A 57,671-nucleotide genomic window follows, 5' to 3' on the forward strand; every position below is an offset into this window, starting at 1 on the left:
ATGGAACGCGCCGCGTCGAGTTCGCTATTGGCCATGACGTGCATGCTGGCCCCTCGGGCGCTGCCGATGGGACGGTGACGCGCACCGGTGCCGTCTGCGTGGCATGCGGCACCGGCGTGCCACTCTCATACGTGCGCGACGAAGGCAAGTCTGGTCGAATCGGCACTCGACTCATGGCCATAGTTGCCGAGGGTGATCGTCGTCGCCTGTATCTCCCACCTACGCCCGAGCAGGAATCGGCAGCGGACGTGGCCGTACCTGCGGATGTACCTGAAACGGACTTGCCCGATGCTGCCTTGGGGTTTCGCGTTCAGGGCTACGGGATGCGACGCCACGTGGATCTGTTCACAGCGCGTCAGCTCACAGCGATGACGACTTTCAGCGACTTGATCGGCGAGGCCCGCGAGCGTGTGCTTGCTGACGCCACCGCACACGGCATGACACAAGATGATCGGAGCCTTGAGGTCGGCGGAACGGGTTCGGCCGCCTACGCCGACAGTGTTGCTGTGTACCTGGCATTGGTCCTTGGGAAGGTAGCCGATATTGGCAACGCACTTGTGAGCTGGAAGCCGAGCATGGATCAGGCGATTCATCTCTTCACCCGCCAAGCCATCCCGATGTTGTGGGACTTCTCCGAGACCCCGGTCCTCAGTGATCGACATGCCGGCGGATACACAGTGTCGTTGGGGAACGTCGCGAAGGCGATTCCTAACGTGCCGCCCGGGTCGCATCGCGGGCATGTCACCCAAGCAGATGCCGCGAAGCGTTCGTACGAATCGGTTCTAGTCGCTACCGACCCGCCCTACTACGACAACGTGGGGTACGCGGACCTCTCCGACTTCTTCTATGTTTGGCTCCGGCGTTCCCTGCTCGGGATTCTTCCCACCACCCTTGCCACAATGCTGACTCCGAAGGCGGACGAGCTTGTGGCTGAACCCTTTCGGCATGGTGGTGCTGCCTCTGCAGAGCGCTTCTTCGAGGAGGGGTTCCGGGACGTCTTCGCTCATATTCGCAAGGACACGCCCAACGACCTCCCAATCACAGTGTTCTACGCGTTCAAGCAGTCGGACACGGATGTTGAGGGCGTCGCTAGCACGGGATGGCAGACGCTGCTCGAGGGAATGCTCAGTTCCGGTTGGGAGGTCACTGCGACATGGCCGGTGCGAACGGAACTGGGTAACCGAATGCGGAGTATTGATTCCAATGCGTTGGCGTCCTCCATTGTTCTGGCATGTCGGCCGAGGTCGGCTTCCGCTGAGGCGGTTACACGACGTGCCTTCATCGCCAGGCTGAAGGAGGAACTCCCTGCTTCGTTGCGCGTGCTCCAGCAGGGCAGCGTGGCACCGGTGGATCTGGCGCAGGCTGCCATCGGGCCCGGCATGGCTGTGTTCTCGCGGTACACCAAGGTCGTTGAAGCGGATGGCTCCGACATGTCCGTCCGCACGGCACTTGCCCTGATCAACCAGGTTCTCGACGAAGTGCTGACGGAGCAGGAAGGTGACTTCGATGCCGACACCCGATTCTGCGTGAAGTGGTTCACCCAGTTCGGGTGGAATGAGGGCACCTCGGGCGAGGCGGATGTTCTCGCTCGCGCCACGAACACGTCCGTCGAGGGACTTGCCCGAGGCGGCGTCTTCAAGGCTGTTGCGGGGAAGGCACGGCTGTTGGGCCCAACCGACCTGGCTGAGGACTGGGACCCGATGGCGGATGATCGGGTCAGCGATTGGGAGGTTGCGATTCGGCTGGCTAAGGCGCTTAGCGAGCAGGGTATGGAACGGGCGGCCGCACTTATGGCAACTGCTGGTGCGCGACGTGATCTGGATACGGTCAAGGAGCTCGCCTACCTGCTCTTCAGCCTGTCGGAGAAGAAGGGCTGGACGCAGACAGCCGTCCTGTTCAACGGCCTCGGAACCGCCTGGAACGACGTGGAGAATGCCGCGCGAACCGCTGCCGGCCGGCAGGTTGTGGCCCAAGATGAGTTGACGTTTGACGACGAGAACTGACGGGACAGACCATGGCATTGAGTAACCGCGATCGAGTTGGTCGCGGCTTTGAGCTCCTAGCCGAAGGGCTTGAGCCTTTCGTCGACCCCCGCATGTCGCGTGCCGCTGGGACTGTGGGCGAAGACTGGGCGAAGTTGCTGGAGGCTCGTGACGCTGCCAAGCATGGGTCTCGCAAGGTTTACGAGAAGAGCGACCCGCAGGTGCTGTTGCGCGTACTCACGGAGGAGTGGCGGGTCTTCAAGGACGAGCTCTCGAGGGCGGATCAGACTTTCGCATCCGAGCTGCGGGCGACGCGAAACGACTGGGCCCACAACAAGCCCTTCTCCGGTGATGACACCTATCGTGCTCTGGACACGATGGAGCGTCTGCTGACGGCGGTCGGAGCGGTGTCGCAGGCGGATGAAGTTCGTCGGATCCGCGCTGACCACCAACGCTCCACGTTCGAGGCGGAGACGAAGCGGCTGGTGCGGTCGCAAGAGGCGACCGTGTCGGTGGCAGGGCAGGGGCTCAAGCCGTGGCGGGAGGTGCTGGCACCTCACGCTGACGTTGCGACGGGCAACTTCTCTGCCTCAGAGTTCGCCGCCGACCTGCACATGGTGGCTTTCGCAACGGGTGACCAGACCGTCGGCGAAGAGTATGCCGACCCGCACCAGTTCTTCCGCCGAACCTTCTTGACCGAGGGCCTGCGCGAGCTGCTGGACCGCGCAGTCAGACGCATGAGTGGTGATGCCAATGCCAGCCCCATCATCAACCTGCAGACCAACTTCGGTGGCGGTAAGACCCACTCAATGCTTGCGTTGTGGCACCTCCTCTCCGGAGCACAGGTCGGGTCGCTGACCCAGGAGGTACAGGATCTCGTTGCAGACCGTGCCTTGCCGCCGTCGGTGCGCCGGGTCGCGCTAGTCGGCACTCACATGTCTCCCGGAGCACCGACCATCAAGGCGGATGGCACGGAGGTGCGCACGCTCTGGGGCGAGCTGGCCTGGCAGCTGGGTGGTGCCGAAGCCTTCGCACTCGTCGCCGAGGCCGACGCAACGAGCACCAATCCAGGTGACGCGCTCCGGCAGCTGATCGCGTCGTACTCGCCGTGCCTGATCCTCATTGACGAATGGGTGGCCTACGCCCGGCAGTTGTGGGGCCGGGAAGACCTACCGGCTGGCACGTTCGACACCCAGTTCACCTTCGCGCAGTCGCTGACCGAGGTAGTCAAGACGGTGCCCGGCGCCATGCTGGTTATCTCGATCCCCGCATCTCACGACCCCGACCGCGATAGCGGATCGAGTGGTTCAGCCATCGAGGTCGGCGGTCCGAACGGCCAGGAAGCCCTGCAGCGTCTGCAGAACGTGGTTCGTCGCGTCGCTGATCAATGGCGGCCGGCCAGCTCGCAGGAGTCGTTCGAGATCGTCCGCCGGCGCCTGTTCCAGGAACCGGATGCCCAGGCGCAGTCCGACATCAGCGCTGTGGCCCGGCAGTTCACCCAGTTCTACGCCCGGCACCCGGGGGAGTTCCCGCGCGAGGTCGTTGACCCGGCGTATGAGCAGCGGATCAAGGCTGCCTACCCTCTTCACCCGGAGCTGTTCGACCGGCTGTACGAGGACTGGTCGACCCTGGAGCGGTTCCAGCGCACCCGCGGAGTTCTGCGGCTGATGAGCTCGGTTGTACACGCTCTGTGGGTAGCTCAGGACGCGTCGCCGATGGTTCTTCCGGGAACTGTGCCGCTCGACGTGCCGACGGTGACGAGCGAGATCACGCAGTACCTGCCGGACTCGTGGAAGCCGATCATCGACACGGACATCGACGGGGCAGGATCGACTCCGGCGAAGATCGATGCCGAACGTCCGACGTTCGGCCAGCGGGCGCTGACCAGGCGTCTGGCGCGTGCGATCTTCATTGGTTCAGCACCTACGCTTCGCTCGGCTCACCGAGGTGTGGAGCGGCAGCGGATCTGGCTGGGCACGGCGGTCCCTGGCGACACCGTCGGCAACTTCGGTTCAGCGATCGACTTGCTCTCGCAGCGGGCGACGTACCTCTATGTCGAAGGTGCCAGGTTCTGGTACGACACCCAGGCGTCGGTGACGCGCACTGCCGCTGACTACGCGGACGGTCTGCGCGATCGACCCGAAGAGGTGTGGAAGGAGATCGTGGATCGCCTCCGGGCGAGCGAGGCGAGGTACCGCGGCGGCTTCGCGGGCGTTCACGTGGCCCCGGACTCGACCGCAGAGATCCCAGACAGCGAAGACGTCCGCCTGGTCGTGCTGCATCCTTCGCAGCCCCACTCTCGGGGCTCTGGCGACTCGCCGGCGATGCTGTTCGCCACCGACGCTTTCGAGCACCGGGGGACGAGCCAGCGCACGAACCGCAACATGCTGGTGTTCTTGGCACCGGACTCCAAGCGCCTTGACGAACTGCAGGAGGCTGCTCGCGACTACCTCGCGTGGTCCTGGGTGGCCGACAGGCAGGAGGAGCTCAACCTCTCGCCTCAGCAGGTCAAGCAGGTCGAGGCAAACAGCAAGCGGTCAGATGAGGCCGTGACTGCTCGGATTGCCCAGGCCTATCACTGGGCCTTGGTACCCGAGCAGTCCGATCCCACGCGGCCGGCCACTATCGCGGTCGAGAAGGCGGACGGCGCGAACGAGCGTCTCGCCGAGCGGGTGACGGAGAAGCTGAACCGGTTGGCGCTGCTCGCCGGCTCAGTCGCGGCCCGAACGATCCGTCTCGACCTCGATCAGAAGCTCAAGACGGTGTGGGATCGCGGGCACCTCTCTGTCGGCGACCTGTGGTCGTACTACTGCCGGTATCCCTACCTCACACGCCTTCGCGATCGCACGGTTCTCGACGAAGGCGTTCGGTCGACACTGACCTGGATGACGTGGGAGACCGAGGGGTTTGCGCTCGCGGACTCGTACGACGAAGCGAGTGGTCGCTACATCGGGTTGGTCCTGCCGGGCGGCGACTCCTACTTCGGGCAGATCACCGACTCCACCTTGCTCGTCTCCCCAGAGGTGGCGGCGCGGCAGCTCGAGGAGATCGTGCCGCCTCAGCCGGCTCCGGTGGATCCGAACGATCCCGACGACCCGAACCCTGTCGTACCGACACCCCCCGTTCCTCCCGTGGCGTCGAACACCCGCTTCTTCGGTGTGTTCTCGGTTGATCCGGAGCGGTACGGGCGTGACTTCACGAGACTCAGCCAGGAGGTCTTGCAGCAGCTCACTGCGGTTGACGGTGTGGAGCTGGAGATCCAGGTGGAGATTCATGCCAGGCGTGCTGACGGGTTCCCGGACGACAAGGTGAGGACGGTTCTGGAGAACGCTCGGACCCTGCGCTTCGATCAATCGTCGTTCGAGGACCAGTAGGCGCGTTGCCCGAGAACGCGGTAACGCGCGAGGAGCTCAGGTCGCTCCTGGCGCGCGCACAGATGCTTGCCGCTCAGGCGGAGTCGATCACGTCCACCAGTGCGGGGTCCTCTCGCGAAGTCGCGGACGGCTATCGGGCTGTCGTCGCACGCATGGTGGCTCGTGAGCTCGGCTCGATACCTGTGGCGAGACTCAGGGATGTCACGGAGGGTCGGCTGCGTCTGGGGCCGATCGAGTCGCGCTACAAGACGGTCGCTCAGCTGCAGAATGTGTCCGCCTACACCCTCATGCAACTTCCTGGCGTCGGCGAGGCTACTGCTAGTCAGGTTGTAGCGGCCGTCCACACGGTGGCTCGCACGGTGGAGGACGGGTTCCGGCTGCGCATCGACCTGGACGCGAGCGACCCAGTCACGACCGATCTGTTGCGTTCGACGTGGCGCTACGACTCGGTGACGCGGGCGGTGGCCCCGGTTAGGGAGCCGGCCGGGCGGATGAGCAACGAACTCGAACGTCTCGCCGTCGAGGCGAAGCCGGCTGGCTACGGCGCACTGCGCAGCTTGTTCACCAGCCGTGCGAAGAAGGACGGCGCCCGCGCCGCGGTGGAGCGCATCGAGCAGTGGATGCGGTGGAGCGACAGCCCTGCTAACGCAGCCGCGTGGACAGGAGCCATTGCCGCGATCCAGGCTCCGACACCTTCGGCTGCCGACGCTTGGAGAGCCTTCGAGACGCGATCGCCGGAGTTCTACGGCGCCTTGGGTGAGGTGGTCGATCTCCGGCTCGACGTCGGCTCGGCACAGGGCTTCTTGCCAGCGGAGATCGTCGCGAAGGTGGAGGAGCAGCTGCTCGATACGTCGATGCTCAAGGTGAGTCTGCGCGGCTACCAGTCGTTCGGCGCGCGCTTCGCGCTGGTCCAGAGGAAGGTGATCATCGGCGACGAGATGGGTCTCGGCAAGACGATCCAGGCGCTGGCCGTCATGACGCATCTTGCTTCGTCCGGCAAGGCGCACTTCCTCGTCGTGTGCCCTGCCAGCGTCCTGGTGAACTGGATCCGCGAGATCCGTACCCGATCCGATCTTCAGGCCTACCAGTTGCATGGCCCGGACACGGCGCGTCAGCAGGGCCTGTGGACGCAGCGAGGTGGCGTGGCGGTCACCACGTTCGAGGGCCTGCGGCGGCTGTCGCTGCGTGAAGTTCCCCTGCTGGTCGTCGATGAGGCCCACTTCGTGAAGAACCCGACGGCGCAGCGCTCCCAGCTGGTCGCCTCCTGGATCGCGGGCGCAGAGCGAACGCTGTTCCTGACCGGTACTCCGATGGAGAACCGGGTCGAGGAGTTCCAGAACCTCGTCCGCTACCTGCAACCTCAAGTCGCGAACAGGGTGAATCCGTCGCACGGGCTGGCGGGAGCTGACGCCTTCCGCCGGGCGGTCGCGCCGGTCTACTTGCGCCGCAATCAGGACGACGTGCTCATGGAGCTCCCCGACCTGATGTCGGTGGAGGAATGGGAGTCCTTCGGGCCGTCGGAAGCTGCTTCCTACCGGGATGCCGTCATGGGTGGCAACTTCATGGCGATGCGCCGAGCTGCCTTCGACGCGGTGCCGGTCACCGCGGCGACCAAGATGGCACGGCTGCTCGAGCTGTGCGACGAAGCGGCCGCGAACGGGCACAAGGTCCTCGTCTTCTCCTTCTTCCGCGACGTGCTGGACAAGGTGGCCGAGTCACTCGGGTCGCGAGCGCACGGACCATTGACGGGGAGCGTGCCGGCGGCGAAGCGCCAGGCGGTTGTCGATGGTTTCACCGCGGCCTCATCGGATGCGGTCCTTGTCGCGCAGATCCAGGCCGGTGGAGTCGGGCTCAACGTCCAGGCAGCGAACATCGTGATTCTGTGCGAGCCGCAAGTGAAGCCCTCGGCGGAGGCGCAAGCCATCGCGCGCGCGCACCGCATGGGTCAGGTCAGGAAGGTCCAGGTGCACCGTCTCCTTGTCGAGAACAGCGTCGACCAGCGAATGCTGGAGATCCTCGGAGCGAAGCAGGCGTTGTTCGACGAGTACGCGGCCAAGAGCGATCTGGCATCCGCCACCCCCGACGCGGTCGACATCTCCGAGACCGAGCTCGCGAAGACCATCGTCGCGGCAGAGCAGGAGCGCCTTGCTCGCGAGCTCATGGAGCAGCAGGCTTTGCAGTGACCCGCCGCACTAGGGCGTCAAGTCTGCGTTGGCGGCTTTGGTCAGCCTGATGGGTCGTCCGCCCGCGACGGTGACTAGGCCTCGCCGGACCAGCGCCGGAAGAACCAGTTCACGATCAGGGCCGGACAGTGAACGGCGCACGTCCTCTCCGAGTTGTATCCGCCGCAGAAGCCGAGCCTGAGCCGTGGTGAGCTCCGAGGCTTCCGGCTCGTCCGCAGTGCCCGCGATCGTCACCTCAGCAAGCAGGTCCCGGGGGTGAACTCCCAACGCTTCGCACATGTGGGCGAGGTGTCGCAGCGTCAGGTTTCCGTCATCCCCGCCAGCTTCGATGCGCCGGATGACCTGGAAGTTGACGCCTGTGAAGTACGCGAGCCGGCGCTGTGAGAGTCCCCGCTCGGTGCGCAGCCGGGCCACCAGTTCCGCGTTGATCATGGGAGCGCCGTGGCCGTGATGCCGAGGCGTGAAAGCCAGCGGCGGGGATGGACGTGCCGATCAGCCCTGCGGCCGTGGACGCAGATCCCGAAGTCGAGGGACGCTTGGTTGAGGGCTGTGGACACGGCTCGGTCGCTGAGTGGGAGCAACTTGTCCTTGCCCTCGGCCCCCGATCGTCGGCGCAGGTCGGTCTGGGCCTTGGCGGCGCGCGCGGTGTTGTCGAGAAGGGGCACCGTGCGATGGGCGCCCAGCCGAAGGCCGTCGGGAGCCACATCGTCAAGGGTGAGGGCGAGCATCTGGAGGATCCCTACCTGCTGGGCGGCCAGGGCTACGACGATGGCGCGGTGAGGTTGCCGGTAGCCGACGAGGTCCTCGTCGATCGTGATCGGGTCGACCAGCTGGCGTTCGCTGCTGCACAGCAGTACCGGCGTGTCGGTCTTCAAGTAGATGTCGTGGTGCCAGGCGGCAAGCTGGAGCGCGCGGATACCGATCACGAGTGCGTCGTCGTGTGGCGCGGTTCCGGTGACCCATTCGACGAGGTTGGCGAGGACGTCGATGGTGGCGCCGTCTCGGTCTAGCGTGTCGTCGCAGTGCGCCCAGGTATGGCCGAAGTGCGCTTCGACCGCTCGATAGGTCTCTGAGTCTGTGCTCGCCTCGAGGGTTGTACGGAATCGGTCGAACGGGATACGCGATGCGTCATCGAGCCCGAAGCCCAGGCGTACGCCCGTGGCAGGTTGGCGCATGCTGGGTTGCGGGACGTCGGAGTAGCGCATGGGGTGCGCCTTCGCTCGCGCGAGGATCCGCTCGAAGTTGTCCGAACGGGGTGGCCGGTGGAGGAGCCAGAGCGGTAGGGACGCGGCCTTGGCGAGGGCGACGAGATGCCCGAGGGTGAGCCTGGTGAGGTTCTGTGCATCCAGTGCCACGAGGGCAGAGATGTCGTAGGCGTCGAGCCAGGCCAGCGCGAGGGCGACGTCCTGGTTCTCGTTGCGGCCCTTCCCCGCGACGTCCCGGCGCTTGCCCAGCGCGGACAGCATGTCGCCAGCGATGACGGCGGACCGTTTGAGGTTGGGTCGGATGTCGAACCACAACGCTGCCCCCGGGCTGGGGAGCCCGAGGGGCAGCGCGGTGGCGACGCCGGTCACGTCGACATGGTGGGTAGCCACGTCACTTCTTCGGCTTGGGCCTGGGGTATGGGGGCATCAGCGCGGTGGCGGCCCTGGCCAGCGACAGGTCGATCTCAGGAGGAGTGGCGTCGGGGTCGAGGGCGTGGGTGAGTTCGAGGGTGTGCTGGAGGAAGATCCCCCAGCGGCGGAGGAGCCCGAAGCAGTAGTCCTGATCGATGAGCTTGAGCAGCTTCGGATCGCTGATGCCGAAGCTGGCGTGCATTCCACGCAGTGCGCGGATCAGGTCATCACCCTTGAGGGCCTGTACGTCGACGGTGGCGATGATGTCGCCGCGAAGTCGGGCGCTGGTGGTGCTGGCCCGGTCTAGGTCGTCGGAACCGAGCAGGACCAGGGACCAGTTGGCTCCGGGTCGTGCGTGCAGGTACTGCAGCTGGCTTGCGGCCTTGGTGGTCAGTTCCTGAGCCTGATCGATGACGAGGATGCTCGACTCGTGCCCGAGGGCGTCCACGAGGTCATCCTGCATGTCGCGGAGTTCGTACTCGTCGCGGTCCCCGAGAACCGCGTCGATGAGGACGGCCATGAGCTTGTTCTCCGACGGGGCGGGCGGCATCGCGACGAAGCTGTATGGGTGCTGCTGGTCGCTCAGCGCGGCCGCCAGGGCGATGCGCTTGCCGGCGCCCCGTGGCCCGGCGACGACCATGGTGCCGCCGTGGCGAGCGGTGAACCCGAGGCGTGCTCGGATCTCGGTTGTGGCCGGATGCGGTACGACCGTCGCCACGCCTCGAAGACCGACGGGGAGGTACCGGTCGAGGGCGTTCATACCAGCAAGCCCTGTCCGTGCTCGTCGAAGCCGTTGTCGTCGCGGCGGGGCCGGTAGCTGTCGAGGGCGTCGCTCTGCCCGGTGCGAAGGTCGTCGTCGGGGACGTCGACCTCGTAGGCGAACTTGCCGCCGGGAAGCTTGCGCTTGTGCAGCTTGCTGGTGTCGGGGTCCTGCTTGTGGATGCGCTTGACGGACGAGACGTTCTTCAGAGCACGTGCCTGGTCGGCGCGGCGCTGCTTGAGGAAGGCCTCCTGGTCCTCGGGCTGGAGGTGGTCTGATGGGTAGGCGGTTCCGACGTGCTTGCCGTCGTGGAAGACCTCGATGAAGTCGCGCATGTGGGGCAGGTAGCGGACCTCGACCTGCTTGCCGATGAGGCGGTCGAGCTCGCCGTGCAGGGTGACGTAGTCCAGGCTCTTCCAGCGCACGCCTTGCACGGAGACGGTGGCTTTGGAGTCGGAGAGCAGGAAGTCGCACCAGAGCTGGTCGGCGGGGACGGTGACCAGGTCCCGGGGGTCGGCCTGCCACGCCTGCAGCGGGGTCATGCCCAGGGTGCGCACGACGTGCTCGGTGTTGTACCAGTCCAGCCAGGCCGTGACTCGCTCGACGAACGCGACCTCGGACAGGGCGTACTGGGCGCGGTGCAGGGTGCCGCGGACGTCGGTGCCGGAGTCGATGTAGCCCGGCAGGGAGGCCAGGCAGTTCCCCTTGAAGGTCCGCCAGAACCGCTCGCACCTGCCTTTGAGGTTGGGGCTGTACGGGGGGAGCGGTGAGGGTGTGGTACCCAGTCGCAGGCAGGACTCGGTGACCAGGGTGGAGAGGAAGTCCTTGCCCTGGTCCCACACGATCCGGAACGGGAGCCCACCGACGCGGGTGTGGCCGTCGGCTGCGGTGCGCTCCAGGATGGCGGAGATGAACGCGACGCGGACCTCCTCCGCCGACGGGGTGCCGAAGGTGATCACCAGGCTGAGCACGTAGCGGGTCGCATGATCGACGACCACGGTGATGTAGGGCCGTGTTGCCCGCTTGTGCCCGGTGGGGATCACGTAGATGGGGCACTCGGTGTGGTCGGTCTCGTAGGTGTGGCCGCGCTCGCCGGGGTCCCGCTTGAGGTAGACGCGTCGCGAGCGCGCCTTGCCGTCACCGTGCCGGATGACAGTCATGGCGTGCTGGCCCAGCAGCGAGTTCACCTTGCGCTGAAATGTGGCCAGGCTGGGCAGGTTCTTGGTTGCCTTGAGGTTGCGGTACGCCTTGGCGAGGTTCCCTGAGCACCGGGCGACCTCGTTGACGACCTCACCGTCCAGCAGCCACCCGTCCTTGGCTTCGGTCTGCAGTTCGCGGTCGTGGCGGGCCGCCCTGAGGGCCGCGACGAGCCTTCTGAGGTGCCGGACTGAGTAGCCGCTGGCTTCGGCAGCGACGCTGAACAGGGTGCCGTCCAGGTCGACGCCGGCGGCCTCGAGGGCGAATAGTTCGGCGATGACCCTGTCTCGACCATCTCGGTGCAGGGCGGGCTTGTTGCTCATGGGTCTGGTCCTTCGCTATGCGGGTTGCGGCGGGCAGCGTGGGGGAGCGACTGCTCGCAGCTGACGTGACTGATCGTCGGCGGATCGCGGCCGGTGGCTTCAGCCCGTCGCCGAGCGGTGTGCGGGCGTTGATGTTCCGTTGGGGCCGGCTGCGTCAGGCGGACTTGCTGTGTGCGATGACGCAGGACAGCTCAGGTGCGCGGGGGACCAGAACTCGCATCCGAACCACGTCCGGTCCGTGGACGGCTACGGCGCGCGCCCGGAGATTCGCCGCGGCTGCGGCCACCTGCGCATCGGTGGGCCGGGTGTCGGCCAGCACCGTGTCGGCGATGACCGCTCCGGTGCCGTCGGCCCAGATCAGGTCGGTGGCCTCGGGGTTCAGGCACAGGTCACGGCCGACGAAGCGCCAGGGCGCGGCTGGTGCGTACAGCCGGAAGTAGCCAGCGACTGCTCCGGCCACGGCCTGCGTGGCCACCTGGGCCGGGATGCTCTGGCGGGATCCGATGCGCCGCCGGGTCGCCGCCATGACGACGGTGACGTCGGGCGTACTGGTGTGGCTAGCGAGATCGGCGATCACCTCGCGGCAGACCTCGGACCTCGTTCGGTGGGGTGCGGGTGCTCTGCTCACGCACCCCGACAGTCAGCCCCTGCACCCGGGCTGCAGCCGGCTCCGCCCGCTGCGAGGGTGTCAGCTCGGGGGAGGAGCTCTCTCGGGCTCCGCCGGCAGCTGCCCGATGCTCCGGTTGCTCGTGAGCGTCCAGGACGTGCTCGGCGCGCGGGTCGAGAGCGCGCGGACCCGTGCCGAGGCATGCCCGTCCTCGCGCAGCGCACGCAGATACCGCTCAGCCTGAGCGCGTGTGGAGGGCAGAACCACACCGGACTGCCCGGTCTTGATCTCGTCGACCATCAGCTCCCCAGTGCCCGCATGCACCCAGAGCACGTCGAAGCGCACTCCCGGTCGGGTCACCTCAGCGCCCACAAACGTCCAGGGAGGCGCCGGCGCCTGCTCGAGGTAGATCAATGCGGCGGCGGTGATGGTCTGGCGGGCCGCACGATCCCGGTACCCGTCGAGCTTCATTCGGTGATCGACTGCCGCGATCACTCGGCGCCAGGTCCCTGTGGGGTCGATGCAAGGGTCGTCGGTGGTGCTGAGCAGGTCGGCGATGACTCGATGGGCCAGCTGGCCGACCTGGGCGGGTTGTGGCGTCTTCCACTTCCGGGCCATCACCGGGAGCCACCAGATCCGACTGGCACGCGACAACTGCGGTCAGGGCTCGAGCTCGTCCACGAGGCCGAGCATGAGGGCGTGGGCGGCCAGCAGCGTGTTCTCCCGCATCCACGAACGGCCTGACAGGCAGTCGCTCCAGTGCTGCCGCGAGAAACCGAACGTCCGGCCCAGTGCAGCACCTGGTCCTGCACCGGGCGTGGCGCGAACGAGCAGCAGCAGGGCGATCCGGTGCTGGACGACGGCGGCTCGCTGGGACGCCAGGTCCCCCAGCGCGGGGAGGTGCACGACTGCCGAGTCCAGGACCCCGAACTCGTGAGGGTCTCGAAAGTAGTCGCGCGGTCGAAGCGTGCGGTGGTGAGTCTTCTTGGGCATGCCCACCGTCGTGCTGCGGCCACCCGCTGGGGCAGCCGGCACCGGTCGTGGTGTGCATCCGTCACTGCTGAATGGCAGCACGGCACCGGCGATTTCGTGGAGTCGGCGAGGAGTCGTCCAGGTGGCTCGCACAGTGGCGGACAACGGCCCCTCCTTCCCGAGTCGGATACCTCCGGGCATCGCCGAAGCGGTCGCCTCGGCCGCCCCTGTGACCGCTGTCGGCGTGGCGGTCCCCGCGCCCCGGACGCAGGGCACCTAGGCTGGATAGGCACCGCTGTTCGACCGCGGTGAAGAGTCTCGGGTGGGGCTGTCGTGGGGAAGCGATAGCCCCACCCGACCTCTGTCTAACCCCGTCGAGACCGGGTCACGGAGCGGGCTGCATTGGCCGCCGCCACTCGTCACTGTCCCGGGCCGGTCATGATCAAGGGCGTCAGAGCCGTCAGCTCAACGCGGTCCAGCGCGGCCGAGAGCAACGTCGACCTGAATGTCGTGTCCTCGAGTCCCCAGATGACCTGCACCCGCACCCCGTCGGCGCTGCGGTGCAGCACGACCCCCTCCAGCGGCCGCCAGGTGCCGTCCATGCCGACGTTCTTCGTCGGGAGCCGACCGGCGTGGCTCCCTAGGCGTCGCGCTCGTCGACGGCCGACGTCGAACTCGTACACGCTTCCGCTGAGCGTGTGCAGCAAGGTGGTGTCCACGTTCGCCATGCTGCCTCGCCCCGCTGACACCACACCCGTCCACAAGGTCGGCGTGAGCCACGAACGGGTCCTTGGACAACGTGATTCGGGCTGGAACCTGGTGCCGGTTGCCGCGTCCGTCACGCCGGTCACCGTGCTCGGGACATATCCCCCGAGACTAGGAGCCGCCGTGAACATCCACGATGTCGAGCAGGAGCTCGACCTGATCCGCCGCATCGACCCTGAGGTGAACCTGAGCGCGATCGCTTGCCAGCTGCTCACCGAGCTGGCTCCGATCCTGAGCCCGGTGCTGGACGCCGCGGCCGCGGTGCCGGTCGGGGGTGACCTCCCGGTCTGCGACCTCGACTACTTGGAGGCGCTCGTCGTCTCCTCCGGATTGGTCGACGAGCAGATCTGGTGCTACCTCGAGAGCCGCGGAGCTGTGACCCTGACCGACCGCCGTCTTGCGTGTGACCTGTGCGGAGAGCCGGCCGCCTACGACGCCCCCGTTCCGGCGCACGGCGGCCGCTGGGCCAACCTGTGCGGGACCTGCTGGTCCGATCACACCGACAACATCCTGGGCTACGGCCGGGGCCAGGTCGTCGCGACGCGGGATGCCATGCCGATCGCCGTCGCCGAACGCTGGGCGGCGCTCGCTCGGTCACCGGGCCGACCGGGTGACGGAAGCTGAGGTTCGACGCGCATCAGGCTCGGGGCCGTCTCTATCCTCGTAGCGCACGCGGCCCGAGGTGCACGCACGACATCGCTGACTGGGAGGCCGCCCCACCAGCCGTCCGGCCAGACGACGCCCCGGTACCGGGCTACCCGCGTCTGCGACCCATGGCCTGCGTCCTCTGCCGCGGTGGGGGACGTGGCCACGGGCGGCTCGCCACGTGGCACTAACCTGGGCCATCTGCGCACGCCTAGAGGTTCTGGATCCCGGGACGCCGAGCTCTCGGCACAGGTCCCTGATGTCACCAAGGCGGGCCCGCTCGGCTTGCCACAGGCCCGGCGGCGCTACTTTCCGCGGACTAAGGAACCAGGCCTTCATCCGCCATGTCCGGGTGAGTCCAGGGCGCTCCGCCCACCTTTGGGAGACTCAGGCGCTCAGCGTGCTGGCGCCGTCCGTGGGCAGGAGCTCTGCCGCCAGCAGCGACATCGACGTGAGTATGTCGTTGGGTGAGGCGGCGAGATCGATGTGCCGTACGTGCAGTCGAGGTCCCTCATCGATGACCTGGTGGGTCCGAGCCTCGGGCGGCCCGAACGCATAGATGAGCCAGGCATCGTCCAGGCCGGTAGCGGTGGCGTAGGCGTGCAGCTGATAGAGGTCCGGGTTGGCGCCCGGGCCAGTGTCACGCTTGTACTTGACGTCGCCGACGAACCGCCACGTGCCGTGGTGGTGCCATGACAGGTCCGGCTTGAGACGCACCCGTCCCTTCACATCCAAACGGAGTGGCGCACAGTGGTCGCCGTCGGGGAACTCCTCCGGGCTCAGGTGGGCCGCTTCGCGCAACGCCGCGCGAATGAAGTCTTCGAAGACAACGGTGAGATCGATGCGCAGCAAGTCCGTTGATGCGTTTCCGGCACCCAGCTCCGGGCTGGCTCCGCTGAGCAGGAGCCTGGCGAGCTCGACCGCCGGCCGGTAGTAGCCGTTGAGACGGGTCCAGGTGATGCTCGGGATCCGACTGCGGTGCGGCTGGAGCGGTGTGACGTCAGGGAAGGAATCCGTGAGGCGACGCAACTCGCGGCGAGTGGCGGTGTCGCGCAGAGGGAGTCGCGCGAGCAGGAGCGCGGCGGAGAGCAGCAGCTGGTTCTCGGGAATGTCGTGGTCATGCTGGCAGTACTCGAGGGCAAGAGGTGCGCTTAGGCCAGGTCGGCGTTTGAGCTGCTCGGCGAGGTCGATGCGACCACGGACGGTCGGCTGGGTATCGCGTACCTCGTGGTAGCCGGCCAGCAGACCGCGGCCAATGGTGCGGCGGATCGTGCGCAGATAGAGGGTGGCGACCGCGTCGACGACGTCGACGACGTCGACATGGTCGTCGATCGCCGCCTCGCCGTCCCGCCAGTGGTCAGGATCGGTGGCGTAGCCGAGCAGGAACAGGACGCGACTGATCGGGATCTTCGGACGGATCACGATCGCAAGCCCATCGACGGTTCCGGCACCGATGATGTTGCCGGGGGTGACGTCGAACAGGTCGTTAGTCCCGGGGCTCGGCTGGACGGTGGCGGTGAACACGGTCCGCAGCAGGTCGCGCTGCGGGGGTGTGAGCCGCACGCCGGGGGTGGTGGACCACTCAGTCAGCTGGAGTCGGGTCGTCATGCGCGATTCCGACCTCCCCTCGGAGAGCGTCGAGCTCGAATGCGCGGACCCGGTCGGGTTGGCCGTAGAAGTGGTCTTCGAGGGTGGGAAGGATCGCGGCGCTCCAGATCCGTGCGATCCAGGCTTCGTCGAGGTCGTCGCGAATGAAGAAGCTGGGTCCGATCGCGACTGCCGGGTCGTCCAATCGCTGGTTTGCCCGTGCCACGACGTCGCCGAGCCAGGCCAGGTCCGGGTGACGGTCGGCCAGGTAGCGGGGCAGGACCTCGGAGACGGGTTCGTCGGTGGCGTCGAAGTGGCGGAAGTAGAAGCGCCGTCGCAAGGCACTGTCGAGCAGAGCGATCGAGCGATCCGCGCTGTTCATAGTGCCGATCAGGAGGAGGTTGTGCGGGAGCCGGAACGGGGCCTCGGAGTAGAGCAGACGCATGGCTTCGTTGCGGTACTCGAGCAGGAAGTACAGCTCGCCGAACACGCGGGCGATGTTGCCGCGGTTGATCTCGTCGACGATCAGGACGTAGTCGTGGGCGGGGTCAGCCGCCGCGCGTGCGGCCAGCTGGATGAGCGGACCCTGGACCAAGTGGAATCCGGCGGTGCCCTCCTGGGGGCGGAGGCCTTCGATGAAGTCCTCGTAGGCGTACGAGGGATGGAACTGCACCAGGGTGACGCGGTCGGGGCTTCCGGCAATCCAGGCCGCGAGCTTGCGGGCCACGAAGGTCTTTCCCGTCCCGGGCGGGCCGTAGAAGACGATCTGGCGCTTGTCGTGCAGCAGCTGCACGGTGTCGTCCAAGAAGGTCGGATCGAGGTAGAGCTCACCGGCCAGGTCCGAGAGTGTGCGTGGCTCGTCGTCGGCCAGCGGGTCATCGTGGACCTTCGGAGTGTCTACCGGCGTAGTGACTGGGCCGACGATGGGACCGGTGCCCTTGCCGCTGCGCCATGCCTGCAGGGCCTCCACCTGCGCCGGGGTCCAGGCGGAGTCTGGCTCGACCTGGATCAGCGTCCACATCAATCCTTGCGCGTCGAGCCGGTCGCGGATCTGCCCTCGAAACCTCGCGTCGGAGGTGTCGACCAGCAGGTCGAGAAACTCCAGGAACCGGTCGTAGTGCTCTCCGTCGCTGGAGGTCGGCTGCGTCTTGGCGAAGTTGGTGAGCTGGTATGCCTTGTCGACCACACGGGAACGCCAGGTCGGGAACCGGGTGACGTCGATCGCGCCGAGTAGGAACGATGCGATGCTCAATCGTCCTCCCAACCCGTCAGCTGCCTCGGCGGGGACCAGTCGGCTGAATCGGTCGATCGAGGCGGACCCGGCGTCGTGCCACAGCGCCTGGAGAGCGGCCGCGGCGTCGTCGCTGTGTTCCTGGGCCCAGGACAGGAACGGGTCGAACGCGCGCCAGGACACCACGTTGGTGTCCTTGAACGCCTCGCGAAGCATCGTTACCCAGTCCCGGCCGTCGTCGACTGCGGCACGCAGGTCGGCCAGTAGGGCGGCGGTGTGCAGCTTGTAGTCGCGTTCTTCCTGGTCCAGGTCCACGCGGTCGAGGAACCATTCGCCCCAGTTCAGGAACAGCGTCCAGCCGCCGCTGGGCTGCAGCCACTGCCACCAGTAGGGGCTGCGGTAGAGGTTGGTGAACGCCTGCCCGTCCCAGGACTGGTTCGGCTCCAGGGCCGCACACATCGCAGCGAGCCGCAGCGCCTCGGGTCGATCGTGGGGGCCAGACAACTGCGGCCAATGAGCCAGGACGAGCTCACGGTGGTCCCTGCTCACCATCGCAGGGAACACGTCGGGGAACAGCAAGTGCTGCAGGCTGTTGCGCTGGATGTCCGCACCCTGCTCAGGCAGGGAGTCAAGTAGCGCGATGAAGGCTGCGGGGTCATCGAACAACCGTCCTCGCGCAGGCTGGTCGAGCCGCTTCACCGCGACGTAGAACTCGATGAGCAGGTTGAACTGCTTCCACCGGTAGGAGTTGAACGCCTGACCCGGTCTTACGAGTCCTGCATCAAGGCGCCCAGCCAGGTCGTCGGGTATCGCGGACGTGCCGGGGCTGAAACTCAGTACTGTGTTGATGATCTGGCGCTTGCGCGACCCGCTGATCGAGTCAGACCACGCGACGAGCAGATGCACGTACAGCAACTCGGCAGCTAGCTGGACCTCGGTCGCTCCGGCGCCACCGATCTGGCCGCGAAGCTTGCTGAGGAAGTCGCCCGAGCCCAGGTCGGGGTTCTCAACGAAGTCCCGCACCAGCCCCTCGCCGTCCACGAGTCCCAGGCGCACCGAGGAGGAGAACAGCGAGCCGTCGCCGATCAGGCACTCGTCGCGCCACCGCAAGGCCGCGTCGTACACGAGTTGAGCAGAGGGGTACAGGATCCGCGTCGTTGCCATGGGTCCATCTGATCGGAAGGCACCGACAGCCTCAAGCGGATCGCACAGAAGTGATCAACTTCGCCGACAGCCCAGGCGCATTCGTCGCAAATGGCATCGCGCCTATGGTCGGGGTGCGTGTCGGGCAGCAACTCCGGGGCGACCTTCGACTCCCCATCGGAGCCCGATGTCGCAGGTGGAGGCCGGGTCACGCACCCGATCGCTTCCCCGCGAGGTTGACCGTGGTGGCGGATTCACGATCGTTCCTGCCGATGCCGGCCGTGGCTAAGCTGCGCGATGTGCTTGCGCGGACATCGAGGGTCGAGGAGGAACTGGCCGCGCGGTTGGCGGCCTACGAAGCGCTCCGGGCCTCGCCCAACTATCCGAATCTCACCTCAGGTGAGGTCCGCGACTCCGGGGCGTACGGCGGCCAACAGGGGGTGTGGGTCGACAAGACGCGAACCTCGGCCCTCGTCGCCTCGGGAGTGGCGGTGGGATTGCGCCATACCGGGCGGCACTACGCCGACGACCTGGACGAGTCGGGCATCGTCTACCACTATCCCAAGACGCGACGAGCAGGTTCACGAGACAGCGGCGAGGTCGAGTCCATCAAGGCTGCCGAACGCCTGCGGCTCCCAGTGTTCGTCATCTCGGAGGAGGGTGCGGCACGACGAGTCCACCTTGGGTGGGTGGTAGACCACGATGACGCAGCGGGTATTGCACTGATTCTGTTCGGCGACCGCGCCGTAGCTCCAATGCTGCGCCGCGATGACGAGGTCGATGTCTTCGTCCGCGGCGCTGAGCGCCGCAGACGCCAGGCCGTCGCCTCACGACTCGAGCGAGATCCGACTTTCGCGTTCAACACGATTCGCAAGTACGGGGGCAGCTGCGCGCTGACGGGGATCACTGTGCCCAGCATGTTGGAGGCGGCACACGTTATCCCGGTCGCGCGCGGCGGGTCGGACCATGAGGGCAACGCGATCCTTCTCAACGCGGCGCTGCATCGAGCGTTCGACGCGTTCCTGTGGACTCTGCACCCGCGCACCCTGGACGTCGTGATTCGACCTCAGGGACCAGTTGCCGGCGCCATGCGGATCGAGCAGCTTAGTCTCAGCGGTCGTCCCGGACCCCATCGTGATGCACTCGAATGGCGGATGGACCAGTTCCAGCGTCAGCTGGGCAGCGCGGCTACCGCAGCTCTGTAGCCGAGGCTCGCTGGGCGCTCCCGTCGACCGGCCTCGTGGGCGGCCATTGTCGGAGGTGAGGTGTAGCAAGAGCTCACCTACTGGACCCCGGGGGAGGCCGAACGTGGCAAGGACCATGAAACCAGAGGCCGCGTTGGCGGCCTGCTACCCGGACGTCGCTGCGACATGGCACCCGGAGCGAAACGGCACCCGCACCCCCGCGGACACTTCGTCCAAGAACAGCTTCCGAGCCTGGTGGCGATGCCCCGCAGGGCACGAGTGGGAGGAGATCGTCGCCACACGCACCGGCCTTCCGGGCTGGAAGGGCGGGGAGAGGGCAGCGTGCCGGGTGTGCGTCGGCTATCACGTCATCGCGCCCTTCGATTGCGGCCATACGGCTGAGGTGCCGGCAGCGTTCGCGGAGCCACAGCGTGGCTGCCCCTCGTGTCGAAAGCGCCGGTGGCAGGAGGCGCAGGCGGAGTATCAGGCCCGCCGTGTCGCGAACTCGGCAACGGCCAAGAGGGCATACGCGGACTCCGGGGAGCGTGCTGCCGCCCTCCTCGACGACTGCCGGCCGCCAGATGACACGCCTGCGCCCCTGGTTGCCGAGTGGAGACGGGTGGCACTCCATGCTGTTCGCGTCGCGATCGTCAGCGAGGAGCAGTTCGGCAAGACCGGCGCTGTCGGGACTGCGCTAGCCGCCCAGCGCAGGCTGGCCGCCAACCTGGTCCCATCCGTGGAAGACCTGCGGACCGCTGTGGCGAGACGCGAGCCGACCCCGGTGCTCGGCCGCGCTCACTGGCCGATCGGGTGGCTGCACCACCTGGGAGCCCTCGAGCACGACACAACGCCAGCCCCGGACGTCCTCAACGACCTGGATTCGCATCTTCGGCAGGAGGTAGCAGCCTTGGAAGCACTGTTCGGCAAGCGACAGCTGCAGATGGGGGACGTCACGGGGCTGCTGACCGAGCTGATCGCGGGTTGGGCCTACGACCAGGAGGGGAAGTGGCGTGACCGACGGTGGAACGTCTTCCGGGAGCTCAGCCTCCCGATAACACCGGGCAAGAGCTCGCGATTCGGTCGACTCGATCTCACCATCATGCGACCGCAAGAGCCGGACATGGTGGTGGAGATCGACTCCACCCACAAGGAGGAGAGCCTCGAGAAGCTCGTGTTCGCCCGCGACGCCGGTGCCCTCGCCGTCTGGGTCCGCTGGCACGGCGGTCGCTTCGACGTTCCGCCAGGCATCCATGGGGTAGACCTCATCGCTGCCACCCGCCCCCTGACCAGCTAGGTCGTGAGAAGGCTGCCCACGGCCGAGATGGCGGCGTCGTCACGCTGGGGTGAGTACGGTTCTAAGGTTGTTGGGTTACTGACAATGGACTGGCCAGAGCGCGAGGCTAGAGGCTCAGGTCGTTGCAGAGGGCTTCTCTCGCCCCAGTCGAAGATCCGCGACCTTGTGCAACAAACGGCCATAGCCGTCCTTGGTGAGCTTGCGACCTTCCAGAGCCATGTTCCAGGCAATGTCGGCAGCCATGTCGATGTCCGTCTCAGCCCCGTCGCCTGGGGGCTTCGTCGGGTCATCACGCTGTGGTGAAGTGTCCGTCATCTTGTCCGCTGTGCCCTCCTCGCCGATCTCGCATCTACCGCCCCTGACCAGTAGGGAACAACCTTAGAAGCCGCACTCGCGCTGGTGAAACGCTGGGAACCGCGTCCTGGTTAGACTCATTGCGAGTCCAACTCGTCTCCGGAAGCCATTGCGCCACAAGGGGTTAGACGTCGGTGGAGTCATAGACATGAGCCATAGTGAGAGCCGGGTCGCGGCCGACCTCGGCGACGGTCACGTTCGCGTAGGACGGAGCCGATGTCATCGGCCACCACGGCCAGCCTCGGCTTGTAGCCTGACCATCATGTGGGGCCTCGAGATGTCGCGAGACGATCGCGCGTTCAGTCACATTGCGCACGAAGTGCACATGTGTGCCTACTCTGCCTTCCGCATGTTGAGCAGTGATGACGAGAACGATCGAGTTGCCTACCTTGAGTGCGAACTCTTGCACGCGCGAGCTCTCGAAGAGTTCCTCGTGGTGACGCGGCGCAGGCCGCGCGACGACGACATGCTTCGCACGCATTTCGCACCCGAGTGGACACCGTCGCCCGACGATGCCGTCAGCCGGCTTGGTGAAAGGCGGGAGACGATCAACAAGTACCTCGCCCACCTCACCTGGGCGAGAGTGGACGAACCGGATGCGCCGGCATGGTCCTTCATAGAGATCGCAGACGACATCGTCGCAGTGGCAGCGGCATGGGTGGGTCACGTAACGAGGAGCGAAGGTAGGCTCCCAGACGACCCAGATATCAAAGCGCTCATCCTCGCCAACGCCGTGTCAGATGCGCAACGCTGGCTGGGGATGGCACCACGTTGATAGCGGGATGGACACGACGTTGCTGGAGTCTGGAGCCGACCACCATCGTGCGCTGCGTGCCACGCGACCGCTTGCGAGAGAACGGCTAGCTGGGAGCCGTACCTCATGAACCCATCGCCGCGTCTGCCGTTTGCGTGGCTCTCGTCCATACGCGGTCGAGTTCAGGCGATGGTTGTATCGAGTATGTGCGAGGTGGACCTGGTGGAGGCGGCATCGCGCAAGTCCTGGGCCAAGAGGAGCAACGTCCCTCCTGATCTTCTTGCCACCGGACTGCTCACTGACCTCATCGGGCCGGAGGCGGCGTTGCTGAGCTTGCGGCTGGGCACAGCCCACCTCGCGGGTGTTGCCGACGTCTCGAACCCGCCGACGGGGCCGGCGACCCTCTTTCCAACTGGTTCACATCTACAGGTCACGGTTCGGCACGACCTCATGGAGCACGGTCGCTTCGACTGGTCTGGACAGTTGCTCGACTTGGGCAGCAGCGGCAGCGGATTCGGTTTCGACAACTCCCGTCAATGGAAGGTCAGCGACTTCGACCTCAACATCGGCAAGACTCGCGTCCACGTCGTTCACGCCAGTGCCCAGCGCTCGACGGACCTGTTTGACCCGCAACCACAGTTCGGCGGCATGTGCGAGGGAATCGAATGGGGCGATCAAGCGGTCGCACGTCATTGGCGCGTCTGGCTCGTCGGCGTACCGAAGCCGCACGAGCAGGTGACCACAACCCTTGCCCAGGTCCAGGTTTCGTTGGTTACCGACCGACGCGCAGCCGAACCCAACCATGGCGACAGCCAACCGCCACCTGACCTGCCCTACGTCACACAAGTAGCGCTGGACTTCGGCCATGACGTGGGGGCTGCTCAGGTCGACGAACTCCTTGAACGTCACCTCATGTGGCTCCTTGACATCTACTCCGGTCGCAGAGTTATTCCTCTCGCAGTGCTGCGCATCGCCCCCGACGGCACGGCTATGGGAGGGCACTGTCGCGACTACGGCCGACCGCTGGTGCGCAGAAGTCGCCGAGCCGTATCCAGCAACGATCTACAGGCGTTTCTCAACGATGTCGTACCCACCTGGGACGCAATGACGGAAGACGATCGCCACGTAGTCCGAGTCGCCACTGGGGTCAGGCACGCTTCCTCACAGATCGAATCGGAGGCGTCAGTAGTTCTCGCCGCGACCGCGCTCGAGCTCCTCGCCGGTGAGTGGCTCCCGCCCACCAAGGCAAGCTACGAGCTCACGAGGAGGCAGAAGAAGGACATCTCAGATGCGCTTACGAGCGCCGCTCAGGGAATCGCTCCTAACAGCGAGTTCGCCAGCAAGATCACCCAGATTGCAGGGAACATGTTCCGCCGCCCCGCCGCTGACCAACTTGGTCGCCTTCTGGGTCATCTCCAGGTGCCCATGAGCGAAGCCGAGGTTGGCGACTTCGTGAAGCTGAGGAACGATCTCATCCACGGCCGCCTGGCACAACGCAGCACGCAGGACAAGACGGAAGGCATGCTCCGAGGGCAGGCCATGCTGATGGGTTGCCTCCTCAGCCGGCTGGGTTACCGTGGCTCGGTCTACAACGAGGCCAGCCATCGGAACTACCGCCTGCCCTAGGTGCGCCTGACCGGCGACACCTATTTCGTTGAGTGAACCGCCGTCTGCGCTGACGTCCCCTGCCAGGATCTCACCCATGCGCCAGAGCGATCTGTACGAACTCCTGACCGGTGACGACAACGACTGCGTGTACCACTACACGTCGCAGCCAGGTTTGCACGCCATCCTTGCGACCGGATCACTTCGTCTCAGCACCTTCAATAGCCTGAACGATCCTCGTGAGAACAAGAAGTGGATGCCCGACGAGTTGCTGGGCCACGCCGGCGACGTCGACGATGCCTGGTTCGAGGCAGACCGAGCCATGGAGGAGGCGGTCGATCGCTTGCTACGGCGGGGCGTCAGAGTCGGCTGTTTCACCGAGACGCGATCAAGTGGCTCTGGGCATGGGCTCGCCAAGGGCTGGGCTCGGCCGGCTATGTGGGCTCACTACGGGGCCGCCCATCAGGGGGCATGTCTGGTCTTCGACCGCGGAGCTATTGGTCAAGCCGTGTCGGATCACGTCCCCGTCCGAGACGGGAACCTGACGATGTGCGGTGCCGTGGACTACACGGATCGTGAGTTGACCTTGCCTTACCTCGGCGCTCCATCGACTGTGGTCGAACTGAAGGAGTTGTTGGACGCGGTGACCATGGAACGTGACGTCGTTCCGAGCCTGTACTTGCAGAAGAACACGGACTGGTCAGGTGAGCGTGAATGGCGTGTGCTGGTCAACCAGTGGGACCTGCCTGAATCAAACCTGGACGAGCCGTTGTACGTCCCGTGGGAGGGAGCACTGCTGGGGGTCGTCCTAGGTTCTGAGTATGGTCCACGCGTTGTCGCGGAACGACTCTCAGGCGGTTTGCCCCTGCTGACCTGCAGTTGGACGTCGCGTCGCGCAACGTTGCAGCACTCGACAGGCGCAGCTGGATAACTTGAGTTGAGCTGCTGCACTCGATAAGCCGTGCACAGTCAGTGGCACGCGACAACCTCAAGGAATGAGTCCGGCTTTCGATCTCGTGACGCTTGCCGAGCCGGCGATCACCGGGCTGAACCTCACGGACACTGATCGACCGCCCCATCGGTACAGCTTCGGCGAGTATCCGGGCCCCATGGAGCGATGGTCGACTGAGCCCTCGATCGGACGGCTGGGGCGTCGGCCACCGCGTCGGACTGCTTCGACGGCACGTCTACAAAGGCGCGGGGAGTCGCCGAATCGTTCCCGGTTCGAGCCGCAGGCGCGAGTTCGCGTCGCATGAGCCGGCGTCGCACATGGCGGCGCTGGTGAGGAAGAACACGGCTACATCAGCGTCTCGATCCCTGCTGGAACGCCACAAGATGCCGTCCACGGGCAGGTCGTAGCGGAGGTGCTCAGCAATGACCTGGGTAGGGATGTATTCCAGGTTCTGTCGGTCGTCTGGACTGGCTACCTCGGTGACGTCCTTGACGAAGTCGAGGAGGAACTCGACCGGGCCACGGAGATGCCGGCGCGCTGGGTCGAAGAGCGAAGGAACCTCGGGTAGGTCGCGCAGATCCACGACGCTGAGATCCGTCAGTTGGGTGAACATTCCCACGGTTGCCTCGTCAGTTGGCCCCGAGTAGCCAGCTACCTCCCTATGAGCGCCCTCATCAGTAGAGGCACCGTAGAACGCCCCGATGCCTTTCGGGCTCATTCGATTGTCGCGGGCAATCGAGTCCGGGGGTGAGCCGAGGCTGGCAGCGTCATCGTGCCGATCCCCGGGTCCGTGGACGCGCGCACGCCACCAGGTGGTGCCAGCCGGTAGCCGCTTCGTCAGACCGACTTCGTTAGCCGCGGCTACGACCGCAGCGGGCACCGCGTGCATAGGGATGCTGCCTGCGCCGTCCGCGGTGGAGTCGTCAAGCGTTAGGAATGTGTACCGCCTCTGATGCTTCACATAGTCGCGAAACGCCTGCCACCCCCACCGAAGGGCCTCAGCTGGCATTGCTGCATATGGGTCCTTCTGACACCAGAGCTCATCGCTGATCGCCCACAGGATGGCTTCTAGGACGCCCTGCTGTTCGGTGATCTCGAAATCATCCAGCAGGTCGTAGGTGTCGAAGGTCGTTACGCGATACCCGCCCTCTCGGCCATCGAAGCCGGCGCCTTGTGCCGGGTCCTCGTACTCGTAACGAAGACCCTCGACAATCAGCTGGACGACCCGCTCCAACGGCGCCGAGGCGTCGGGCGACTGTGGCGACAAGCCGCAGAAGCTACACGCATCTTGACCGCCTTCCGAACGTACAAAGGCGACCAGCCATGGCTCAGACAAGCATCGGGAACACACGATTCCATCGGTGTCGCGGTAGCCGCGTGCCTCGATCGCCTCGGCGTAGCGCTTGGTGAGTCCCATAGCACTCATTCAACCTGACGTCGTCAGCCCCAACTTGCCGACTCGTCGACCGGGCCGCGGCGCGCAGGAAGGAAGGGAATGTCATGGTGGCTGGGGCCCTGGGTCTACGTTGCTTTCGACCGGAGGTGGACGAGTGACAAGCACTGGCAGGAACGACAAGCGCTCGGTTCGATGGGTTAGCCCGAGGGGCGTGGTCCACACCCTGACGTGCGGAGCCATCGGGGACGGCGGGCGATACGTCATCCTCGCGGACCTGCCCTCCGGGCTCGAGGACTGCACCGACTGCGGCGGATCGGAAGCTCGAGATTGAGCGAAGCTGGCTGTACCCCTCGCACCTGCGACAACTGACAGCAATCAGTGTGTCTCGCATGTCCATCTTTAGGCCAACGTTGCCGACCACCTCGAGGACGTCGACGGCGTGTGACGCAAGCTCGCAAGCGGCATGGCCGGACGCCCGGCGTCTGATACTTCCCGTGACCCCAGGCGCCCCGCTGCATCCGCTAGCGCCCCGGTCTGCACCGCTCGCAGCCCGACGCCCGGCTCGTTGTCGGTGCCCCCGGGTACACCAGTGGTGTGATCACGCATGAGGACCTCGACTGGTGGCTCGAGACCGCCCCCGCCTTGACCTGGACGTTCGCCAAGACATACGCCGACACGGCCCCGCACGAGTACGTCGTCGCCGGGCGCAACGGCTGCCCTCTGAGCCATGGCGACTTCGTACGGGCGGCCAAGGTCATCGCCACGTTCGGCCGCCCCGCCAAGTTCTACTCGATGACCGGCATCTACCTCACAAGCCGGGACGGGGGACTGAAGTGGTGGACCATGGACGCCGACCTCGACAGCACCGACCTGATCAACCAGGCCACCACCGACCGCGTCTACGGACCCCAGGACGCCCCCAACACCCGCACCGGGTCCACCGTTCCGGAGGACGCACTCGCAACCGAGTACGACCGCGCCCGCGACCGCCGGTGCGACGAGATCCTTGCTGAGCACATCCGCCGCCTCTTCCCGGAGGGCAGTCCAAGGACGCTGGACATCGGATGCGGCACCGGTCTGCCCCTGGACTTCGGCGTCATCGACGCCGGCACGTACACCGGCCTGGATCACAGCACCGCCATGCTCAACATGCTCGTGCGGAAGCACCCGCACGTACGGGCTCTCATCCCTGCGTCCTGGAACGAGGGCGTCGTCATCGGTGCACCGTTCGACCTTGTCCTCAACATCGAAGGCCCGGACGTGGACCCCGACCAGATGCAGCGACGGAGCTCCGGCTGGGTGATCACCGCGCGCGACGGAGACGTCGCTGTGGTGCCTGGGAAGGCGCGCGACACACGGTCCGGCACGGTTAGCGTCTCGCCATGACGGATTCGACTCCTGTACCGAACCAGGCCGGGGGACTGCTGGCCGCGCTGGTCCCGTTCGGAGTGCTGCGTCAGCCCGAGGTCGCCCTCACCACCGGGATCTGTTGGGTACTTGGCCTGGACGGGGCGGCGGGTGCGCTCGACGCTCTCATCGCCCGAAGCGGCATCACCCCGGACAGCGCAGGCCGATGGAGGGGCGAGGTGGTCGGTGACGGTGGACGCTCCGATCTCGAGTACGCCTGGGGCGATCCCCCGACAACTCGAGTCATCGTCGAGGCCAAGATCGGCCACAGCCTCACCCCGGAGCAGTTGGTGGGCTACGCCGACCGGCTGCCTGACACAGGTGGGCTCCTGGTCGTGCTGGCACCGGCCGCGCGCAGAGCCGAGGCGCTGGAAGTGGTAGCTCGCTGCCGAGACCTCACCGCCGGCCCGGCCACGTTCGCCGTCTGGACCTACGACGAGGTCCTGGAGCGGCTCGAAGCCGCCCTGCCCCATAGCGGCGACGTCGCCCAGCTGCGCGGCCTCGTCCAAGCGCACAACGCCACGGACATCGACCCGTTCCTCCCCGACGAGCTCCTCGAAGCCAACGCGTCGCGTCGTGAGGACGTGTGGTGGGTCGTCGACCACGCCTCATTCGGCATCCGCGAATCCCGGCAGCCCTCCGGCACCGACTGGAACCTCCTGCATCGTCGGTACCTGCCCGTCGGCAACTACAGCGCGGCCGTCGCCGTCGGCGTCGGGAGGAAGGATCCGGGCAACGACCCGACTCGGCCATGGGCGTGGCTCCGTGTCGCCGGTGCCAGCGCTCACGGCCGCCTCGCTCGACGCGCGCTCGCCAGCATCAGACCCGGAACTGAGGAGACCAAGGACGAGACTTGGCTGCCGCTGAGGATCGAGCCGGGCCTCTACGGTAGCCAAGCGGCGGAGCGACTCCGATCAGCGCTGGAGAGCCTCATCGACGACCTTGCGGCCGCCATCACCGTCGAGATGGAGCACCAGCTTGACCAGGCCCGCCATCTCGACACCGCCATGCTCGACGGCGTCCTGGGTATCGGTCCCCTCGAAGCGAACGATCTGCTTGCCGGCTCCGAGCGGCGCCATGAGGACATCTGGACCCTGCTGACCGAAGCCAGCCGCCCCCTTTACCCGGACCGGATCTACCCGGTCCAGACCAGCGACGAGGACTACGAGCGCGTGCGCTACATGCGGGTTGGCGCGTCGGAGGCGCACATCGCGACGTGCCTCCTGCGGCGGGGGAGGAACGACTCCGCTCCGGCCGCGTGGCTTCGGGTGCACCGGAGCACCTCACATGCCGAGATCGGTCGTCGTGTTCTCGAGGAACTGGCTCCAGGTCAAGTGGTCGACGATCCCAACGGGTGGGCGGTTCCCGTGCGCATCCCCACCGGTGTCGGTGGGCCGGCGATGCTCGCCGAGGTCCATGCACAGATCAGCGAGCTGTTCACGCGCTTCGCCGCGTCCATCGTTCGAGGCTCGTAGAGACATCGGAGATCGAGCGCGCGGAAGTCGAGTCAGGCGATGCGCTCCTGCCCCGCGGCGGCGGTGGCGCCTTCGCTGTCGGACCCGGGCGAGATCATGAGGTCAACGGACCGTCCAGACGATGCTGGCAACCATCAGCGTCGGGGCACAGCCGTCGAGATCTGAGGAGTCACCATGGATGCCCGAGAGGCCAAGCGGCTTGCCAACGAGCACTTGCGTGGTTCTCGCCTGACTGCATCCCGGGCCTCGCGCCACCGCGACGCCTGGGTCGTGTCCTACGTCGACGCGGACAACCCGGACGTGATGCTCGACGGCGGAGGCCTCATCGTGACGATGGACGGAGCGGTGATCGACGTAAGCTCCGTGCCCGGTGAGATCGACCGCGTGCTCGACGAGAGAGCACCGCGAGGGGAGGATCCCGACCTACCGCGCGACGAGGCGGAGGAGCTGCGCGCCCTCATCGCGGCTCGGCTGCCCTGGCCCGGCGTCCTGGAGGAACCCGTCGAAGCGTTCGCCGCCGTCGAGCAGCTGCGCAGTGCTGGTCGTGAGGTCTTCCCGGCGCGCGGGCTGGAACTCGCCGCGCTCGCGCTGGTGCCCTTCCAAGAAGTGCGTGTGGTGATCGTCGGCCTTGACCCGTATCCGACGCCGGGTCATGCGATGGGACTGGCGTTCTCCGTTCCACCCGAAGTGCGGCCGCTGCCGGCGGGCGTGCGGAGCATCCACGCCGCAATGCGGCACGACGGCTTCGACCCTCCCGACCACGGCGACCTGTCCGGCTGGGCCAGGCAGGGGGTGCTTCTGCTGAACCGGGCACTCACCTACGAACGAGGACGGAAGGCTGGAGCGCACCTGCCCATCTGGCGAGACTTCACGGACCAGGTGATCCGAGTGCTAAACGAGCGGGACGAGCCGGTGGTGTTCGTTCTGTGGGGGAACGAGGCGCAGAAGGTCGGCGCCCTCGTCGACGCCTCGCACCACCACACCGTGACGGCACCGCATCCTTCTTCCCGGGGGGCCTACCGGAAGGCATCCCAGGACGCGGGGACGTTCACCACGGTCAACCGGCTCCTCGGTGCAGAGATCCACTGGGAACAGGCAGGCGGGCGCTCCCACTCGTAGGTTCGCCAGAAGCAGTCGGACCACCAGGGACGGAACGTTCCGCGGGTCGTCAGCCGCAATGTCATCGTGACTGTCGGATGGACATTGATTGACCGACGACACTAACCCTGAGTACGTGGCGGTCTAGCGATGGACAGCAGAGAATCGCGGGACAACTTCCTCGACGTCTTCTTCGGGCCTGGCAATGACCTCGGGATAGACCCGAACACCATCGAGGGCGCTGATCCATCGCACAACTTCCTGAAGGACCTGATTCACGACGTGAGGGAAGGTTCGCCGTGGCCCTGGCTCTTGCCTCGGCGGGTAGGTGACGGAGCACAGCCAACCTGGTACGCCATTGCCGCCGACTACGCCGATTTCCGACGCCTTGGCGCTGAGTTGGCCGCAGTGACAGGCGATCCGTACTCGGACTTCTCTCCCGAAGCGGCATCGCTCGTATCGTCGGATCCAGTCGAGTTCGCGATCTTGAGTCTCGGTGCTAACGCCCACGCATACCGATTCACTGCGTCGCCAGGACAGGTGGTCCCACTTCGAATCGCCCTGGAACGACTTCACCGCGCCTGGACTCTCCGACCGAAGCGCGGGTGGGTCCGCGTTCGCCCGTTGGGGCGCGTTCTACGAGACTTCGAACTTGCCTTGGCTGGGCACAAGTACGAGTCGGCGGTCGAGGCGATCGGGGAGATCGAGCGAAACCGGCAATTGACGGCGACCAACCTCCTCTTTCTGCGCTTCCGGTTGGCAGCGACCTTCGAAGATCCACGAGACGCACTCAACTTGCCGGATGTGGACACGCTCATCACCATCAGGCGACCCCTCGCAGTGACGACTGCGCTTCAGCAGATCGTCTTCGATGCAAATCTGGTCGATACCGATGGGCCGGTGCCTGTTGACCAGGCCATCGAAATCTTCAGTCGGGACTTGGCCCAGTCATACGGTCCACTGTTCACCACCCTCAGAGCGAGCGACGACGCGTCGGCCGTCCGCCTGCAGATGCTCGCCACAGTCAACAGCGCTCGGCCAAACGAGGCGTTCGCTGACGAGGCGCTTGCGCGACCCTGGAACGCGGGTGTTCGGTCTTGGTTGCAGGCCGTTTGGGATCGGCGCCAGCAGCGCTCCGACTCAGCGCGTACGGCGACCCAGAACTTCCAACTCGGCGATCTGGACGGGGCCTTCGCGGTCGCTCTCGTTGATGAACCGAGCCAACTGCGCGCGAAGATCCTCCTGGTTTCAGCAGTCTCCATTGGTACGAAAGACGCGGCACAGTCTGCGCTCGATGCTTTCGATGCACTGTCGCTGGAGGAGCAGGGGCAACTTGGGCTCGACGGTCTGGTCAAACTCGCCCTACTGGAACTCCGCGAGCGGACTCGCTTCCTTCCAAGCACGTGGGCGGACTGGTTCGATCGCATTGCGCAGCACCCCCATCGAGAGACCATCGACTTGCTGGACGAGGCGCTGCCAGGCTGGATGGCGTCGGAACTGGACTCTGATCAAGGTGTTGCGGCCCTCACCAACCTGTTCCTGGCAACCCGCCCGGGCGATCAGATGGCTCTCGTTGCCGACGCCGTTCCTAGAGCACTGACCTACTGCCAACGGTCGGGCGCTTCCGACACACGCTTGGCGCCACTTCATCATGCGCTGCTGGCCGTCCTCACATACGAGTCTGATCTGACCGCTACCGACCTGAGCACCATCTCTGAGATCGCCGCGACTGTTCTTGGCTGCGGGATGGATGAGTCGCAGTACTCGGCGCTGCTAAGAGACCTGTTGGACGTCTGGACGCGCGTGAAGTCCTGGCGCCGCTGCGATTGGGCGGCCGACGTGCTGGACGCCGTTGTTTCGTCGCCCGCACCCGTGCCTGCCGAGCGTGATGCATTCGTGGTCGACCTCTACTCCCAATTGACTGCATACGCCGATCGTGTGAACGAGACCCAGCGCGTGTTGCTTCGCCTCCTTGGTCGGGAGGCGAGCCAACCAACCGAAATCTGGTCCTCACCCACAGAATCCGAGGACGAGATTGGTGGCACTGAGTCGTCTCCACTGTCGGGGTTGACCGTTGGCATCTACACGCTGGACGAGGGTGCGGCCGCCACAGTCCGAGGGTGGATTCTGGAGGTCGCTCCGTCGGCCCGCGTGGTGCTGAACCATGAACACGATGCCTCCGAGCGACTCACGGCGATGGTGAGAAGCAGCGATATCGTCGTTGTGGGGTGGGCGACGGCGAAGCACGCCGCCACCAATCACATCCGTGACGTGAAGCCGGACAGCACGCAAGTGGTCATGGCTCAAGGTCGCGGGGCGACTGGTCTATTTCGAGCAGTCTTGTCTGCGATGGCGTAGGGGAAGGGCCGTGTCGTGATCGGGCTTTCGTCGACGGGGGATGCCTCCAGCGGACGAATCCAGGAGATCGTCTCGCTCCTGCTCAAGCAGGAGCTCGCGTTCGGCGAGGAGATCGTCCTCACGAAGCAGGACGGGCTTGTGACACATGCGCGTCCCGACTTCTTCTTCCGGCTGGCTCCGGACCGAGGTGTCCTGGCCGAGGTCGAGCGAGGCGGCACGACCACGAACAATCATGACCTCAAGGACATCTGGAAGACCCACGTCAGCCCCGACGCGCAGCACCTCTTCCTTATCGTGCCGAACGCGAACTGGCGGGAAGGCGGTGCCGCGCGCGAGCGGCCCTTCCACCGGGTGGTGACGCGGCTGGGAGCGTTCTTCGGCGATCCGAGGCGCGAGGTCGATGTCGTGAGCCTTCTCGTCTTCGGCTACGGCCGTGACGGGTGGGGGCCACCCGTCACGGCCGAGGGCTAAGCGGCGTCAGCGCCAGACGTAGCCGCCGTAGCGGCTGGCAAGGTCGAGGTCGCCGGGCCGGATGGCGATCGGCCCGCCAGTCTTCGCCAGCGGGCCGAGTGTCGGCCGTGAGCCGTCGGCGCAGGGCACGCATCCGAGCCGCGACAGGAGGAGACCCCGGTGGACTTTCCAGAGCAGCGCGGCGTGGATCGACGCCGACACCCAGGGACCACCGCGCATCGTGCACAGCGCGTCGGGCTCGTCGTCGATCCGCATTGGACAGGTGGGCGGTGACGCCACGTCCTCGCGCAAGGCGATGCCGCCCCGCAGTCCGGGCAGGATCCCGGTCGGGACGATGGTCAGTGTGGTGGGGGACAGGGCGGTGATGGCCGGCTGCCAGTAGTCACGGGCGATCTCGAGGATCGCCTCTTCGCGGATGCCGGTCACAACGAGGGCGTCCTCGACCCAGGACCGGTCCGGAGGTGTTGTCGCGGCCACGCCTTCGATCGATGCGCCCTGCTCGGCCAGCTCGCTCCGGAGGCGCTCGTTCAACCTCTCGTTCTCCGAGAGCGATCGGCGGTTACCCAGTGGGTTCCAGGCCGTGACCAGCCAGTGGTCGGCGGGCGCCGCAGCCTCGATCTCCTCGGGTGTGAGCGGGCGCTCGACGGAGGCGCGCGTCACGACGTTGCCGACCTCTGTCCGCCACGTGTGCTGCTGGATCAGATACGACTCGATCACGCTCGTGTTGGGCCGCTGCCGCACGCTCCGACCTTCGGGTCGGCCGAGGCCTTCAGGCTCGACGTACGGCACAAGGGCGTCGTGGGCGCGCTGGATCTCGGGATCGGTCATGTCGGTCATGGGGGCCCCCTCGTCGCTTCCGCCCATCGGTCGAGGGGCGGCGGATCTTCCTCCGGGGGCACCGTGCGACGAGCTGCGCGGTTGCCAGGCGACCAGCCGGAGGGCTTGTGGTCGCGCTTCTTGATCTGGGTGAACTGTATGCCGGACCACCGACAACGCGTCTGGCACAGTGGCCGTGTGGGGGTTGATCCGGTCGAGCGGCTGCTCGCGCTGCAGCAGTACCGGCACAACGGGGCCCGGGTGCCGCACAAGCCGCTGCTCGTTCTGCTGGCGCTCCAGAAGCTTGCGACGACGGGCTCGAGCGACCTCGCCTGGAGCGAGGCCGAGGACCGTCTTGCCGGACTGATCGCGGAGTTCGGCCCCACGACGAAGACGAGTCGGCCTCAGAGCGCGGCCTACCCGTTCACGCGACTCCGCGCGGACGGCGTGTGGGCGTTGTCAGTTGATGTGCCCGACGACCTAGTCACGCCACTGCGCGAGACCGACGTCCACGGCCGGCTCGATCCGGCGATCGACGCGGCGCTCATCCAGGACCCTCGACGGCTGGAGGGAGTAGTGCGCAGCCTGGTCGACGCTCAGTTCCCCAGCACGATCGCGCCCGACGTTCTGCTGGCTGTCGGGTTCGACCCGGAGCTGCTCGCACCGGGCTTGGCCGCGGTGACGCCGGAGGAGCGCAAGCGCAGCGTTGCTTGGCGAGACGCGATCGTGCGCGCCTGGGACGGCGCCTGCGCCTTCTGCGGCTATGACGGATCGCTGGGCGGAGCGCCGGTCGGGATCGAGGCCGCCCATGTGCGCTGGTTCAAGGTCGGCGGCCCCGACGAGCTCGACAACGGGCTCGCGCTCTGCTCCTTGCACCACAAACTCTTCGACCGCGGCGCCCTCGGGCTGTCACCGGATGCGCGGGTGCAGGTGTCGGAGCACTTCCGGGCATCTGGTGTTGGCAAGCAGGTCTACGACCTTCACGGCCGGGAGCTCCGGCCGCGGCCGGGCGCTCAGTTGCCCGCGCCGGTCCACGTCGAGTGGCACCGCACCCAGGTCTTCAGGGGCGATCCGCTCGCTGCCTGATCCCGTGCTGTGGGCACCGTCGGCTACGGTGCTGGAGTCAGGTCTGTGGGGGTCTAAGGGGGCTTGTGTGGACGGCGAAGTCGAGCTGGTCCGAGACGGGGACGGCCTCCCGTCATGGGCGACCCTGCGGCCGTCGACGCGTTCCTGGCCTCGGAGGGGCTTACGGGCCTCGACCTAGGACTGCCGCGCCTTCGGTCTGTCATGAACGCCGGCTCCACCGCAGCCCAGGCGGGCTCGCAGCTGGCCTCCGCATCCGGCCGGTGGGTGAAGCTGAGCAAGGAGTCTGCGAAGGCCATCGACCAGTACGGGCTGAGGCAGAGCTCGAAGAGCGGCCTGAGCACGGGAGTGCTCAGAGGGAAGTCCGGCCAGATCAAGGGCTTCGTGGAGTTCGCCAAGACCCCGGGGGCTGCTCTCGCCAACCCGGCAGTGCTCGCGGGAGTCGGCGGGATCATGGCCCAGATGGCCATGCAGCAAGCCATGAACGAGATCACCGACTACTTGGCCGTCATCGACGAGAAGGTCGATGACATCCTGCGCGCGCAGAAGGACGCTGTGATGTCGCGGATGATCGGTGTGGGTTTCGTGGTGGACGAGGCCATGGCGCTGCGTCAGCACCGCGGCCGAGTTGATGAGACGACGTGGTCCAAAGTGCAGGCCTCACCGGCCACCGTCGCCGAGACACAGGTGTACGCACTGCGGCAGCTTGATGCCCTCGCCGAGAAGATGGAGCGTCACAGCAAGGTGGGCGATCTCGCCAAGATCGCCAAGGACGCAGAGTCTTCGGCCCAGGAATGGCTCGCAGTGCTTGCGCGCTGCGTCCAGCTGCAAGACGCCATCGCCATCCTCGAGCTCGACCGCGTTCTGGACGCCTCGCCTGACGAGCTCGACGGCCACCGCATGGGTCTTCGGGCCGCCCGCGAAGATCGGCTGGCGCGGATCTCACGGACCACGCAGCAGCTGCTCGACCGGATGACTTCCGCGGCCGCCGTGGCCAACACGAAGGTGCTGCTCCACCCGACCACGGCTCCCGGGGTCGTCCATGCCACCAACCAGGTCGCCGACGCCGTGGTCGAGTTCGACCGTCGACTCGGGCTGGAGCACGAGCGTCAAGCGCTGGAGGCCCGAACGTGGACCGAGGCCGCCACCGACGCTCGGGACAAGGCCCTCGAGACGGGCGCGGACGGGTTCGACACCGCGAAGCGGCTGGGCGGCCAGTCCGTTGACCGTGTCAAGTCCGTGTCGGGTGGTTTCACGAACCGCATCACCGATCGAGCGCGGCGGACGCGTTCGTCGGATGACGACGCGGCCGCCGAAGACTGAGATCCCACCACCAACTCCCACAGGCAGTGGGGGAGTCTCGCTCAACCATCGATCGGGCTGGGGGCAACCGTTTGCCGGGCAAGCTGCCCGACAGCGGATCGTGGACGGACACGCACGCCCAGATGCGGCCGTGAACGTCGCACCCCTGTGCCAGCATCGGTCCCGGAGGGGATGCACTGATGAAGCAAGGGTTGGCGGATCGCGCCGCGGGCGCGCTGCTCGGGATGGCGGCCGGCGACGCGCTCGGTGCGGGCTACGAGTTCGGGCCTGCGCTGTCGGCTGCTACTGAGGTCGAGCTGATCGGCGGCGGCTCGTTCGGCTGGGCGCCGGGGGAGTGGACCGACGACACGCAGATGGCCGTGCCTCTGCTCGAAGCCGCGGAACGGGCTGCCACATCAGGTACCGCGCTGACGGACCACCTCGATCACGTCGCTCGTCGATGGGTCGACTGGGCGGTCACGGCGGCCGACGTCGGCAACCAGACCCGCTCGGTGATCTCGACGGTTCGACACTCGGGCGACGTGTCGGCCGCGGCGCTGTCGCAGGCGTCGCACGCCCTGCACGCGTTGACCGGTCGCACCGCCGGCAACGGATCGCTGATGCGCACGGCCCCCGTCGCGCTGGCCTACCTCTCCGATCCCGCGGGTCTCGCTTCGGCAGCCCGAGAGGTCAGCTCTCTGACGCACTGGGACGACGACGCCGGCGACGCGTGCGTGCTCTGGTGCCTCGCGATCCGGCATGCGATGCTGCACGGCGCCTTCGACCTCGCGGGTGGGCTCGACGCCCTGCCCGAGGAACGGCGTACGACGTGGGCCGCGCGGATCGCAGAGGCCGAGAAGGCGCGGCCGCGGGACTTCCCGGAGAACGGCTGGGTCGTGCACGCACTTCAGGGGGCATGGTCGGCGATCACGACCACGAAGGTGCCGGACGGCGACCCGCCGCTGCACCTGCGGCTCGCGCTCGAGAACGCCGTGCGCGGCGGGGGTGACACCGACACGGTCGCCGCGATCGCGGGGCAGCTGCTCGGTGCTCGCTGGGGTGCATCGGCCGTGCCGATGGGGTGGACCGCGAAGCTGCACGGGTGGCCGGGCCTCACCGGTCAGGCGCTCGCCGAACGCGGCGCAGCGCTGGCTGGCGGTGCATCGCGGCTCAGGGCCTGATCGCCGTGGCCGCTGGTCTTCTGGTTGCAGAGAGTAGTCCGCCGCGCTGCGGGTAGCGTCGTGCTGTCGCCGATGGAGTGAGGGAACGTGGGACTGAGCACGCCCAACATCACCGCCCTGGTCTGGACGGACGCGAAGGAGGTGCTGCCTCACGAGGCGCACGACTTCACGCCCTGGCTGGCGGGCAACCTCGACCTCCTGGGCGACGCGCTCGGACTGGACGAGATGGCGCTGGTCCAGACGGAGTGGAAGGTCGACTCGTTCGCCCTCGACATCCTTGCCCGCGGGCGTGATGCCGATGGCGAGGTCACGGTCGTCATCGAGAACCAATACGGGCAGACCGACCACCGGCATCTCGGTCAGATCCTCACGTACGCCGCGCATGCCGCCGCTGGCGGCCACCGGGTGCTCGCTGTGTGGATCACCGAAGAGGTAAGGCCCGCGCACCTCGCTGCGGTCGAGTTCGTGAACCGGGTGGCGGCCTCGGACGAGTCGTCGTTCGGCATGGTGCTGATGCGGGTGCGCTTCGCCCCGGCACCCTCCGGCTGGCACGTCGATTTCCAGGTCGACTCTGAGCCCAACACCTTCCTGGGATCCTCGACCACGACCGGCGGTGGCGGCTCCACGGCCGGGGCGCGGGGGGCCTTCCTCGAAGCGGTGGTCGCGCAGGTGGATCCCGCGGTCGCCTCGGCCGGGGTCAAGAGGTCAGGCGGAATCAACCGGAAGCAGGGCGCTGCCATCTATCGATTCCCGCTGGGGGTCGAGCTGGGGAAGTACGCCACCATGCGCATCGTGATCGGAACGGACTTCACGAACACGGCGCTCTACATCCAGAGCAGGCCGACTGCGGAGGAGAACAGGGCCATAGCCGTCGTGGTCCGTGAGCACGCCGAACCCTGGATCGCCCACTACGGCCTCCGAGTCGACGAGTGGTTCGGGAGCGCGGAGACGACCAAGCGCGAGCGGATCATCACGCACTTCGAGCACGGCTACCTCGACGGCCAGGCGGCCCAGATCGCCAAGGACGCGGCTACGGTGGTGAGTGCCTGGGCGCGTCTGCTCGCGGAGCATCCGCTGACGAACATCCTTGAGCAGGCCGCGCAGGTGACGCCGAACGAATCGGTCTGACCGGCTTCGTTCGCCGTCACGAGCACCAGGTGGTCGATCGCCGAGCCACGTCGTACACCTGCTCGACCTGAGCGGTCGTCATCAGGACGGTCGAGCGCTTGAAAGCCCTGGGCACGTCCATGCGGTCGAGGATGCCGACGTCGTCCGGCCTGCCCTTGATCGTGACGTCCGGGATGAGCGCACCGGTCGTGAAGATGAGGACCGGCTTCACGAAGACGGGGAAGCCGACGGCGGTAGTCAGGAGCTTCGTCGCGCGTTCGCCCTCGAAGCGGGAGTTGCGCAGGTAGTCGGTCCGGTGCCCGTTGACGAGGATCGCGTTCTTGCTGACCCAGACCTTCTTGCCGGGCGCAGAAGGAAACGGGGATCACATGAGTGAGCAGCCTCCGACCTATGCGGTCGGACAGGAAGTCAATGGATACCGCTGGACCGGGACTGAGTGGGAGCCTGTGGCGCCCGCGGCGGCACCGGTCCTGACGGCGCCTACCGCGCAGCCCGAGGCCCGCGCGAAGAAGCCGATCTGGAAGCGCTGGTGGTTCTGGGTTCTCGCCGTACTGCTGCTGTTCATCATCGCCGGTGCGCTGGGTGGCGGAGGTGGTGACAAGGCAGCGACGACCACTCCGTCGTCCACGCCGACGTCGTCTAGCCCCGACTCGGCGAGCGAGGAGCCGACCGAGTCCGAGCCGGCCGAGGAGCCGGTCGACGCTCTGCCCGGCCTGAAGACCGCAGTGGCGGACGGCAAGTTCGAGTTCACCGCGACAAGCCTCAAGTGCGGCGTGAAGTCGGTCGGAAACGAGATCCTGGGCACGAAGGCGCAGGGTCAGTTCTGCCTCATCGGCATCACCGTGAAGAACATCGGTGACGAGGCGCAGATCCTGTTCGACAGCAACCAGGTCGTGTTCGACAAGGACGGCAAGAAGTACGAGTCCGACACTGAGGCGGCGATCTACGCCAACGAGGACTCCAGCGTCTTCATCGAGGAGATCAACCCCGGCAACTCGGTCAAGGGGATCCTCGTCTTCGACGTTCCCAAGACCGTGAAGCCGACGCTCATCGAGTTCCACGACTCCGCCTTCAGCGGCGGCGTGCAGGTCTCGCTCTCCTGATCGGAAGGCGCTAACGGCGAAGGCCCTGTCACCGTGTGGTGGCAGGGCCTTCCGCATGCACACGAGACCTTCTCGGACCCGGCGTCCGCCCCGACCTCCACCTGCGTGCCCTGTTCCAAGCGACGTGTCTCGCAGGCCGGAGCCTGCCGGGCTTCCTGTCCGGCCTAGAGGATGCGGACGTGACACGCTGCTCCCGTGCGAAGCCTGGGGCTCGACCTTGCCGCTGATCCAGTCAATACGGCGCTATGCGCCATCGACTGGGCAACGGGGGAGATTCAGGTCGCCGTCGGCCCGGTGACGGACGAGCACATCGTCGGGGCTGTGGGGGACTCGGACGTGCTCGGCGTCGATGCGCCTCTCGGTTGGCCACAGGACTTCGTCGAGGCAATCACCAGCCACCACGAGCTGGGTGCATGGCGCTTTCCTGAGGCCGATTCGCCGGCTGCTCGTCGTTCGTTGAGGTTTCGCGCTACCGACCTGGCCTTGATGGCAGAGGGGCATCGACCGCTCAGCGTCGCGTCAGACCTCATCGGAGTGGTCGCACTCCGAGCCGCCAGGCTCCAGCACCTCTTGGCTGCGAACGGGCGTGAGGTCGACCGCACTGGAACGACGGGGCACCTCGTCGAGACGTATCCAGCGGCGGCGCTGAGTTCTTGGGGGCTCCGGTCCACGAGCTACAAGGGAGCCAAGAACCGGGATGCTCTCGCGGGGATTGCCGCTCTGATGGTGGAGAGCGTCGGCCCCGTCCTTCCCGGAGCAGCCGACGTGCTCCGGGGTCGCAGCGATCACGTCGTGGACGCGTTCGTCTGTGCCCTTGTGGCTGCCGCGGCCCGCGTGGGGTTGACCCAGCCACCCCACCGAGATCAATGGGAACTGGCCCGGACAGAGGGGTGGATCCACGTGCCGACGGCGACTGCGGGCGACGTGGCCCGGGCCGCATCGCGACAACTTGCGAGTTAGCGTCTTCCCTGGTCACCGGTCGGGGCCTGGTTCGCAGCGGCGCCGGTCGTACAACTCTCGTCCAGCGCTGCGGCTCGCAGTCGCACCAGCCCTCGTCCGTCACGTGACCCATGCCGACTCCGTCCGCGTCGCTTCCGCCCCCGTCGGTCGAGGGGGCGGCTGATCTTCCTCCGGGGGCACCGTGCGACGAGTCGCGCGGTTGCCAGGCGGCCAGCCGGAGGGCTTGTGGCCGCGCTTCGTGATCTGGGCCGGACACAAGCCGCAGCATCCGACAACCCGGTGCCGGGCGAGGAGCAGGGATACGTCGATGTCCTTGCCCCGATGTCTCGAGCCTGGTCGGTCGGCTGTGCCGGCATCAGGATCGGAGGGAACGCACCGATGGGGGATGGGATCGCGGATCGCTGAGGCCGAGGCGGCCCGGTCGCGGGACTTCCCGGAGAACGGCTCGATGGTTCATGCGCTGCGCTGGCGGCTTCATGAACCCGGGCGACCGCCGCGTGACGACTGTCGTCGGATCGCGACAGTTGCGGCGACCTGCTCGGTGATCGCCTCAGGCTCCTCGTGCTCCCAGAAGCGCAGGACCGTCCAGCCCTCTGCCTCGAGCCGGCTGGTGGTGTCCGCATCACGCTGCGCGTTGCGAGCCAGCTTGGGAGTCCAGTAGCTCTCGTTCGACTTGGGGGAGGTGCCGTGCTCCGGGCACGAGTGCCAGAAGCAGCCGTCGATGAAGACCGCGATCCTCAGCCGGGGGAACACGACGTCGGCCCGACGACGCCGATCGAAAGGGAGCGGGTAGTCCACCGAGTAGCGCAGACCGCTGGCGTGCAGCCGCTTGCGTACCGCCATCTCCGGCCCGGTGTCGCGACGGCGGTTGCCCAGCATCGAGCGCCGGACCGCGGGGCTGCTGGCCCAGGAGTCGGCGTCCGTCGTCATAGACCAAGGATCGCACCGGGCGCCGCCCGGGTGCCGGCCGACCGCTGCGGTATCGACGACGAGCCCGCTCGCGAGGGTCCACGCCACGTCGTGCAGCCGCCTCGCTGCACGCGCTGACCGCGGCCTGATCGTCGTCATCGGCCCCGGGCCCGACGACCGTGCAACCGCGCGACATCCAGCGCGCTGCCGAGCAGCTTCGCGAACGGCGTGCTGCAGATGCCGGTGCGCGTGACCACACGCCGGTGGTCACGCGCACAAGCAGCGGGCTCTAGACGAGAACCTTCGCCACCACCACGAGCCGCACGTAGCGCACGTCGACCTCGTTCGGCGCGGGGTACCACTGGTTACCGACGCCGAAGCCGAAGGTGACGCGTCGCGTCGACGAGACGAACCCCGCCCCCGGCGACGACACCATCGAGATCCAGCGCCCCGTCGTCGCCCTGATGTCCAACGCGTTCGACACCCAGCTCGCGCCGCCGACGCGGTCGATCCATCCATAGCCGCGCGCGACAGGCATGTAGCCGTTGTGGCCGTGCGTGTGCCCGTAGACCTGCAGCGTGAGCTTGCTGTAGGACACCGCGGACGGGAGGACTGCCGAGAACGAGCCCTCGACCCACTGCGGCCCGGTCTTCCTGATGTCGCAGTTGTTGTAGAACCACGCGCCCGTGACGCCGTACGTCGACGTCCTGACCGCCGCGCAGGTGGCGCTGCGGTTCGTCGCGATCCGCTTGCTCGCCGTCAGCTGCACGTTCACGGTCTTCGTGACGAGCTTCTTGAGCGAGACCGTCACGGTGTGGGACGGCGTCGCGCGCACGTTGCCCGCCTTGTCGACGGCGGTGAGGGTCCAGCGGTACACGCCCGCAGGCACGAGGGCCCCGGCCGTGTTGCGCCCGTTCCACGCGATGCCGACCTTGCCGGCCCAACGGGTCGCTGCGATCTTCCGCACGAGCGCGTTGGTCGAGGAGCGCACGGTGAGCGTCAGTGTCGCGTTCTCGCTCAGCACCACCGTGGGCGTGAACGAGTCCTTGTAGCTGTCCGGGTACGGGTAGAAGGTCAGCCCCGCACCCACGACGGATGTGAGCGTCGGCAGCGTCGAGTCGACCACCACGGTGGTCGTGTCACTTCCCGAGAACCCGCCGCTCGTCCCGGCGATGCGGATCGTGTAGGTGCCGTTCGGCACCGCCACGCCGCCCGCGTCCTTGCCGTCCCAGGTGTAGACGTGAGTTCCAGGATTCAACGTGCCCAGCTGCACCGGACCGCGAACCACGTCCTGCGTGGCGTTCAACGCCGTCCAGGTGATGGCCTCGGCTTCGCTCAGTGTGAAGGTCGTCGTGCTGGTCTTCTTCACGCCGTTACCGTTGGGGCTGAAAGGATTCGGCGACTGCGCCGTGATGGTCGGGTGCAGGTTGGCCGTCGTGATGTTGACGTAGGCGGACTCTGCACCGCCGCAGCGATCGAGTGCAGAGCTGCACTCGCGCACCACGAGCGTGTGGTCGCCCTCGCTCAGCGTCGTCGGGTCGATCGTGGTCGTGAACGGTGCCGCGTCGTCGTACGCGACAGCGACGAAGTCAACCAGGAACGCCACGGCAGGGCTCGGCGCGGTCGCCGAGAAGCTGAAGCCGGTCGTCCCCGGAAGGACGGAACCGGACGACGGCGTCGTGATGACCGGGAGCGTGTTGGACAGCGTCACGTCGACGGTGTCGCCGTCCCAGGCGCACTCGTCCATGCTGCTGCAGTCGGTGGCCTTGATCGGCCAGCTGGCGTTCTCCCATCCCCAGGACGACCAGGAGTAGGTCACGGTGGAGCCGGCAGGCGTGAAGACGCCCATCGTCTCGCCGCCGATCTGGAGCTGCACGCGCGGTGCGGTGCTGGTGATCGAGATGGTGACGACACCGGAGACGACCGCATCCTGTGCCGGCGACGTGATGGTGGGAACGGTGGAGGGCGCGTCGGCCCACACCGCCCCAGGGAAGACCACTCCCGTGGCGAGCAATGCGGCAGTGGTGAGACTGAGAACGAGTGCTCTGACTCTCTTCATGGCCGTTCCCCTTCGACCGGTTTCCGGCTTCGACGCTACGCGCACCCCGGGCACCGTTGCCCGCCCACGGAACGGGATTGTCCGATGATCGGAGACCTCCGGGGTCTCGGTGATGCCGGAGGTCCCCGTGTTCGGACACAGGCAGCGACGTCGCGCCGCGCTGCCGGCTATCCGGCGCGGGCGACGAGATAGTCCGACCACCCGCGCAGGGTGCGCACCTGGTCGTAGTCGTTCTCGGGCACGTCGACGCCGGTCGTCTCGTGCACCCGCTCGACCAGGGTCAGGAAGTCCAACGAGTCCAGGTCGACGGCGTCGCGCAGGTCCTCGTCGTCCGGCACGGCCTCGATGTCGATCTCGGGCGCGATCTCGGCGATGAGGTCGAGCACCGCCGCCCGCGCGTCCATGGGGTTCACAGCTCCTCCGGCTTCTGCAGGGCGGCGTCGAGCGCCGCGAGGAATCGGCTTCCGCGGTGACCGTCGGTCACCCGGTGGTCGGCGGCGAGGGTCGCGACGACGACGGGCCGGACGGCGAGCATGCCGTCGACGGCCCACGGCCGGTCGACGATGCGGCCGAACCCGACCAGCGCGACCTGCGGCGGGTAGATGACCCCGTGCACGAGGTCGGCCCCCTGATCGCCGAGGTTGGTGACGGTCACCGTGGGCACGCTCATCTCCGAGCCCGTGAGCCGTCCGGCCCTGGCCCGGGTGGCGATGTCCTTGAGGCGCGCCATGAGCTCCTCGACCGTCAGCGTGTCGGCCTCGCGCAGGTTGGCGACGAGCAGACCGCCCGCACGAAGCGACACCGCGACCCCGAGGTCGACGTGCTCGTGCGGCTCGAAGTGCTCGTTGACGTAGAACCCGTTGAGCTCCGGGACGGCGAGCAGGCAGGTGGCGGTGGCCTTGAGCAGGAGCGCAGCCGGCAGCAGCCGCTCGGACGGCGAGCGGCCCTGGTTGCGCGCCGCCAGCCAGTCCAGCGACGCCTTCAGGTCGATCGTGGTCTCGAGGTAGTAGTGCGGGATCTCCCGCTTCGACCGAGCCATGAGCGCGGCTGTCGCGGCCTGCATGGCCTCTTTGCGCTCGGCGACGCGCACGTCCGCCGACCGCCCCGCGCGTGGCGGGGCCGCCGCCCCGGATGCCGCGGGCTCGGGCACGGCGGTCGTCGACGCGCGCTGGACGTCCTCGACGCTCACCGCACCCCGCGGCCCGGTGCCGACGAGGGAGGCGAGGTCGACGCCGAGCTGCTCGGCAAGGCGCCTCGCGCGGGGTGAGGCAGCCACGTGGGCGCCGACCCCTGCCGAGGTCGTGCGACCAGCGGGTGCAGCCGGAGCCGCGGGCACCGGGGCCGCCGGCTCGTGCGCGCTCCGGGCCTGGTCGGCGGCCCGCTCGACGTCGTGCCGCGTGACACCGCCGCCGCGGCCCGTGCCCTCGACCGCCTCGAGGTCGACGTGGAGGTCGTGCGCAAGGTGGCGCACGATCGGCGAGACGGGCGCGTGATGCGCATGCTCCGCGTGCGCTGCCGGCCCGTCCGCCGCGGGCGCCGATGCTGCGGGCTGCACCGGCGGCTCGGCGGGCGCGGTCGACGATCCGGCCCCGATGAGGGCCAGCGGCGATCCGACCGTCACCGTCGTGCCCGGCTCGACGAGCAGCCGCTCGACCACCCCGTCCTCGAAGGCCTCGATGTCGATTGCGCTCTTGACCGTGTCGATGACGGCGATGATCTGGCCGTGCGTCACGGCGTCGCCCGGACCGACCAGCCACTCGACGAGCGTCCCCTCGGTCATGTCCGCGCCGAGCGACGGCATCCGGAACTCACCCATCGCGGCCCACCGCCTCGTGCACCGCCGCGACGACGCGCTCCAGGCTGGGCAGCGCGGCCTCCTCGAGGTGCTTGGCGTAGGGGATGGGCACCTCGAGGGTGCAGACGCGGCCCACCGGCGCCTCGAGGTCGTAGAAGCAGTCCTCCATGATGCGGGCCGACACCTCGGCCGACATGCCCAGCGTGCGCCAGCCCTCGTCGACGACGACCGCGCGGTGCGTGCGCGCCACCGACTCGGCCACCGTGGCGCTGTCGAGAGGCCGCAGGACGCGCAGGTCGACGACGTCGGCGCCGATGCCCTCGGCCGCGAGGCGCTCCGCCGCGTCGAGGCACAGGCCCAGCGAGCCGCCGTACGTGACGAGCGTGATGTCGTCGCCGGCGCGCCTGATCCTGGCTCGGTCGATGTCGACCTCGGTGCCGGGTGCGGGCGCCGGGCCCTTGGCGTTGTAGAGCGATCCGTGCTCGACGATGATCACCGGATCGGGGTCGAGCAGCGCGGGCCACAGCATGCAGCGCGCGTCCTCGATCGTGGCGGGCGAGAGCACGCGCAGGCCGGGCACATGGGCGAACCAGTTCTCCAGCGAGTGCGAGTGCTGGGCCGCGAGCTGGCGCCCGCCGCCCGTGGTCATGCGCACCACCAGCGGCACCTGGAACTGCCCGCCGCTCATGTGCAGCAGCGCCGCCGCCGTGTTGACGAGCTGGTCCATCGCGAGCATGACGAAGTTGACCGTCATCACCTCGACGATGGGGCGCATGCCGCCCAGGGCGGCGCCGATGCCCGCGCCCACGAACGCCGACTCCGACAGCGGGGTGTCGCGCACGCGGTCCTCGCCGAACTCCTCGATCATCCCGAGGCTCACGCCGAACCCGCCGCCGTAGCGGCCGACGTCCTCTCCCATGAGGAACACTCGTTCGTCGCGCAGCATGGCCTCGCGCATGGCCTCCCGCACGGCCTCGCGGTAGGTGGTCTCCTGCACCGCGGTCTGGGTCATGACCTCACCTCCCGCTCGTGACGAAGGAGAGCAGCTCGTCGACCGGCTCGTCGGTGCCGGCCTGGGCGTAGGCGACGGCGTCGTCGATCACCGCGCCCACCCGGGCGTCGATCGCGGCGAGGTCGTCGTCGGTGGCGCCGTCGGCCAGCAGCCGGGCACTGAGCAGCAGGAGCGGGTCGCGCTCGCGCCAGTGCTCGATCTCGGCCTTCTCGCGATAGCGGTCGGCGTCGTACATCGAGTGGGCGCGGAACCGGAAGGTCTTCGCCTCGAGGAACACCGGGCCGCCGCTGTCGCGCACCAGCGAGACCGCCCGTCGTGCCGCGTCCCAGACGGCGAGCACGTCCATGCCGTCGCACGACCAGGCCGGCACCTCGTAGGAGGCCGCCTTCACCGCGAGGTTCGTCTCCGACTCGGACCGGTCGAGGGCGGTGCCCATCGCGTACAGGTTGTTCTCGCACAGGAAGAGCACGGGCAGATGCCACACCGCGGCGAGGTTGATCGACTCGTGGAACTCGCCCTCAGCCATGGCGCCTTCTCCGAAGAAGCACACGGTGACGCGGTCGCGGCCCTGCATCCGGTCGGCGAGGGCGAGGCCCACCGCCACCGGCAGCCCGCCGCCGACGATGCCGTTGCCGCCGTAGAAGCGGGTGGGCGCATGGAACAGGTGCATCGATCCGCCGCGCCCGCGGCAGACCCCCTCGGCCTTGCCGAGCATCTCGGCCATCACCGGTCCCACCGGCACGCCGCGTGCGAGCGCCTGCCCGTGGTCGCGGTAGGTGGCCACGACGGCGTCGTCCTGGCGCAGATGGTCCAGGACGCCGACGGCCACGGCCTCCTCGCCGATGTAGAGGTGCAGGAAGCCTCGGATGAGGCCGCCGCTGTAGAGCTCGACGCAGCGCTCCTCGAAGCGCCGGACGAGCAGCATGCGCTCGTAGAGCGCGAGATGGTCGGGCCCGGTGCGGTCGCTGCTGACGGGTGGTGCAGGCGTCGCCACGGGGGGCGGCGTACGACGTGAGGCGCTCATGCCAGGACCTCCAAGGTCGAGAGGTCGCCTTCCGGCAGCCCGAGCTCGCGTGCCTTGAGCAGGCGACGCATGATCTTGCCGCTGCGGGTCTTGGGAAGGTCCTGCTGGAACGTGATGTCGCGAGGGGCGACGGCATTGCCGAGCCGCGTGCGCCCGAAGCCGATGAGCTCTCGGCGCAGCGCGTCGCTGGGCTCGAAGCCGGGCTTGAGGGCCACGAAGGCCTTGACCACCTCGCCCACGATCGGGTCGGGCACGCCGATCACGCCGGCTTCGGCCACCGCCGAGTGCTCGAGCAGGGCGCTCTCCACCTCGAAGGGCCCGATGAGGTGACCGGCCGACTTGATGACGTCGTCGCCGCGCCCGACGAACCAGAACCAGCCTTCGGCGTCGCGGCGCACGAGGTCGCCGGACAGGTACCAGTCGCCGAGGAAGGCCGAGGCGTAGCGCTCGGGTGCGCCGATGTAGGAGCGCATGAGCGACGGCCACGGCGTGCGGAGCGCGAGCTCGCCGAGGGAGTCGGGCTCGTCGAGGCGCACGGGCCCCCCGTCGGCGCCGATCTCCACGTGGCCCTCGGCGTCGCGGGCGAGCACCGCCGCCTCGATGCCCGGGACGGGGCGTCCCATGGAGCCGGGCCGCACCGCGGAACCGTGGTAGTTGGCCACCATGATCGCGCCGGTCTCGGTCTGCCACCACGTGTCGCGGATCGGGCGGTCGAGCTCCGCGATGCCCCAGTGGACGACCTCGGGGTTGAGCGGCTCGCCCACGCTGGCGATGTGCCGCAGGGCCGACAGGTCGCGACCCTCGTGCGGCGCGGAGCCGGCCTTCATGAGCATCCGCAGCGCGGTCGGCGCGGTGTACCAGACGGTCACGCGCTCGCTCTCGAGCAGCTGGTACCACCGGCGCGCGTCGAACTCGAGCTCGTCCACGATGCACGTGACGCCGCAGGTGAGCGGGGCGATGACGCCGTACGACGTGCCCGTCACCCAGCCGGGATCGGCCGTGCACCAGAAGACGTCGTCGTCGTGCAGGTCGAGCACGAGGCGTGCCGTGGCGTGGTGGGCCACGACGGCGTCGTGCACGTGCACCGCGCCCTTCGGCGTGCCGGTCGTGCCGCTGGTGAAGTGGATGAGCGCCGGCTCCTCGGGATCGGTCGGCTCGGCCCTGAACGTGCCGGAGGTGCCCGGCCACAGCTCGGCGAGCGGAAGGACGCCCGGGCCGAGGCGCTCGGCCCCGACGAGCTCGGCGCTTCCCGGGCCGATGAGCAGCACGTGCTCCAGCTCGGGCAGCTCCGCGCGCAGGCCGTGCACGCGCTTGCGGTACAGCGCCGGCGTCGTGACGAGCAGCCGGGCATGGCCCATCGCCATCCGCTGCCGGATGGGCTCGGGGCCGAAGGCCGAGAACAGCGGGGAGAACACCGAGCGCGCCTTGAGCGTGCCCAGCAGCGCGACGTACAGGTCGGGGATGCGACCGGCCAGCCCGCAGACGAGGTCACCCGGCCCGACCCCGAGCCCGCGCAGCACCTCGGCGAACCTGCTCGTGCGCTCCGCGAGCTCGGCGTAGGTCCACGACTCGTCGACCCCGTCGGCACCGATGAACCGCAGCGCCTCGTGCTCGCCCCGGCCGTGGGCGACGTGGCGGTCGACCGCCTCGTGGGCGATGTTGCGCCCGCCGCCGGGCTGGCCGTCGAGCCAGGCCCGCGCCGAGTCCCAGGTGAAGGCAGCTCGCACGTCGTCGTAGTCGTCCATGAGACCGGCCTGCGTCGAGGGTTCCCGCCTAGTGGCCATGATCCACCGCCCTGGGACACGCCCCGTGGACGAACCGAGCGGCGTCCGCCTGTCGTGGGCACATGCTCCAGGACGTCGTCTCCACTGTGTCCCGCGTACATCATGGACCTGCCCGTTCGTGATCGTCCTGCCCAGCGCAGGATCCGGGCAGGTACGCCGAGAGCACGCCGACCGCCCGCTGGGACGGTGCGGCGGATCGGCACCGGGCGCGTCGTCCGGGCCGAGACCTCGCGGCCACCAGGGCTACCGTGGTGCCAACGAGGAGGCGAGTCTCATGAGCAGCGGTCACGTCATCGTCGGGGTCGACGCGTCACCCGCGTCGAAGGCGGCTCTGCGCTGGGCGGCGGACCACGCCGTGGCCAGGGGTCTGAGCCTCGAGGCCGTGGCGGTATGGGAGATCCCGGCCACCTTCGGCTGGGTGGGCGAGGAGGACCTCGACCCGACGGAGGCGGCTCGCAGGGGGCTGGAGTCCGTGGTGGCCGAGGTTGTCGGCACCACGCCGGAGGTGGAGATCACCGTCGCCCGCGGACACGCGGCGCTCGTGCTGGTCGAGGCCTCCGAACGGGCGGACCTGCTCGTGGTCGGCTCGCGCGGGATGGGAGGGTTCGCCGGGCTCCTGCTCGGGTCGGTGAGCCAGCACTGCGTGCAGCACGCGCACTGCCCCGTCGTGGTCGTCCGTGGCGAGCGGGGCGGGCAGTCCTAGCCGCCGTGCTCCGGCGTTGTCTGCTCCGGCGTTGTCACAGGCCGCTGGGCTCGGTCTCGTACTCGGGCTCGGTCGGGCGAGGTTCGTGGCGCAGGGGCACCAGGGCCGTCGTGGTGTCGAACCAGAGCAGCGCGTCGTAGCGCCCACCCATCCACGTCGGGACGTAGTTGCCGCTCTCGCGCGACGGGTCGTACACCACACCCACCGCGCGGTGCCCCGCCCACGTCGACAGCCAGGGGCCGGACCGGTCCTCGGGGAAGACGAGCGACGCCCGCCGGGGCAGGCACTGGTGCAGCACCCACTCGTGGCTTCCGGCGCGGGCCACCGGCAACGGCATGACGCGCTCGGGCTCGCCCCAGCCGCCCGCGGCCAGCACCGAGCCGCGGTGCGAGGCGAACCCCACCAGCACCACGCCGTCCGACTCGTGCCTCTCGCGCACGAGCTGGCCGACGGTGACGAGGCCGGCACGGGCCATGTCGGTCGCACGGGCGTCGCCGACATGCGTGTTGTGCTCCCAGACGACGCCGGCCGAGCCCGGGCCGAGATGGCGCGCGATGCGATCGATCGTGCCCGCCATGTGGTGGTCGCGGACGTTCCACGACGCGCGGTCGCCGCGCACCATCGCGCGGTAGTAGCTCTCGGCGTCGGCCGCGGCCTCCGCGTTGCAGGCTGCGTCGAACGCCAACTCGTCGTCGTCCGAGCGGACGCCGACCCTGCGCCGCACCTCGGTCAGCAGCGCGACCACCTCGTCCTCGCACGACTCCGGGATCAGCCGGGCGGCGCGTGCATAGCGGTGCGGGTCCTCGCCGTACGGCATGAAGCACCGCCACGCGTTCCACGCCGTGGGCAGGGCCTCGGGGTCGTGCTGCCCGAGCCATGCCATGGTGGCGCGCAGCGAGTCCCAGAGCGAGTAGACGTCGAGCCCGTAGAAGCCGACGCGCCGCTCGAGCGGGCGACCGCGGTTCGTCTCGCGCAACCACACGAGGAACTCACCGACGTCGTGGTTGGCCCACATCCAGGTCGGCCACCGGGAGAAGCGGCCGAGGAGCCCCCGGACGTCGAGATCCTGGTCGTCCTGCCCGCGCACCCAACGGTTGATCCGCCAGCAGTCCGGCCAGTCGCCCTCGACGCCGATCCACGTGACGCCTCGCTCCTCGACGAGGCGGCGCGTGAGCTGCGCCCGCCAGGCGTAGAACTCGTGGGTGCCATGCGACGCCTCGCCGATGCAGACGTAGCGCGCGTCACCGATCCGGGCCAGGAGCGGGTCGAGGTCGGCGGGCGTCTCCAGCGGGTGGGCGAGCGACCTGGCCTCGGCCGCAGCCGACTCGTAGGACTCGCCGGTGAACGTGGTCATGGCCGTCCCTCCTCGATCGGTTCGTGTCCCCTCCGTCCCAGGTGGCGCACGAACCAGTCGCGTGCGAACGAGGCAGCCTGGGCCAATGTCCCCGGCTCCTCGAACAGGTGCGTCGCCCCGGGCACCACGACCAGCTCGGTCGGGCACCGCAGCCGGGCCTGCGCAGCGCGGTTGAGCTCGAGCACGGCCCGGTCGTCGCCACCGACGATCAGCAATGTCGGTGCCCGCACCGCGGCGAGCGCGTGACCGGCCAGATCGGGCCGCCCTCCGCGGCTCACGACCGCGGCCACCCGCTCGGATCCGGCGGCGGCGACGAGCGCCGCGGCAGCCCCTGTGCTCGCACCGAAGTATCCGAGGCTCAGACCGTCGACCGCGGGCTGCTGCACGAGCCAGTCCGTCGCGGCGATGAGCCGTGCGGCGAGCGTCCCGATGTCGAACACCCGGGCGCGGTCCTGCTCCTCCTCGGGGGTGAGGAGGTCGATGAGCAGCGTCCCGAGCCCGGCAGCCTGCAGGACGTCGGCGACGTACCGGTTGCGCGGGCTGTGCCGGCTGCTTCCGCTGCCGTGCGCGAACACGACCAGGCCAGGTGCCCCGGGCGGGATCACCAGATGGCCCTCGAGCCGGCAGCCGGCGACGGGGACGAGCACCTTCTCGTCGTACGCCGCGCCCTCGGTGCCGGCCGCCCTCAGCAGGGCGACCACCTCCTCGTCGGAGGTCGGTGAGAAGTCCCGGTAGTGGTTGCCGACCGCCGTGAACCCCGGCGGCTCGGCCAGGCAGACGACCTCGTCGGCGTCGGGCAGCCGGTGCTCGACGCCCGGTGCGCCGACGGGCGCGGCGACGATCACGCGGCGAGCACCGAGGTGGCGGGCCACCAGGCAGGCGGCCCGCGCGGTCGACCCGGTGGCGATGCCGTCGTCGATCAGCAGAGCGATGCGGCCCGTGAGATCCAGGCGGGGCCGGCCGGGGCGGAACCGGCGCACGCGGTCCTCGAGCTCCGCGCGCTCGCGCGCCTCGACCCGGACGACGTCCTCGGGCCTGACGCCGGCGAGGCGCAGGATCTCCTCGTCGATGACCCGGACGCCGTCCTCTCCGAGAGCCCCCATGGCCAGCTCCGGCTGGTAGGGGACGCCGAGCTTGCGCACGACGATCACGTCGAGCGGCGCCCCGAGCTCCCGCGCCACCTGAGCGGCGACCGGCACACCACCACGAGGGAGCCCGAGCACGACGAGGTCGGGGCCGCGGAACCGGGCCAGCTGCTGGGCCAGAAGACGACCGGCCTCGATACGGTCGGCGAACGCCACCATCACGCACCTCCCGAGCGCGTCGCACGCGTCCGGCGCGGGGGCCGTGCGGCCTCGCCCGCACCTTCATTCTGGCACCACCGAGCGGCGACATGCCCGCCCTCGCACGGGGATCCCGTGCGCCGACGAGCGCCTCAGCCGCCAGCACGGTGTGGTGGCGAGCTTCTCGCGCGCGCTCACCGAGGGCCTGCACGTCGACCAGACCCAGGCCGAGTTCGACGCGGCGCTCGACGCCTCGATCGCGAGCATCTTCCGCGCCTCGCTCACCTGACCCGGACCAGCGGCCGGCATCGCACGCTCAACCGGTGGGCGGCGGGACGACCATCACCGGGCAGGCCGCGCCGTGGACCAGGGCGGCGGTCACCGAGCCCTGCCGCATCCCGAGGAAGTGGCCGCGTCCGTGGGCCCCGACCACGACGAGCTGAGCGGTCTGCGCTGCCTGCAGGAGCGCCGACGCCGGGTGCGCCTGGATCACGCGCATGTCGACCTCGAGGTCGGGGTAGTCGGCGCCGATCTCGTCCACCATCTGCGCGGCCAGCTGCTCGGCGCCCGCCTGCAGCTCGCGGGCCAGGTCGGGCGGTGGGAGGTAGATCCCGTAGCCGGTGGGGTTGAGGTCCTGCCATGCATGCACCATGAGCAGCCGCGAGCCGCGGCACGACGCCTCGTCGGCCGCAGCCCGGAGGGCGGCGTACGACGCCTTCGAGCCGTCGACGCCCACCGCGATGGGCCCGGTCGAACGATCAGCAGTCCCGTGCACGACCACGGCGGGGCAGTGCGCCTGCGCGCTCACGTGCCGGCTGACGGAGCCGAGCAGCACCTCGGCGACGCGCGAGCGACCGCGCGCTCCGACCACCACCATGCTCGCCTCCCCGCTCGCCGTCAGCATCGCCGACGCGGGATGCCCCGCGACGTGCTGGGCCGTGACCACCAGCTCCGGCCACGCGCGTGTCACGCGGGTGACTGCGTCGTCGACGTACCCGGGGCGACCGCCCACGGTCGGGGTCGGGACCGCGGGAACGCCCGGCGTGACCGCCACCCAGTTGGGCTCGATCACGGTGAGCACGACGAGCGGCAGGCGGCGGAGCGCCGCCTCGTGGGCCGCCCAGTCCACGGCGGCGGTGGCTCCCGGGGACCCGTCCGTGCCGACGATGATCGGGAGTCTCGACCTGGTCATCACGCACCTCCTCGAGGAGGTGGCGCCACCATCGGGAGCCGACGCGGGCGTCCTGCTCCTCTACCCCGATTCTGCGCCCGCCGACATGCGGATGCCACAGCAGGAGGGCTCGCAACCGCGTCGAGGCGCGTAGGTGGGTGGCGGATCCGTCGCAGGGCGCACGCTGGCTACCCGGGTAACCAGCGAGGCGCGTAGGTGGGTGGCGGATCCGTCGCAGGGCGCACGCTGGCTACCGGGGTAACCAGCGAGGCTCGTGGGTGAGTGCGGAATCTGTCGCAGAGCGCACGCTGGTTACCCGGGTTGGCGGGTGCGAGGCGGCTACTCCGCGGCCAGGGTGCGCAGCTCGGCGATGGCCTTGCCCGCAGTCCTGAGGTAGTACCACGGCCAGTCCTGGATGCGGTCGCCGAGCGCGTCGATCTGGTGTGCGCCCTCGGCCTTGTTCTCGCTCACGTACGACGTCATCGCGAAGGTGTTGCGGGCGATGACTCCGGCGGCGTCGTCGGGGAAGCCGGGCAGCCACGAGGAGGCCGCGGCGTCAGCGAGCTCCTGTGCGACGGCCGCCGAGGAGATGTAGCCGCGCGGAGGCTTGCCGCTGACCCAGTACTCGAGGTGCGCGATGCCGATCAGCTCGTTGAGCGGCGACGGCGCGGAGGTGTCGCGGTGCTCCCGGGCGAACGCGAACATCTGCTCGTGGCTGCCGCTCCACTTCTCGCAGATGCCCTGCAGCGCCTGCTCGTGCAGGGCGAGGAACGACTGCCCGCCCGCCGCGACACCGCGGTCGAACCGGGCCCTTACCTCCGACGGGCCGTACTGCAGACCACGGCCGAGGAGTACGGCGGTGCACCACGACAGGGGAGCGCTCGCCCACGGGGTGAGCGCAGGCTGCAGCACCCGCTCGGCCGCCTCGAGGTAGCCGAAGAACCCCTCGAACTTGCGGGCGCCGACCGTCTCGGCCATCCCGTGGCCGCGGATCGCCCAGCCGGCCTGCACGAGCGCCTGCGCGTAGACGGTCGAGGCGAACGGGTCGTCCTGCTTCGTGTCGTACCACGCCTGGATGCGGTCGAGGTCGGCCGCGTCGTTCATCCGCGTCAGCGCCGCGTGGATGTCGTCGAGGCTCTCGGCACGGGCGGCGATGCCCTCGAACTGCGCGATCTCGCCCGCCTTGCCCGCCGCCAGGGCCTCGGTGACCGTCGCGATCCCGAGGTCGGGGCTCTCCACGAACCTGGTGCTCGGCTTGGACGTGCGCGAGAACAGACCCACGACTTCCCCCTTCGATGTGCGGCCGATCGTAGGGCGCGGGCTCCGCTCAGGCGTGGTTCGGCGTACGTCGGGTGTCGAGCGTGTTCCGGGGCGCGCGCTCGGCGTACCCGGGTAACGGGAAAGGGGCGTAGCTGAGTGCCGAATCCGTCCCAGAGCGCACGCTGGTTACCCGGGTAACGGCCGATCAGTCGGTGGGGAGCGCGGGGCGGTGCATCACGGCCCAGGTGGGCGCGACCTCGACGCGGTCGTGGTAAGCCTTCGCGTCGCCGTCGCCGCGACCTCGACCGCGCACCTCACGGGTTCCCGCCGTCGCATCGGGGTCGCCCAGCCTGCTGGCGGCGGACGCCCGGACCGACGCGTGGGGCACCCCGGGCAAATGCCCGATGCGGCCCCGAGCCGGCGTCCCTAGCGTCGCGGCGAGGTCGGGGAGGCTCAACGATGATGGGACGAACAGTGCGGGGCAGTCGGGCACGGGGTCGTACGGCTGGATCACCTCTTCGTCGCGGCGTGGTGGGCGCCTGCGTCCTCGCCCTCACCGCGTCGTTGCTGTCGATGACAGGGGCAGGCAGCGCGGTGGGTGCCTCCCTTCCCGCGGCCGTGGTCGCACCTCAGGCCGTGGACGCCGCTGCTGCCGTCCCGGCCAACGTGACCGTCGGGCGAGGGCACGCCTGCGCCCTCATGGCGACCGGATACGTGTGGTGCTGGGGGCGCAACGACCGCGGCCAGCTCGGCTACCCGAGCGCGACGACCCCCGGCGAGCCGCGCCCGGTGCCCGGCATCTCCACGGCGGTGCAGGTGGTCGCCGGCGATCTGCACACCTGCGCCCGGCTCACCGATGGCACGGTGAAGTGCTGGGGGGCCAACGGTTCGGGTCAGCTCGGCAACGCCTTGACCGTCGACAGCTCGGCGCCGGTCGCAGCGATTGGGCTCTCGGGGGTCACCGATCTCACGGCTGGACGGGCGCACACGTGTGCCGTCGCGAACGGCCTCGTCTCGTGCTGGGGATCGAACGGGTTCGGCCAGCTCGGGCTCGGCAGTGTGCGCGAAGCGCGCCTCGGCCTGACCCAGTTGGCGCAGTTCTATGCGATCGGCGTCGGTTCGAACGCCACGGACGACAACGGGGACCTCGTGCTCTCCGACGCAGCGACCAACGGCACGCTCGGCAGCGGATCGGTCGTCCGGTACGGCGACGACGGCGTGATCAAGTCGTTCTGGAGCATCCCCGGAAGCACTCTCGTAGGTGGCGTCGCAACCGCCCGCGACGGGTCGCGCACCTACGTCGCCAGCGCGTTCCCGGGTCAGGCCGTGGTCTGGGTGCTGTCCGGTACGACGACGATCGAACGCACGTGGAGCCTGGTGAGCAGCGTCCCGGGCTGCGTGACTGCGAGCTGCAGCGTCGTCGGCCTGACCACCGACGCCAACGGCACGGTCTACGCCGCGGTTCAGCGGTTCGATGGGGCCGGCGTCTCTCGAGCCTCGTTCATCGCGTCGGCGTCGAAGGAGGGACTCCCGCTCGGCGTGACCGATGTGACCGCTCAGATGACCGTCATCTCCGACGTCACCTGGGTCCCGGGGGCGAACCGGGGGACGGTGTGGGTGCTCGGTACCAACCTGGTCAACCCGTCGCCCTTCAACCCGTCACCCACCCTGTCGTCCTTCGCCATCCCGGCCACCGCCGGCTCGTCCCTGGTCTTCCTCAACAAGAAGTCGGCGTACGCCGCGGTGGAGAGCTGCGTGCCCTCGGAGGATTACGTGCTGGCGGATCAGACGACGCTCAGCGGCACTGCCTTCTACCGCCACCGACACACGTACCCGCTCGTCAACAGCCTCCGCCTCGGAACCGCAGCGGACGGCCAGCTGCTGCTCTCGGCCGACTACTCCCAGGGCCGGCGTCTGGAGAACACCTTCACGACCAACCCTGCGGCCCCGGTGGACATCCAGACCAACTACACCAACGAGACGCCTGCCGAGGTCGCAGACTGCGTGATGGTCGTGGACCCCGCGGCCTCGTCAACGCAGGCAGCCAGCGTGGTCTTCACGGTCCGGGGCAGCGCGGGCGATCTCACGGATCTCCGGAAGCCGTTGGACGCAACGGAGTCCGGTGATGGCGGCATCATCGTCTCCGACCCCTCGTACGCCGCTGCCAGCCCCGCGAGGCTCCAGCGCTTCAACGCGGTGGGCTCGGTCACTCAGTGGGGCCGGGTGCCGATCCGCACGATCCCGACGCCGCTGATGCCGTTGCAGGCCCTGCAGCCCGGGCAGGCTGCACCGACCATGAGCAGCGTGTTCGCGGGTGCGCATCACACGTGCGCTTCCGGCGTCGTGAACGGCCAGCCGACCACGCTGTGCTGGGGCAGCAGCTCCTCCGGCCAGACGGGATGGCCCGCCTCGGGCGCGTCGGCCCTGCGCTTCGGCCTCCCTCCGTCGGACACCGGCGACCAGAGCAGCTTCCCGATCGCCATGCCCGTGATCGGCGCCGGAGTGGGCAGCGGCGGTCTGGCGCACACGTGCATCGCCCAGAACGGGTCGCCTCGTCAGATGACCTGCTGGGGCGCCAACGACAGCGGCCAGACGCGGCTCAACACGGTCGAGGGCGACATCTGGCGGAACGGCGGCACTCCCACGACCGTGCCGGTGACCGAGCTGGACTCAGGCGACCTCACCACGTGCACGATCGAGTCCACCGACCTGAAGCGCGTGCAGTGCTACGGATCGGACGCTTACGGGCAGACCTCGGTGCGTCCGGGCGCGTGCCTGAACAACCTGGACTTCGTGCAGACGGCCGGCTGCCAGCAGGTCGGTGGAGCGATGCACATCTCCGCCGGGCCTACCACGACGTGCGCTGCGACCGCCACCGGCATCGTCTGCTGGGGCGACAACGCGTGGGGGACTCTGGCGACGTATGGCTCGCCTCTGGGCGCCGTCGGCGTCCCGCTCGAGGTGCCGAGCACGTTCATCGTGAGCGCCCCCGCGACGCTCGATGGAAGCCT

General features: G+C 68.2%; 47 protein-coding genes, 1 pseudogene and 2 riboswitches (2 of these 50 running past the window's edge). Of the genes and pseudogenes, 23 read left to right on the top strand and 25 right to left on the bottom strand.

Features of this window, described 5'->3' with window-relative positions:
* The 3 genes in view from ACFQGU_RS09010 to ACFQGU_RS09020 are tightly spaced (at most 11 nt apart) and all read left to right on the top strand, a layout consistent with a single transcriptional unit that may run on beyond the window.
* Window positions 1–2,003: the 3' portion of a DUF1156 domain-containing protein gene (locus ACFQGU_RS09010; RefSeq protein WP_386765843.1), read on the top strand. Its footprint begins 802 nt before the window's first position; only the last 2,003 of its 2,805 coding nucleotides appear in the window; the start codon falls outside the window, past its left edge; the stop codon is at window positions 2,001–2,003.
* 11 nt (window positions 2,004–2,014) lie between these two features.
* Complete coding sequence (locus tag ACFQGU_RS09015) at window positions 2,015–5,356, top strand: Swt1 family HEPN domain-containing protein (RefSeq protein ID WP_386765845.1); 3,342 nt, start codon at window positions 2,015–2,017, stop codon at window positions 5,354–5,356.
* A 5-nt stretch (window positions 5,357–5,361) separates the two neighbouring features.
* A complete protein-coding gene (locus tag ACFQGU_RS09020; RefSeq protein ID WP_386765847.1) occupies window positions 5,362–7,539 on the top strand; it encodes a DEAD/DEAH box helicase in 2,178 nt (725 codons plus the stop codon).
* 9 nt (window positions 7,540–7,548) lie between these two features.
* Here ACFQGU_RS09020 and ACFQGU_RS09025 read toward each other — a convergent pair whose 3' ends face one another.
* The 8 genes from ACFQGU_RS09025 to ACFQGU_RS09060 form a co-directional block, all read right to left on the bottom strand.
* Entirely contained in the window at window positions 7,549–7,971 is a 423-nt protein-coding gene (locus tag ACFQGU_RS09025) for a helix-turn-helix domain-containing protein (protein ID WP_386765849.1), read from the bottom strand.
* Window positions 7,968–9,113 (bottom strand): hypothetical protein, encoded by a 1,146-nt coding sequence (locus ACFQGU_RS09030; protein ID WP_386765851.1) that lies wholly within the window; start codon window positions 9,111–9,113, stop codon window positions 7,968–7,970. The genes ACFQGU_RS09025 and ACFQGU_RS09030 overlap by 4 nt, the downstream gene beginning before the upstream one ends.
* Window positions 9,114–9,135: 22 nt before the next feature.
* Window positions 9,136–9,915, bottom strand: coding sequence for an AAA family ATPase (locus ACFQGU_RS09035; RefSeq protein WP_386765853.1), 780 nt, complete (start codon window positions 9,913–9,915; stop codon window positions 9,136–9,138).
* Window positions 9,912–11,435 (bottom strand): Mu transposase C-terminal domain-containing protein, encoded by a 1,524-nt coding sequence (locus tag ACFQGU_RS09040; protein WP_386765855.1) that lies wholly within the window; start codon window positions 11,433–11,435, stop codon window positions 9,912–9,914. The genes ACFQGU_RS09035 and ACFQGU_RS09040 overlap by 4 nt, the downstream gene beginning before the upstream one ends.
* A gap of 154 nt (window positions 11,436–11,589) precedes the next feature.
* Complete coding sequence (locus ACFQGU_RS09045) at window positions 11,590–12,012, bottom strand: hypothetical protein (RefSeq protein WP_386765857.1); 423 nt, start codon at window positions 12,010–12,012, stop codon at window positions 11,590–11,592.
* A 111-nt stretch (window positions 12,013–12,123) separates the two neighbouring features.
* On the bottom strand, window positions 12,124–12,660 hold the full coding sequence (locus tag ACFQGU_RS09050) for a hypothetical protein (RefSeq protein WP_386765859.1): 537 nt from the start codon (window positions 12,658–12,660) through the stop codon (window positions 12,124–12,126).
* Between the two features lie 42 nt (window positions 12,661–12,702).
* Window positions 12,703–13,035: a hypothetical protein gene (locus tag ACFQGU_RS09055; RefSeq protein ID WP_386765861.1), complete on the bottom strand. Its 333-nt coding sequence runs from the start codon at window positions 13,033–13,035 to the stop codon at window positions 12,703–12,705.
* A gap of 398 nt (window positions 13,036–13,433) precedes the next feature.
* On the bottom strand, window positions 13,434–13,616 hold the full coding sequence (locus tag ACFQGU_RS09060; protein ID WP_386765863.1) for a hypothetical protein: 183 nt from the start codon (window positions 13,614–13,616) through the stop codon (window positions 13,434–13,436).
* 94 nt (window positions 13,617–13,710) lie between these two features.
* Between ACFQGU_RS09060 and ACFQGU_RS09065 the strand changes: the two genes are divergently transcribed.
* The gene (locus tag ACFQGU_RS09065) at window positions 13,711–14,403 is read left to right on the top strand and encodes a hypothetical protein (RefSeq protein WP_386765865.1); all 693 of its coding nucleotides are present in this window, start codon (window positions 13,711–13,713) and stop codon (window positions 14,401–14,403) included.
* A gap of 408 nt (window positions 14,404–14,811) precedes the next feature.
* On the opposite strand, the gene ACFQGU_RS09070 is transcribed toward ACFQGU_RS09065, so the two are convergent.
* Together ACFQGU_RS09070 and ACFQGU_RS09075 are read right to left on the bottom strand one after the other, a co-directional pair.
* Window positions 14,812–16,032 carry an McrC family protein gene (locus tag ACFQGU_RS09070; RefSeq protein ID WP_386765867.1) on the bottom strand — a complete coding sequence of 407 codons (1,221 nt, stop codon included), beginning with the start codon at window positions 16,030–16,032 and terminating at the stop codon, window positions 14,812–14,814.
* A complete protein-coding gene (locus tag ACFQGU_RS09075; RefSeq protein ID WP_386765869.1) occupies window positions 16,007–18,406 on the bottom strand; it encodes an McrB family protein in 2,400 nt (799 codons plus the stop codon). Before ACFQGU_RS09075 ends, ACFQGU_RS09070 begins: the two co-directional genes overlap by 26 nt.
* Window positions 18,407–18,666: 260 nt before the next feature.
* On the opposite strand from ACFQGU_RS09075, the gene ACFQGU_RS09080 reads away from it, so the two are divergent.
* Window positions 18,667–19,590, top strand: coding sequence for an HNH endonuclease (locus ACFQGU_RS09080; protein ID WP_386765871.1), 924 nt, complete (start codon window positions 18,667–18,669; stop codon window positions 19,588–19,590).
* A gap of 103 nt (window positions 19,591–19,693) precedes the next feature.
* Window positions 19,694–20,863 (top strand): zinc-ribbon domain-containing protein, encoded by a 1,170-nt coding sequence (locus ACFQGU_RS09085; RefSeq protein ID WP_386765873.1) that lies wholly within the window; start codon window positions 19,694–19,696, stop codon window positions 20,861–20,863.
* A 114-nt stretch (window positions 20,864–20,977) separates the two neighbouring features.
* Here ACFQGU_RS09085 and ACFQGU_RS09090 read toward each other — a convergent pair whose 3' ends face one another.
* Window positions 20,978–21,106, bottom strand: a complete 129-nt coding sequence (locus ACFQGU_RS09090; protein WP_386765874.1) for a hypothetical protein — start codon at window positions 21,104–21,106, stop codon at window positions 20,978–20,980.
* Between the two features lie 373 nt (window positions 21,107–21,479).
* On the opposite strand from ACFQGU_RS09090, the gene ACFQGU_RS09095 reads away from it, so the two are divergent.
* The 3 genes from ACFQGU_RS09095 (at window position 21,480) to ACFQGU_RS09105 (ending at window position 24,507) form a co-directional block, all read left to right on the top strand.
* Window positions 21,480–21,992: a hypothetical protein gene (locus tag ACFQGU_RS09095; RefSeq protein WP_386765876.1), complete on the top strand. Its 513-nt coding sequence runs from the start codon at window positions 21,480–21,482 to the stop codon at window positions 21,990–21,992.
* A gap of 192 nt (window positions 21,993–22,184) precedes the next feature.
* Window positions 22,185–23,597: a hypothetical protein gene (locus ACFQGU_RS09100; protein ID WP_386765878.1), complete on the top strand. Its 1,413-nt coding sequence runs from the start codon at window positions 22,185–22,187 to the stop codon at window positions 23,595–23,597.
* 76 nt (window positions 23,598–23,673) lie between these two features.
* Complete coding sequence (locus ACFQGU_RS09105; RefSeq protein WP_386765880.1) at window positions 23,674–24,507, top strand: DUF2971 domain-containing protein; 834 nt, start codon at window positions 23,674–23,676, stop codon at window positions 24,505–24,507.
* A 256-nt stretch (window positions 24,508–24,763) separates the two neighbouring features.
* Here the strand turns inward: ACFQGU_RS09105 and ACFQGU_RS09110 are convergent, their stop codons facing one another.
* A complete protein-coding gene (locus ACFQGU_RS09110) occupies window positions 24,764–25,945 on the bottom strand; it encodes a HEPN-associated N-terminal domain-containing protein (protein ID WP_386765882.1) in 1,182 nt (393 codons plus the stop codon).
* A gap of 573 nt (window positions 25,946–26,518) precedes the next feature.
* On the opposite strand from ACFQGU_RS09110, the gene ACFQGU_RS09115 reads away from it, so the two are divergent.
* From ACFQGU_RS09115 to ACFQGU_RS09135, 5 genes are all read left to right on the top strand, one after another.
* A complete protein-coding gene (locus ACFQGU_RS09115; protein ID WP_386765884.1) occupies window positions 26,519–27,310 on the top strand; it encodes a class I SAM-dependent methyltransferase in 792 nt (263 codons plus the stop codon).
* Complete coding sequence (locus ACFQGU_RS09120; RefSeq protein WP_386765886.1) at window positions 27,307–28,806, top strand: hypothetical protein; 1,500 nt, start codon at window positions 27,307–27,309, stop codon at window positions 28,804–28,806. Before ACFQGU_RS09115 ends, ACFQGU_RS09120 begins: the two co-directional genes overlap by 4 nt.
* Window positions 28,807–28,980: 174 nt before the next feature.
* On the top strand, window positions 28,981–29,925 hold the full coding sequence (locus ACFQGU_RS09125) for a uracil-DNA glycosylase (protein WP_386765888.1): 945 nt from the start codon (window positions 28,981–28,983) through the stop codon (window positions 29,923–29,925).
* A 129-nt stretch (window positions 29,926–30,054) separates the two neighbouring features.
* Complete coding sequence (gene dpdD, locus ACFQGU_RS09130) at window positions 30,055–32,262, top strand: protein DpdD (protein ID WP_386765890.1); 2,208 nt, start codon at window positions 30,055–30,057, stop codon at window positions 32,260–32,262.
* A 15-nt stretch (window positions 32,263–32,277) separates the two neighbouring features.
* Window positions 32,278–32,733, top strand: coding sequence for a hypothetical protein (locus ACFQGU_RS09135; protein WP_386765892.1), 456 nt, complete (start codon window positions 32,278–32,280; stop codon window positions 32,731–32,733).
* A gap of 6 nt (window positions 32,734–32,739) precedes the next feature.
* On the opposite strand, the gene ACFQGU_RS09140 is transcribed toward ACFQGU_RS09135, so the two are convergent.
* Entirely contained in the window at window positions 32,740–33,570 is an 831-nt protein-coding gene (locus ACFQGU_RS09140; RefSeq protein WP_386765894.1) for a DUF3293 domain-containing protein, read from the bottom strand.
* Between the two features lie 8 nt (window positions 33,571–33,578).
* A riboswitch (SAM riboswitch) is annotated at window positions 33,579–33,696 on the bottom strand.
* A gap of 12 nt (window positions 33,697–33,708) precedes the next feature.
* Between ACFQGU_RS09140 and ACFQGU_RS09145 the strand changes: the two genes are divergently transcribed.
* From ACFQGU_RS09145 to ACFQGU_RS09160, 4 genes are all read left to right on the top strand, one after another.
* Window positions 33,709–34,635, top strand: a complete 927-nt coding sequence (locus tag ACFQGU_RS09145; protein WP_386765895.1) for a phosphorothioated DNA-binding restriction endonuclease — start codon at window positions 33,709–33,711, stop codon at window positions 34,633–34,635.
* Window positions 34,636–34,749: 114 nt separating this feature from the next.
* Window positions 34,750–35,955: a hypothetical protein gene (locus ACFQGU_RS09150; protein WP_386765897.1), complete on the top strand. Its 1,206-nt coding sequence runs from the start codon at window positions 34,750–34,752 to the stop codon at window positions 35,953–35,955.
* A gap of 179 nt (window positions 35,956–36,134) precedes the next feature.
* Window positions 36,135–37,115, top strand: coding sequence for an ADP-ribosylglycohydrolase family protein (locus tag ACFQGU_RS09155; protein ID WP_386765899.1), 981 nt, complete (start codon window positions 36,135–36,137; stop codon window positions 37,113–37,115).
* A gap of 87 nt (window positions 37,116–37,202) precedes the next feature.
* On the top strand, window positions 37,203–38,243 hold the full coding sequence (locus ACFQGU_RS09160) for a hypothetical protein (RefSeq protein WP_386765901.1): 1,041 nt from the start codon (window positions 37,203–37,205) through the stop codon (window positions 38,241–38,243).
* Between the two features lie 16 nt (window positions 38,244–38,259).
* Here ACFQGU_RS09160 and ACFQGU_RS09165 read toward each other — a convergent pair whose 3' ends face one another.
* Window positions 38,260–38,454, bottom strand: coding sequence for a hypothetical protein (locus ACFQGU_RS09165; RefSeq protein ID WP_386765903.1), 195 nt, complete (start codon window positions 38,452–38,454; stop codon window positions 38,260–38,262).
* Between the two features lie 157 nt (window positions 38,455–38,611).
* Here ACFQGU_RS09165 and ACFQGU_RS09170 point away from each other — a divergent pair, with 157 nt between their 5' ends.
* Window positions 38,612–39,346 carry a DUF4352 domain-containing protein gene (locus tag ACFQGU_RS09170; RefSeq protein WP_386765905.1) on the top strand — a complete coding sequence of 245 codons (735 nt, stop codon included), beginning with the start codon at window positions 38,612–38,614 and terminating at the stop codon, window positions 39,344–39,346.
* Window positions 39,347–39,541: 195 nt separating this feature from the next.
* On the top strand, window positions 39,542–40,306 hold the full coding sequence (locus tag ACFQGU_RS09175; RefSeq protein WP_386765907.1) for a DUF429 domain-containing protein: 765 nt from the start codon (window positions 39,542–39,544) through the stop codon (window positions 40,304–40,306).
* Between the two features lie 123 nt (window positions 40,307–40,429).
* A riboswitch (SAM riboswitch) is annotated at window positions 40,430–40,550 on the bottom strand.
* Window positions 40,551–40,780: 230 nt separating this feature from the next.
* Here ACFQGU_RS09175 and ACFQGU_RS09180 read toward each other — a convergent pair.
* The 7 genes from ACFQGU_RS09180 to acsA form a co-directional block, all read right to left on the bottom strand.
* Entirely contained in the window at window positions 40,781–41,236 is a 456-nt protein-coding gene (locus tag ACFQGU_RS09180; RefSeq protein WP_386765909.1) for a very short patch repair endonuclease, read from the bottom strand.
* A 268-nt stretch (window positions 41,237–41,504) separates the two neighbouring features.
* Window positions 41,505–43,274 (bottom strand): FlgD immunoglobulin-like domain containing protein, encoded by a 1,770-nt coding sequence (locus ACFQGU_RS09185; protein ID WP_386765911.1) that lies wholly within the window; start codon window positions 43,272–43,274, stop codon window positions 41,505–41,507.
* 167 nt (window positions 43,275–43,441) lie between these two features.
* Window positions 43,442–43,678 carry an acyl carrier protein gene (locus ACFQGU_RS09190; RefSeq protein ID WP_386765913.1) on the bottom strand — a complete coding sequence of 79 codons (237 nt, stop codon included), beginning with the start codon at window positions 43,676–43,678 and terminating at the stop codon, window positions 43,442–43,444.
* Between the two features lie 5 nt (window positions 43,679–43,683).
* Window positions 43,684–45,090, bottom strand: coding sequence for a dihydrolipoamide acetyltransferase family protein (locus ACFQGU_RS09195; RefSeq protein WP_386765915.1), 1,407 nt, complete (start codon window positions 45,088–45,090; stop codon window positions 43,684–43,686).
* Window positions 45,083–46,081, bottom strand: coding sequence for an alpha-ketoacid dehydrogenase subunit beta (locus ACFQGU_RS09200; protein WP_386765917.1), 999 nt, complete (start codon window positions 46,079–46,081; stop codon window positions 45,083–45,085). Before ACFQGU_RS09200 ends, ACFQGU_RS09195 begins: the two co-directional genes overlap by 8 nt.
* 4 nt (window positions 46,082–46,085) lie before the next feature.
* Complete coding sequence (gene pdhA, locus ACFQGU_RS09205) at window positions 46,086–47,105, bottom strand: pyruvate dehydrogenase (acetyl-transferring) E1 component subunit alpha (protein WP_386765919.1); 1,020 nt, start codon at window positions 47,103–47,105, stop codon at window positions 46,086–46,088.
* Window positions 47,102–48,850 (bottom strand): acetate--CoA ligase, encoded by a 1,749-nt coding sequence (gene acsA, locus ACFQGU_RS09210; RefSeq protein WP_386765921.1) that lies wholly within the window; start codon window positions 48,848–48,850, stop codon window positions 47,102–47,104. Before acsA ends, pdhA begins: the two co-directional genes overlap by 4 nt.
* A 313-nt stretch (window positions 48,851–49,163) precedes the next feature.
* Between acsA and ACFQGU_RS09215 the strand changes: the two genes are divergently transcribed.
* A complete protein-coding gene (locus ACFQGU_RS09215) occupies window positions 49,164–49,592 on the top strand; it encodes a universal stress protein (protein ID WP_386765923.1) in 429 nt (142 codons plus the stop codon).
* 34 nt (window positions 49,593–49,626) lie between these two features.
* On the opposite strand, the gene ACFQGU_RS09220 is transcribed toward ACFQGU_RS09215, so the two are convergent.
* Complete coding sequence (locus ACFQGU_RS09220) at window positions 49,627–50,946, bottom strand: erythromycin esterase family protein (protein WP_386765925.1); 1,320 nt, start codon at window positions 50,944–50,946, stop codon at window positions 49,627–49,629.
* Window positions 50,943–52,250 carry a phosphoribosyltransferase family protein gene (locus ACFQGU_RS09225; RefSeq protein WP_386765927.1) on the bottom strand — a complete coding sequence of 436 codons (1,308 nt, stop codon included), beginning with the start codon at window positions 52,248–52,250 and terminating at the stop codon, window positions 50,943–50,945. Before ACFQGU_RS09225 ends, ACFQGU_RS09220 begins: the two co-directional genes overlap by 4 nt.
* Before the next feature lie 118 nt (window positions 52,251–52,368).
* On the opposite strand from ACFQGU_RS09225, the pseudogene ACFQGU_RS09230 reads away from it, so the two are divergent.
* A pseudogene (locus ACFQGU_RS09230) lies at window positions 52,369–52,518 on the top strand (fructose bisphosphate aldolase); the annotation flags it as partial.
* A 27-nt stretch (window positions 52,519–52,545) separates the two neighbouring features.
* On the opposite strand, the gene ACFQGU_RS09235 reads toward ACFQGU_RS09230, so the two are convergent.
* Both ACFQGU_RS09235 and ACFQGU_RS09240 read right to left on the bottom strand, forming a co-directional pair.
* A complete protein-coding gene (locus tag ACFQGU_RS09235) occupies window positions 52,546–53,421 on the bottom strand; it encodes a universal stress protein (RefSeq protein ID WP_386765929.1) in 876 nt (291 codons plus the stop codon).
* 318 nt (window positions 53,422–53,739) lie between these two features.
* On the bottom strand, window positions 53,740–54,681 hold the full coding sequence (locus ACFQGU_RS09240; RefSeq protein WP_386765931.1) for a hypothetical protein: 942 nt from the start codon (window positions 54,679–54,681) through the stop codon (window positions 53,740–53,742).
* Window positions 54,682–55,188: 507 nt separating this feature from the next.
* Here ACFQGU_RS09240 and ACFQGU_RS09245 point away from each other — a divergent pair.
* Window positions 55,189–57,671 carry the 5' portion of a hypothetical protein gene (locus ACFQGU_RS09245; RefSeq protein WP_386765933.1) on the top strand. It continues 967 nt past the right edge of the window, so 2,483 of the gene's 3,450 nt are visible here — the first part of the coding sequence; the start codon lies at window positions 55,189–55,191; the stop codon falls past the right edge of the window.

This window comes from Longivirga aurantiaca, from assembly GCF_042660085.1.
Taxonomy (GTDB): Bacteria; Actinomycetota; Actinomycetes; order S36-B12; family CAIYMF01; genus Longivirga; species Longivirga aurantiaca.

What these genes read in the sequence shown, in the direction of transcription:
- ACFQGU_RS09015 (WP_386765845.1), top strand. Translation starts at nt 2,015, where the DNA reads ATGGCATTGAGTAACCGCGATCGAGTTGGTCGCGGCTTTGAGCTCCTA.
- ACFQGU_RS09025 (WP_386765849.1), bottom strand. Translation starts at nt 7,971, where the DNA reads ATGATCAACGCGGAACTGGTGGCCCGGCTGCGCACCGAGCGGGGACTC.
- ACFQGU_RS09035 (WP_386765853.1), bottom strand. Translation starts at nt 9,915, where the DNA reads ATGAACGCCCTCGACCGGTACCTCCCCGTCGGTCTTCGAGGCGTGGCG.
- ACFQGU_RS09040 (WP_386765855.1), bottom strand. Translation starts at nt 11,435, where the DNA reads ATGAGCAACAAGCCCGCCCTGCACCGAGATGGTCGAGACAGGGTCATC.
- ACFQGU_RS09050 (WP_386765859.1), bottom strand. Translation starts at nt 12,660, where the DNA reads ATGGCCCGGAAGTGGAAGACGCCACAACCCGCCCAGGTCGGCCAGCTG.
- ACFQGU_RS09055 (WP_386765861.1), bottom strand. Translation starts at nt 13,035, where the DNA reads ATGCCCAAGAAGACTCACCACCGCACGCTTCGACCGCGCGACTACTTT.
- ACFQGU_RS09060 (WP_386765863.1), bottom strand. Translation starts at nt 13,616, where the DNA reads ATGGACGGCACCTGGCGGCCGCTGGAGGGGGTCGTGCTGCACCGCAGC.
- ACFQGU_RS09070 (WP_386765867.1), bottom strand. Translation starts at nt 16,032, where the DNA reads ATGACGACCCGACTCCAGCTGACTGAGTGGTCCACCACCCCCGGCGTG.
- ACFQGU_RS09075 (WP_386765869.1), bottom strand. Translation starts at nt 18,406, where the DNA reads ATGGCAACGACGCGGATCCTGTACCCCTCTGCTCAACTCGTGTACGAC.
- ACFQGU_RS09090 (WP_386765874.1), bottom strand. Translation starts at nt 21,106, where the DNA reads ATGGCTGCCGACATTGCCTGGAACATGGCTCTGGAAGGTCGCAAGCTC.
- ACFQGU_RS09095 (WP_386765876.1), top strand. Translation starts at nt 21,480, where the DNA reads ATGTGGGGCCTCGAGATGTCGCGAGACGATCGCGCGTTCAGTCACATT.
- ACFQGU_RS09105 (WP_386765880.1), top strand. Translation starts at nt 23,674, where the DNA reads ATGCGCCAGAGCGATCTGTACGAACTCCTGACCGGTGACGACAACGAC.
- ACFQGU_RS09110 (WP_386765882.1), bottom strand. Translation starts at nt 25,945, where the DNA reads ATGGGACTCACCAAGCGCTACGCCGAGGCGATCGAGGCACGCGGCTAC.
- ACFQGU_RS09120 (WP_386765886.1), top strand. Translation starts at nt 27,307, where the DNA reads ATGACGGATTCGACTCCTGTACCGAACCAGGCCGGGGGACTGCTGGCC.
- ACFQGU_RS09125 (WP_386765888.1), top strand. Translation starts at nt 28,981, where the DNA reads ATGGATGCCCGAGAGGCCAAGCGGCTTGCCAACGAGCACTTGCGTGGT.
- dpdD (WP_386765890.1), top strand. Translation starts at nt 30,055, where the DNA reads ATGGACAGCAGAGAATCGCGGGACAACTTCCTCGACGTCTTCTTCGGG.
- ACFQGU_RS09140 (WP_386765894.1), bottom strand. Translation starts at nt 33,570, where the DNA reads ATGACCGACATGACCGATCCCGAGATCCAGCGCGCCCACGACGCCCTT.
- ACFQGU_RS09145 (WP_386765895.1), top strand. Translation starts at nt 33,709, where the DNA reads ATGCCGGACCACCGACAACGCGTCTGGCACAGTGGCCGTGTGGGGGTT.
- ACFQGU_RS09150 (WP_386765897.1), top strand. Translation starts at nt 34,750, where the DNA reads ATGGGCGACCCTGCGGCCGTCGACGCGTTCCTGGCCTCGGAGGGGCTT.
- ACFQGU_RS09155 (WP_386765899.1), top strand. Translation starts at nt 36,135, where the DNA reads ATGAAGCAAGGGTTGGCGGATCGCGCCGCGGGCGCGCTGCTCGGGATG.
- ACFQGU_RS09170 (WP_386765905.1), top strand. Translation starts at nt 38,612, where the DNA reads ATGAGTGAGCAGCCTCCGACCTATGCGGTCGGACAGGAAGTCAATGGA.
- ACFQGU_RS09180 (WP_386765909.1), bottom strand. Translation starts at nt 41,236, where the DNA reads ATGACGACGGACGCCGACTCCTGGGCCAGCAGCCCCGCGGTCCGGCGC.
- ACFQGU_RS09185 (WP_386765911.1), bottom strand. Translation starts at nt 43,274, where the DNA reads ATGAAGAGAGTCAGAGCACTCGTTCTCAGTCTCACCACTGCCGCATTG.
- ACFQGU_RS09190 (WP_386765913.1), bottom strand. Translation starts at nt 43,678, where the DNA reads ATGGACGCGCGGGCGGCGGTGCTCGACCTCATCGCCGAGATCGCGCCC.
- ACFQGU_RS09195 (WP_386765915.1), bottom strand. Translation starts at nt 45,090, where the DNA reads ATGGGTGAGTTCCGGATGCCGTCGCTCGGCGCGGACATGACCGAGGGG.
- ACFQGU_RS09200 (WP_386765917.1), bottom strand. Translation starts at nt 46,081, where the DNA reads ATGACCCAGACCGCGGTGCAGGAGACCACCTACCGCGAGGCCGTGCGG.
- pdhA (WP_386765919.1), bottom strand. Translation starts at nt 47,105, where the DNA reads ATGAGCGCCTCACGTCGTACGCCGCCCCCCGTGGCGACGCCTGCACCA.
- acsA (WP_386765921.1), bottom strand. Translation starts at nt 48,850, where the DNA reads ATGGACGACTACGACGACGTGCGAGCTGCCTTCACCTGGGACTCGGCG.
- ACFQGU_RS09215 (WP_386765923.1), top strand. Translation starts at nt 49,164, where the DNA reads ATGAGCAGCGGTCACGTCATCGTCGGGGTCGACGCGTCACCCGCGTCG.
- ACFQGU_RS09220 (WP_386765925.1), bottom strand. Translation starts at nt 50,946, where the DNA reads ATGACCACGTTCACCGGCGAGTCCTACGAGTCGGCTGCGGCCGAGGCC.
- ACFQGU_RS09225 (WP_386765927.1), bottom strand. Translation starts at nt 52,250, where the DNA reads ATGGTGGCGTTCGCCGACCGTATCGAGGCCGGTCGTCTTCTGGCCCAG.
- ACFQGU_RS09235 (WP_386765929.1), bottom strand. Translation starts at nt 53,421, where the DNA reads ATGACCAGGTCGAGACTCCCGATCATCGTCGGCACGGACGGGTCCCCG.